The sequence below is a fragment of the Micromonospora sp. CNZ297 genome (assembly GCF_007827625.1).
This window is the reverse complement of sequence record NZ_VISU01000010.1, coordinates 112,865-169,305: the sequence shown is the minus strand read 5'-3', so window position 1 is coordinate 169,305 and position 56,441 is coordinate 112,865. Positions and strand designations below refer to the sequence as shown.

The following is a 56,441-nucleotide window of genomic DNA, read 5'->3' as shown; positions in this document are numbered from 1 at the left end:
TGCCTCTCTCCGAGCCTTTCGAGGCTCGTGAATGATCGTGCCGGCGGTTGCCAGGGCACGTGCTATCCGGCCTCGGTGAACAGTCCGGCGTAGCGGTCCAGGTACAGCGGCCAGCCCTCGTCGTGGCCGACGCCGTCACGAACCGACTCCCAACCCGGACCGTGCCGGTCCAGGTTGCGGTGCTCCAACTCGACCCGGGTGCGCTGCGGTGTCTCGGCGACGAACCGGACCTCGACCTCGCTGGCGTTGTCCAGATCCTGTTCGAGCTGCCATGCCGGGCTGATGTCCCAGCTGAAGACGAGCCGGTCCGGCGGCTCGAAGACGAGGATTCGCGCCCAGGCGCACTCACTGCCGTCCTCGGCGCGGTCGAAGATGTGCCCACCGACCTTCGGCTCGAACACCGTCTCCGCGATCGGCGACGACAGCAGGTTGTGCTCCTTCGGCTTGAAGTCGCCGAACCGCTCCGTGAATACCGCGAAGGCGCGCTCCACCGGCGCGTCGACCACGATCTGCCGCTGTACCACCGCATCCGTGCCACTCATGATTCCTCCTCGTCAGGGCGCTCGGCGACGTCCTTGAAGCCGTCCAACGCGCGGCTCCAGTAGGTGTCGAGCTGATCTCGTAAGGCGGCCACGCCGGCGGGATTGAGCCGGTAGACACGCTTTGTGCCCGCCGTGCGGTCCGTCACGAGGCCGGCGTCCTTCAGCACCCGCAGATGCTGCGACACCGCCGGCCGGCTGACCGGCAGCACCGCGGCCAGCTCGCCGACCGCCCGCGGCTGCTCCGCGAGACACGCGATGATCGCCCGCCGAGTCGGGTCGCCCAGGGCGTCCCACCCGTCCTCGGTTCGGTAAGTTCCCACGAACGGTAAGCTACGGCTTACCATTGGCGTTCGTCAAGCCTGAAAAGCAGGTCACTGTTGCCACAGGAACGCCGCCGTCGAGCATGGCCGGCAGCGGAATCCGTACCCGCAGCCACCGCCACCGAAGTTGAAGCCGGTGCGGTGATCGTGGCCTTCCTCGAGCTGGACGACGAACGACATGGGCAGGGCGCAGGCGGGACAGGTGGGCGTCTGGTCGAACTGGAGCCACGCCGGCAGTCCGCCGAGTTGCCCGAGGACGTCTCGCAGCGGTCGGCCGGACTCACCGCGCCAGCGTTCGCGCGCCTCGTCGTAGCCGTCGGAGTCGTGCATCGGCACGTACGTGACGGCGGACGTCTCGGCCGCCAGGACGGTGTCGCCCGAGGGCACGGCAGACGGAGCCAGCGCCCCGGAAGGGAAGACGAACGCGCGGTTGCCGCCGGCTGTCGCATCCCACTCGTCGCACAGGCCCGGATCGTTCTGGCACATGAAGATCGACAAGAGCGCGGCGTCGTCCGCGTCGACGTCGTCGAGCCGGACCTGGGCCAGGAACTGCATCGGTCCGTCGCACTCGTCGCACACCGGCCAGTCGAAGCCCGCAGGCACGAGCGGAACACCGCCGGTACGCGTGCCGGGCGCATCTGGTGCCGTGTCACCGTTGTAGATCATCAGAATCGTCACGCGGCGCAGCGTAGGGGAGTTGACGATCTCTCGCAGCGCTCAGATGTGCCCGGGTCCGTCCGGCACCCGGCCCGCAGCCGGGCGGCCGATCGGAGTCACGTCCGTTGGTAGCCTGACGCGTCCGTACGACAGATGGAGTCTGCCCGGTGCTCAGGACGGTGCTGCGGAGGCTGGGCGCGGCGGGCGCGGTCTGCGTGGTGGCCGCGTGCGGACCCTCGACTGCTGATCCAGCGGATCGTTCGGCGGGCGAAGCTGTCCCCTCCACGGCCCAGGCGACCGGCACGCCCACCACCCGGAAGCCGTCCGCGATTCCGGCGACCGGCGGCACCGGCTACTCCGCGGCACTGTCGGCGCGGCTGGTGACCACGGACGGGCTGCCACCAGGCTTCAGTGTGGATATCGCAACGGTCATGGCTCCGGATGCGGGCCGGCAGCGCCCCGGCCCCGAGGTGCCCTGTACGGACATGATTCCGCTGTTGTCGGCCAACCGGCTGACCGGTGCTCCGTCGGCGATGACCGCCGCGACCGTCAGCTCTGGCGAGGGCTCCGACTACCCGTGGGTGGCGAGCGAAGTGCTCAGGACGTACGCCGACGACGGCGCCCGAGGGGCGATGGCGGACCTGCGGACGTTCATCGGACGGTGCCCTGCCGTCGCGTCACCGGGCCAGGACGGAGGCAGCTACCGTTTCGCGGTGGTACCGGGGCCGCGACTGGGCGACGAGAGCATGCGCGTCGACTCCAGCACGACTTCCGGATCGATCACGCTGGAATGGGACAGCATCCTCGTCCGGATCGGCGCCACCCTGGTGGTCGTTCATGAGCAGGGCAACGAGCCCGGCGGCGACGATCACCTCCCCCGGCTCGCCGAAGCCGCGCTCCGCAGCTACCAGACGACCGGACCCTGAACGCCCTCGGGCGGTCGGCGGCGGCTCACCTCGTCGCGCCACCGAACCATCTGGTCAGCGCATCCTCCAGCGTCTGCTGATCGTCACCCACCCAGGCCACGTGCCCGTCCGGCCGCAACAACACCGCCGGCACGTCCAGCTCGTCGCCGGTGCCGGCGACATGCCCGACCCGGTCGGCCCAGGCGTCCACCGACAGCTTTCCGGTCCCGTCGAGCAACAACCCGCCGCCGGTACGCATCAGCTCGTACAGGCGTCCCTCCCGCAGCGGTACGTCGCGCAGCCGCCGCCCGAGCAGCGCATGCCCCTCGCCGACGTCGTACCGCACGCTGATCGCTGTGACCTTCTCGATCAGGAAGCGGTTGACCTCGTCGAAGTCCATGAGCTGCGCCAGCATCTGACGCACGGCCTGCGGCCCGGGCTCGTTGGTGGTCAGCAGCATCTGCGCGCGGGTGTTCGTCAGCACGTCGGCGGCGACCGGGCGCCGCTCGGTCTCGTAGGTGTCCAGCAGGTCGTCCGGCGCCCAGCCGTTCACCGTCGCCGCCAGCTTCCAGCCCAGGTTGAACGCGTCCTGGATGCCCAGGTTGAGTCCCTGCCCGCCGAGCGGCGGGTGGACGTGCGCGGCGTCGCCGGCCAGGAAGACCCGCCCGACCCGGTAGTGCTCGGCCAGGCGGGTCGCGTCGCCGAACCTCGACAGCCAGCGGGGGGAGTGCACGCCGAAGTCGGTGCCCGCGTACGCGTGAAGTTGCCGCTTGACGTCGTCGAGCGTCGGCGGCGCCGAGGCCACGTCGGCCGCCGGTACGACCACCCGGAACACGCCGGGCCTGCCGGACGGCCCGAGTCCGAACCGCTTCTCGGTGCGGCGTACCTCGGTCATGATCGCGGTGATCTCGTCCGCGGGCGCGGTCAACTCCATCTCGCCGAGCAGCGTGTCGATCGTCGACGGCTCGCCGGGAAAGCCGACGCCGAGCAGCTTGCGGACGGTGCTGCGCCCGCCGTCGCAGCCGACGGCGAACCGCGCCCGCAGCGGTGACGCGCTCTCGTCGTCGAGGTGGACTGTCACGCCGTCGTCGTCCTGCTCCAGCCCGGTCACCGCACTGCCGCGCCGGATCTCGGCGCCGACCTCGGCGGCGTGGTCGGCGAGCAGCCGGTCGGTGAGCGTCTGCGGGATGCCGAGGACGTACGGGTGTGCGGTGTCCAGGTCGGCGGGCGCGGGTTTGTCGATGCCGGCGAAGAACCCCCGGATCGGATGCGTGCCGCCGTGTTCGAGGAACCGGTCCAGCAGCCCGCGCTGGTCCATCACCTCGATGCTGCGGACGTGCAGGCCGAGCGAGCGCACGTACGGCGGCGGCTCGGCGTCGCGTTCCAGGACGAGCACGCCGACGCCCTGAAGGCGCAACTCGCTCGCCAGCATCATGCCGGTCGGCCCACCGCCGACCACGATCACGTCGAACACATCTTCCCCCGTGCCGAGTGTCAGGCGACCGTCCCCTTCGGCGGCACGAAGCCGCCGGAGAGGGCGCGGATGCGTGCCACGAGCGCAGCGACGATCGGCTGGTGGTCGAATCGACCATAGCCGCCGTGCCGGAACGCGCGGGCCTCGAAGAACTCGCTGCCGCCGGCGCCGTCGTCGGGCACCCGTACCTGCTCAGCCATGGTTTGCTCCCGGTGGTCGGGTGGCCGACGCTACAACCGCCGGGCAACCCGGTCAGCCGCGGCGGAACGTCCGGCGGTAGGTGTCCGGGGGTACGCCGACGGTGCGCTGGAAGTGGCGGCGCAGCGTCGTCGCCGTACCCATGCCGGATGCCTCGGCGACGGCGTCGATGCCGTCGTCGGTGTTCTCCAGCAGCTCCTGCGCCCGCCGGATGCGCTGCGTGGCCAGCCACTGCGACGGCGTGGCGCCGGTCGCGGCGGTGAAGTGCCGGACCAGGTTGCGGGTGCTCATGGTGGCCTGGCGGGCGAGGTCGGCGACCGTCAGCGGGCGGTCCAGCCGCGCCATCGCCCAGGGGAGCAGCGCGGCGAGCGGGTGGTCCTCGCGGGCCGGGACCGGTGTGGTGACGTACTGGGCCTGGCCGCCCGCGCGGTGCGGCGGCACCACCAGGCGGCGGGCGACGGCGTTGGCGACTGTGGAGCCGTGGTCGCGGCGGATCAGGTGCAGGCACAGGTCGATCGCGGCGGCCTTGCCGGCGGAGGCGAGCACGTCACCGTTGTCCACGTAGAGCACGTCCGGGTCGACCTGGACGCGCGGGTAGCGGGCGGCGAGCGCGTCGGTGTGCGCCCAGTGGGTGGTGGCGCGCAGCCCGTCGAGGATGCCGGCGGCGGCGAGGACGAACGCGCCGGTGCAGAACGAGACCATCCGGGCGCCCGCCTCGTGCGCGGCGCGGACCGCGTCGACCAGGTCGGACGGCGGCTCGGCGTCGGTGTCCTCGATCGCCGGGACGATCACCGTGTGGGCGCGGGCCAGGTGGTCCAGCCCGTGGTCGGGCGTGACCGCGAACCGGCCGACGCCGACCGGGCCGGGACCGCAGACCACCAGGTCGTACCAGGGGTCGGCCAGGCCGGTCGGGTCGCGCACGAAGATCTCGCAGGCCGCCGCCAGCTCGAAGTGCAGCATCCCGTCGGTGGCGGCGAGCGCTATCAGGGTCATGTCCGAAACTGTACGGGCATTGGCGTTTGCGCCACTGTCCCGGCTCTCGAATTCCGGCGAGGATCATTCCAGTCGATCTTCGAGGGGGAATGTCATGCAGGTAGCGGTGTTCGGGGCGTACGGGCACACCGGACGGTTCGTGGTGGCGGAGCTGCGGGAGCGGGGATACGAGCCGCTGCCGGTGGGACGCGACGGCGGGAGGCTGTCAGCCGCGTTCCCGGGGGTGGAGCAGCGGGTGGCGTCGGTCGACGACCCGGCCTCGCTGGACCGGGCGCTGGCCGGGGCGGCGGCGGTGGTCAACTGCGCCGGGCCGTTCGCCTCGACCGCCGGCCCGCTGATCGAGGCCGCGTTGCGGGCCGGGATCCCCTACGTCGACGTGGCGGCCGAGATCGAGGCGAACCGGGACACGTTCGCGCACTACGCCGAGCGTGCCGAGGCCGCCGGAGTCGCGGTGGTGCCCGCCATGGCGTTCTTCGGCGGGCTCGGCGACCTGCTGGTCACCACCGCGATGGGGGACTGGACGACGGCCGACGAGGCGCACGTCGCGTACGGGCTGAGCAGCTGGCACCCGACGGCCGGGACGGTCGCCTCCGGCGTCGTCTCGCGCGAGCGCCGCGACGGCCGGCGGGTCCGCTTCACCGACGGGCGCCTGGTGTACGCCGACGGCGACCTGCCCCGGCGGGACTGGGAGTTCCCGGCGCCGCTCGGTGTCCGGCCGGTGCTCGGCGAGTTCACCATGGCCGACGTGGTGACGGTGCCGAGCCACCTGGACATCCCGGAGGTGTGCACGTACATGACCGCGAACGCGGCAGGGGATCTGGCCGCCGGGGAGGCGCCGGCCGCTGTGGACGAGCGTGGCCGGTCCGCGCAGACGTTCACCGTCGACGTGGTGGTGCGTTCGGGCGACGTCCGCCGGCGGGTGGTGGCCCACGGGCAGGACATCTACGCGATCAGCGCGCCGCTGGCGGTCGAGGCGGTCCACCGGATCCTGACCGGGCGGACCCGGGCGACCGGTGTCGCGTCGGCCGGCCGGATCTTCGACGCGCCGGACTTCCTGGGCGCGCTGTCGGCGCATCTCACCGTCGAGACGCCGTCGGCCGCCTGATGCCCCGTCGGCCTCCCGCATCCACGGCTACCGATTGACAATGTTTGGAATCCAAACTTACTCTCGCGCTGGGCGGGTGCGCGCCCCGCCTTCCCCGTCCACGCGCCCCACCCCACCACGAAGGAACCACCATGTTCCGCTCTCCCCGTACCGCCCGATTGCGGGTCGGCCTGGTCGCCGCGACCGCCGCGGCACTCGTGACAGGCACCGCCGTGATGGCGACGAACGCCCAGGCGGCGGCCGGCTGCCGCGTCACCTACACGACCGCCAGCCAGTGGCCCGGCGGCTTCACCGCGAACGTCGACGTGACCAACCTCGGTGACCCGATCAACGGCTGGAACCTGCGCTGGACGTTCCCGTCCGGCCAGCGGGTCACCCAGGCCTGGAGCGCCACAGTCACCTCCTCCGGCGCCGACGTCACCGCCACGAACGTCGGCTACAACGGCTCCATCGCCACCAACGGCAGCGTCTCGTTCGGCTTCAACGGCTCCTGGTCCGGCGCGAACACCGCGCCCACCGCGTTCTCGCTCAACGGTGTGGCCTGCACGGGCGGCGTCGGCGGGACCACCCCGCCGCCGCCGACCACTCCGCCCCCGACCACCCCGCCGCCCACCACGCCACCGCCCACGACCCCGCCGCCCGCAGGCAACGCCATGGCCGCCGTCGCCGCCATGCAGCCCGGCTGGAACCTCGGCAACTCCTTCGACGCGGTCGGCGCGGACGAGACCGCGTGGGGCAACCCGCGGGTCACCGAGGCGCTGCTCGACAACGTCCGGGCGCAGGGCTTCAACAGCATCCGCATCCCTGTGACCTGGAGCAACCACCACGGCGCCGCGCCGAACTACACGATCGACGCGGCCTGGCTGAACCGGGTACGCGAGGTGGTCGGCTGGGCGCTCGCCGACGGCTTCTACGTGGTGCTCAACATCCACCACGACTCGTGGCAGTGGATCAACACGATGCCCACCGACCGCGCAGGCGTGCTGAACCGCTACAACGCGCTCTGGACCCAGATCGCCGCCGCGTTCAAGGACTCCTCGCCGAAGCTGACCTTCGAGAGCGTCAACGAGCCGCAGTTCACCGGAAGCTCCGGCGACGCGCAGAACGCCACGCTCCTCAACGAGCTGAACACCTCGTTCCACCGCATCGTCCGTCAGTCCGGCGGGGGCAACGCCACCCGGCTGCTGGTCCTGCCGACCCTGCACACCTCCGCCGAGCAGGCCCGGGTGAACGAGCTGGTCAGCACGTTCAACACGCTCAACGACCCGAACCTGATCGCCACCGTGCACTTCTACGGGTACTGGCCGTTCAGCGTGAACGTCGCCGGCGGCACCCGGTTCGACGCGACGGTCCAGCAGGACCTGACCGACCAGTTCGACCGGGTCTACAACGCCTTCGTCACCCGCAACATCCCGGTGATCATCGGCGAGTACGGGCTGCTCGGCTTCGACCGCCACACCGGCACCATCGAGCAGGGCGAGAAGCTCAAGTTCTTCGAGTTCCTCGGCCACTACGCGCGTAGCCGCAAGCTGACCACCCAGCTCTGGGACAACGGCCAGCACTTCGACCGCACGTCGTTCGTGTGGAAGGACCCCGAGCTGTTCGCGCAGATCAAGTCGAGCTGGACGACCCGCTCCGGCACCGCGTCCAGCGACCAGGTGTACGTGCCGCGTACCGGCACGATCACCGCCAAGAGCCTGACGCTCAACCTGAACGGCACCACGTTCCAGGGGCTGCGCCAGGGCACCACCGACCTGGTGAACGGCACCGACTACACGGTCTCCGGCAGCACCCTGACGCTCACCGCGTCGGCGCTGACCCGGCTGGTCGGCTCCCGCGCGTACGGGGTGAACGCCAACCTCCAGGCCCGCTTCTCCGCGGGCGTGCCGTGGCGGATCAGCATCATCACGTACGACCCGCCGGTGCTGTCGAACGCCACGGGCACCACGGCGGCGTTCACGCTCCCGGCGCAGTTCCGCGGTGACCAGCTGGCCACGATGGAGGCGAAGTACGCCGACGGCAGCAACGCCGGGCCGCACAACTGGACGTCGTACAAGGAGTTCGACGTCACGTTCGCGCCGAACTACACCGGCAACACGATCGCGTTGAAGCCGGAGTTCTTCGCCGAGGTCAACGACGGCCAGCGGGTCACGCTGACGTTCCACTTCTGGAGCGGCACGAAGCTGACCTACTACGTGACCAAGTCCGGCAGCACCGTCACCGGCACGGTGAGCTGACCGCGACGGCACGGCTCGCGGCGGTGGGCGTCGACACCGCCGCGAGCCGTGCCCGGCACGAGTTTCCGCCGGACCGATGATTTCCGAGGTCGGCGCCGGTCGACAGAGGCATGAAGACGCTCACTCTCCAGACGCCCGAGGTCGACCTGGTCTACGACGTCCACGCCCCCGAGGCGGCCGAGGCCGGGCACCGCCCCTTGTTCATGATCGGCCAGCCGATGTGCGCCGACGGCTTCACCACGCTCGCGTCGTACTTCCCGGACCGCACAGTCATCACGTACGACCCGCGCGGGCTCGGCCGGAGCTTCCGCAAGGACGGCCGGAACGACTCGCTGCCCGAGGTGCAGGCCCGGGACGTCCGCGACATCGTCGATGCCCTCGGCGTGGGCCCGGTCGACATGTTCGCCAGCAGCGGCGGCGCGGTGACCGCGCTCGCCCTGGTGGCCGCCTACCCGGACGTGGTGACCACGCTCGTGGCGCACGAGCCGCCGCTGGTCACGCTGCTCCCCGACGCCGAGGCGGCCGGACGGGCCATGGCCGCCTGCCAGGAGGCGTACCGGAAGAACGGCTGGGGTGCCGGCATGGCGGCGTTCATCGTCATGACGTCGTGGCGCGGCGAGTTCACAGCCGACTACTTCGCCCAGCCCGCACCCGATCCCGCCGCGTTCGGAATGCCGGCCGAGGACGACGGCAGCCGCGACGACCCGCTGCTCTCCGACCGGTCCGCGGCGGTCACCGTCTACCGGCCGGACGCCGACGCGCTGCGCGCCGCGCCCACCCGGGTCGTGGTGGCGGTGGGCGAGGAGTCGGCGGACACCCTCACCGCGCGGACGTCGGTGGCCACCGCCGAGCTGCTCGGCGGACAGGCCGCGGTCTTCCCGAGCCACCACGGCGGGTTCCTCGGCGAGGGGATGGGCCACGCCGGGCAGCCGGAGGCGTTCGCGCGCCGGCTGCGGGAGATCCTCGACGCCTGACCGCGGCGTCGCCGCGTCGCGGATGCCCGCGACGGTCAGGCCCGGCGCACGTCGGTGACCATCGCCGGGTAGGGCCCGGCCGGCGTGCCGGGCCCGGCCTGGTCCGAGGGGACGACGTTCTCCATCCGCAGCCGCAGCGTGACCGGGTCGGCGGTGTCGAGGACGATCCGCCACCCCCAGCCGCCGCCGTACTCGGCGGTCAGCTCGACCGCCGCCCCGCCCGCCGCGCCGGTGAGCGTCATCGGGGTCGGCTGCTGGTGCCACGAGTCGCCCCACCAGGCGACGAGCGAGCCCGGCCGGTCGCCGGCGCCGACCACCAGCAGGCCGTCCTGCGGGCCGTCGTCGGGATGTTCCCACGAGTACGACACGGTGGTCAGGTGCCCGCCGGCCGCGGTGGCGACTGTGAGCGCGGCCGGCGACTCGGCGAGCGGGTCGGCGGGCATCAGCCGGAAGCCGTTGGTGCCTGCCCAGGACCCGGTGACGTCGGTGAGAACCATCGTCCCAGGATAGGAGCCAACCCCGACAGCGCACGCCCGCCGCGCGTGCGGCGCGGCCCGACCTCGGATCTCCGGCAGGACGGGGTCAGGCGGAGAAGTCGTCGTCGGCGTCGCGGGCGTCCGCCTGGATGTGCTCGCCGGGGCGCTTGCCCCGGATCTCATCCCGTTCGCGTACCCGGTCCGCTTCGGCGTGTTCGTCCTGGTTCAGGTCACCGAGCCGCGCCCGGGCCGGACCGGCCAGGTCCTCCAGGTCGTTCTTCGCGCGCTCGACGCTCATTGCCGCCTCCCCGGATCGTCGCGTGGCGGCCCTCGCCGCCTGCCGAGGCGCGTCCCCGCTGACCCGGCCGGCAAACCGCCGCCACCGGCCGGGCGCCCGCCCGCCGTGCGGTCATGCGGGCGGCAGTGCGGTGATCAGGTCCTCGGCGTGCCGCAGCGTGTCGGTCAGCGCGTCGCGCGATCCGTCGTCCAGCGGGATCGAGCGGGCCTGCCGCACCAGCTCCCGCGCGGACTCCGGCTCGTCGAGTTGCAGCGCCAGCTCCGCCCGGTAGACCAGCGCCTCCACCTGGACGGCCGGGTCGTCGGCGGCATCCGGGCGGGCAAGCGCGCCGTCGAGGATCCGCGCGGCCTGCTGGGGATTGCCGCGAGAGTCCGCCTGCACCACCGCGTTCTGCAGCGTACGGGCCAGCCCGCCCCTGTTGTCGGTCTCCGCGGTATCGCTCCGGCCGACGAACCGGATCCAGTTGCCGCCGGGGTCGACGATGCTGAACCCGAAGTGGCCCTCCTGGTTGCGGCGGGGCCGGGGCCGGGTCATCCGGGGCACGCCGGAGACGAGCACCTTGCCGTACGTGGCACGCAGGCCGTCGGTGAAGGCCCGGTGGATGTCGACCAGGTCGTCCACCACCACCAGGCAGGAGCCGTACGAGTCGGCGGGATCGAACTGCGGCATCCCGAAGAAGTGCAGATGGAGATCCTCCCGCCGCAGCGTCAGGTACGGGTTCGGGCGCTCCTGCCGGTACGTGATCTCGAAGCCGAGGGCCCGGTAGAAGGGCGCCACATCGTCCAGGGAGCGGCACGGCAGCAGCGGGATCGTCGTCTCGTTAGCCATGCTCCGAGCCTGGCGACCGAGGGCCGGCTCGTGCACATGGAAATGTCCGTTCGGCTTCTGGCGCCGTCCGAACGGACACGGGGGCCGGTCCGTAGTGGACCGGCCCCCCGTGCGGGGTTTCGTTCGGGTCAGGGCTTCCAGGACCCGGCGGAACGGAAGCGGTGCTTGTATTCCACGACGCCGTTCTGGTCCTTCACGTCGAAGATGAGCTGGCCGCTGCGCTTGGAACCCTCTGGCAGGTTGTTGCCCGAGGTCATCAGCTTGCCGCAACCCGAGAAGGCGCCGCCGATGCCGCTCTCCTCGGTGCCGTCCGCAGCGACCCAGGTGAAGTAGAACGGGTTGATCGAGCCGGTGCCCTTGGTGATCTCGGCGGTCACGTCGGCGATCAGGAACATGCCGTTCTTCGGGCCGGGCATGACCTCGCTGCAGGCGGCGTTCCTGGTCCGGAAGTTGCCGACGGTGATCTCGATGGTGCCCCGGTCGTCGTTGACGACCAGCTTGTCGCCGGCCGGCATGTTGAACGTCTTGTCGTCGGTGTTGCCCGGCTGCGGCGTGCCGGTGGGAGCGCCCGTCGGGGTGTCACCTGTGGGCTGGCCGTAGGTGACGCCCGGGGTGGGCAGCGAGTCGATCGCCTCCTGGGTCTTCTTCGCGCCGCTGTAGATGGCGAAGATGCCGCCACCGCAGCACAGCAGCAGCAGGATCACCGCGATGATGCCGACAGTGATCCAGACGTTCTTGTTCGACTTCTTCGCCGGCGGTCCGAAGGGCGCTCCGGGCGGCGGCGGGTACGCGCCACCACCCGGCGGCGGGTAACCACCCGGGGGCGGGTAGCCACCCGGCTGCTGGTACTCGCCGCCCGGGGGCTGGTACGCCGCACCCGGCGGCTGGTACTCGGACCCCGGCGGCGGGTACGCACCGCCCGGCGGCTGGTACGCGGCACCCGGCGGCTGGTACTCGCTGCCCGGCGGCGGGTACGGCGCGCCCGAGACGGGCGGCTGCGGCGCGTCCGAGGGCGGCGGGTAGGGCGAGCCCGACGTCGGAGCGGGCGGTGGCGCGTACGGGTTGCCCGGCACCGGCGGCATCGGGGCGGTGGGGAACGCCTGCGTCGGCGGTTCCTGCGGCTGCTGGTTCGGGTCCGGTGACCCGGACGGAGGCTGAGGGTGGCTCACCGTACTCCTTGGGCGCCTTCGGGATTTTCAGTCGGAACGACGGTACAAGCCGGGCACAACCCGCCCGGCAGTGCCTCATCGACGAAGCAGGACGGCCGCGGTGCGGACCAGGTCGTCGTCCACGGCGAACCGTCCGGTCACCGCTGACGGTGGATCGGGCACCGGTGCGGCGGCGAGCCGGGCCGGGGCGATGGCGGCGTGGAAGGTGCCCGCCTCCGGGTCGAGCACGACGCGCGCGTCGGCGAAGCCCAGCCACGTGCCGACGAGCGGGTGCCAGACCTTGTAGACGGTCTCCTTCGCGCTGAACAACACGGTCGGCCAGGGCGTGCCGGGCGGCAGCCGGGCCAGGTCCGCCTCCTCGTCGGGGCGGCACACCTTCCGGCGTACCCCCGGGGAGAGCGGCCGGTAGCGCTCGGCGTCGATACCGACGGCGCGCACGTCGGCGGCGCGGGCGGCGGCCGCGGCGCAGTAGTCGCGGGTGTGGGTGATGGCGCCGACCACGCCGGGCGGCCAGATCGGGGCCCGGTCGGCGCCGGCCGGTACCGGCGTGGCGGGCAGGCCGAGCGCGCCGAGTGCCCGCCGGGCGCAGACCCGCCCGGCGGTGAAGTCTCGGCGCCGGCCGGGTACCGCGCGCTCACCCAGGGCGGCCAGCTCGGCCGGGAGCAGCTCACCGGCCCAGTCGGCCGCGTCGGCCACCGCCACGGCGACCTCGGCCGGGAGCAGATCACGCACGAGAGGTGGATGACGGGGACACGCGGTGAACGTACCGTAACGCTTGGGCGTGCCGCTGCGCTGAAGGAATGTTGCGGGGAGGCAACCGGTCCATCACCACCATTCCTGACTCGGAAGGAGCGGCCGATGACGCCTGGCGCGGAGGTTTCGGGAAGTACCGGCGGCGAGCACGTGCCGGTGACCCCCGACTGGACCTGCGGCTCGTGCGGTGACGACTGGCCCTGCGCCACGAAACGTCATCACCTGCTGCGCGAGTACCAGGTGGACCGGGCGTCGTTGAGCGTCTATCTCGGGTCCTGCCTCGCCGCGGCGACGCAGGATCTGCGCTCCGTGCCGGTCACCGCGCTCCAGGACCGGTTCATCGGCTGGGTGCCGCGCGGCCCGCGTATCGCCGAGGCGTGAGCGCGTCCGGTGGCCGCCGCGTCGGGTTCGCGGCGGCCACCGGCTGCGGTCCTCAGGGGCGGCGCGGCCGCCGGGTGAGCCCGAAGCCGACCACGCCGGCCACGGCGGCGAGCACGCCGCCCACAGTGGTCCACACCCAGCGCGATCCGGCCTCGGGGAGCCACCCGGTCAGGTCGGTCTCCTCGTCGGCCACCGGCTCGGGCGTCGGCTCGGCGCTGAGCACGGTGCCGGCCCTGGTGTTCGGCACCAGCGGCGCGGCCAGTTCGCCGTCGTCGCCGGACGCGCCGCCCTCGTCGGTCGCGCCGACGAGCATCTCCACGTCGATCGGCAGGCCGAGGTCGGGTTCCGGCAGATCGGTGACGGAGAGCCGGATGTAGTAGGTGCCGGGCAGCGGGTCGCCCGACCAGGGTTCGGCCCACGGCCGTACCCGGCGCAGCGTGCAGCCCAGCGCGACGCTCGTCGCCGACGCGCCGGCGGTCGGGGTCTGCGCGCCGGCGGTGCACGCCTGCCGGCGGCGCAGCCCGTCGAAGACGTCGACGGTCCAGGTGGACGCGCCGCTGCGTGGCTTCGGGAACGTGACGGTGGCGGTGACCTCGTGCACCTGCCCGGCGTCGGCGCGGAACGACCAGTACAGGTGGTCGCCGGTCGACGCGCCCACCTGCACCGGCTGGCCGGCGGTGACTGTGGTGGCGGTGAGGAACGAGGTGCCGGCCTTGGTCACCGTGGTCGCGCCCGGTGACGGGCTGGGCGCGGCCAGGGCCGCCGCCGGGGTGAGGGCGAGTCCGGCGGCGGTGATCGCCGCCGCGGAGCGGATCAGCGTACGCATGCTCAGTTCACCCTCCACGTGTGCACCCACCAGCGGGTGAGCAGTCCGGCGACCAGCCCGGTGAGCAGTCCGGCGAGCGCGAGCAGGAGCAGCAGCACCCAGCCGCGGCCCAGATCCGGCCCGTCCGGCGCGGGGGAGGCGGCCACCACGTCGACTGTCAGCTCCACCGGCATGCCGGGCCGGGCCTGGGTGCCGGGCTTGGCCGCGAACGAGTTGCTGACCACCAGGCAGACGGTCCGTACGGGCTGCTCCGCGCCGGCGCTCGGCTCCGGGCTCGGCCCGTCCTCCTCCTCCTCTTCGGCGGCCGACCAGCGCAGCCCGGCGGAGACCACGTCGGTGCGCCCGCTGCCGGCGTCGACGCCCCGGACCAGTTCCCGCCCGTCCGGCGCGGTGGCGCGCAGCAGCACGCCGTAGTCCGGGTTGACCGGCCGGTCCAGCGCGACGCTCACCGAGGCGCGCAGTTCCTGCCCGGGACGCACCGGCACCCGGTACCAGCGGTGCTCGGAGAACGCCTCCCGGTCGCTGTAGACGCCGGGGGCGAGCAGCGGCGCGCCCTCGCACGCCGTGCCGCCGCCGACCACAGCCGGAGCGGCGGTGTACGTGTCCCGGGCGCGGTCGACGAGCTGCTTGATCCGGCCGGTCAGCTCGTCGGCGCTCTGCGCGGCGGTGTAGGTGCCCCCGGTCGCGCCGGCGATGCAGAGCAGCTGCTTGCGTACCTTCTCGTCCGGCGCCAGGCCGAGCGTGTCGACCACCAGGCGGGTGCCCTGGGCGGCCAGCTCGCGGGCCACCTCGCACGGGTCGGGCGGCGCGCAGGTGTCCTCACCGTCGGTGATCAGCACGATCCGGCGGGCGGTGCTGCCGGTTCCCAGGTCCTGCGCGGCGGAGCGCAGGGCCAGCCCGACCGGTGTGAAACCGGTCGGCCGCAGCCCGGCCACGGCGGCCTTGGCCTGGGTACGGTCCACCGGGCCGACGGGCACGATCTGCTGGGTGTCCAGGCAGCCCTGCTTCTTGTCCTTGCCCCGGTAGGTGGCGCCGAGCACCCGGATGCCGAGCTGTGTCTCGTCCGGCAGGGCGTCGACCACCTCGTTGAACGCCTGCTGGGCGACGGAGATCCGGCTGCGGCCGTCGATGTCGCGGGCCCGCATCGATCCGCTGACGTCGAGGACCAGCTCGACCTTGGGTGGTTCGGCGACGGGCTCGGTGGTCTCGTCGTCGGCCCCGGCGGGGCTCGGCCCGATCAGCGCGGCCGCCGCCAGCAGTCCGATGAGGACGGCCGTCGATCGTCTCTTGTTGATCACCGGGCGAAGTGTAGTGAGATCCACATTGGAAGATCATCCGGGTCGGAGGTGCCCGCGGGAGGTCCGTCTCCGGCGTCCGCCGGGGCCGTCACGGTCGCGCTCGGCCACCCACCGTTAGCTGCACCATGTAAACCTTTCGGCCGGTGGTGCACTCGTCGGAAATCTGACCGGCCCGCACCCGTTGTGCCGTTGCCGGAGTGTGGTTAAGCTCTTTCTTGCGCGCCCCAATCGCCCGCTTCCCCCGTGGCAGGCGATCGGGGCGCGCTTTTTTGGCGCCCCGGCGCCGCGCAGTGCCCGGCGCCCCGCGTCAGATCCAGCGGCCGTCCAGCCACATCCGCGCCGACCAGTCCGCGTACGGCAGCACCCGGCCCACGAAGATCGGGTAGAAGTACGCGAAACAGAGCGCCACGAGCAACACGTACGCGCCCGCGATGATCCCGCCCACCAGCCGGCGGTCGTGGACCTGTTGCGGGTCCGGTGGCGCGGCCGTGTTCGTCACCGGCGCGGGGGTGGCGATCGCGCCGAGCACGTAGACCACCGCGAGCACCAGGAACGGCACCGCCGGCGCGGCGTAGAAGGAGAACATCGTCCGGCCGTCGAGGGCGAACCAGAACCAGGGCAGCAGGCCGGCGGCGGCGCTGAGCAGGATCGCGCCCGCCCGCCAGTCACGCCGGGCCAGCCCGAGCCAGGCGGTCGCGGCCAGCGCCGGCAGGAACGACCACCACAGCAGCGGCGTACCCAGCAGCAGCACCTCCGAGGCGCAGCTCGGTGCGCCGCAACTGCCGTCCCCGGACCAGTGGAACGCCACCGGGCGGCCGAGCAGCAGCCACTGCCAGGGCCAGGACTGGTACTTGTGCGGGTCGTCGAGCTGCGTGTGGAAGCCGTACGCCGCCTTGTGGTACTCCCACAGGTTGATCAGCGCGCCGATGATCGGGGTGTCGCTCAGCTCCGGGTTGTTCGGGTAGCGCTCCGCCAGGCGGTAGTAGCCGTCCTGGCCGAGCAGCCAGCCCGACCAGGTCGCCACGTAGGTCACGAGCATCAGCACACCCGCGGCGAGCAGCCACGGCAGTTCGTCGAGCACGGCGTCGCGCCACGGCCGGCGTACCCCGGACGAGCGGCGGACGCCCACCTCCCAGAGCAGCACCAGCAACGCGAACGCCGGTACGAAGTAGAGCGCGCTCCACTTCACCGAGCAGGCGCAGCCGAGCAGCACACCTGCTGCCAGCCGCCACCACGGCCAGTCCCGCCAGCCCGACGACGGACGGCCGGCCCGGCCCGGCTGTGTCGGGTCGAGCCCGCCCTCCAGCGCCCGCGCCCAGCGCCGCCGCCGGGCGTCCCGGTCGAGCACCAGCGCGCCGAACGCGGCGAGCACGAACAGCAGCAGGAAGATGTCGAGGATGGCCGTGCGGGACAGCACCAGGTGGTAGCCGTCGAGCGCGAGCAGCAGGCCGGCCGCGCAGCCGAGCACCGTGGAGCGGAACATCCGCCGCCCGATACGGACCAGCAGCAGCACCGACAGCGTGCCCGCCACCGCCGCTCCGAACCGCCAGCCGAACTCCGGCGAGGTGGTGATCAGGTGGCCCGGCACCGAGACGCCGCTGTCCGCGTCCTGGTAGCCGAAGGCCCACTCGCCGATGCCGATCATCCACTTGCCCAGCGGTGGATGCACCACGTACGAGGGGCCGTTGTCCTTGTAGTTCCACTCGAAGCCGCGGTCGATCAGCCCGTACGCGTCCTTGGCGTAGTAGGTCTCGTCGAAGATCTTCCCGGGCGGGAAGCTGAGCCCCACGAAGCGCAGGATCGCCGCGACGGCCACCACCACCGCTGTCGCCAGCCACGCCTGACCTCGACCGATGCGATCATCGACGGTGGCGAGCCGGCGCCGCACGGCGGCGGGAAGCCCGCGCCCGGCGCCGTCGCCCCGGTCGGTGGTGGAAGGGTCCGGGTTCGCGCTCTGTGCTGTCGACGCACTCGTCACCCGGCGATCGTAGGCTGCGAGGGTGCCCGGTGGCGTCTCTCGTCTCCGAAATTGGTACGACCGTCGATGAGGGAGCGCACGCCGTGGGGGAAATGTCCGAGGTAGGGCGGCTCGTGTTGCTCGGCGCGCCGCTCGGCAACCCGGCCGACGCGTCCGCCCGGTTCCGCGAGGTGCTGGCCGCCGCCGACGTGGTCGCCGCCGAGGACACCCGGCGGCTCACCCGGCTGGCCCGCGACCTGGACGTGACTGTGCCCGGCCGGATCGTCTCGTACTTCGAGGGCAACGAGGAGCGGCGTACCCCCGAGCTGGCCGAGGTGCTCACCGCCGGCTACACGGTCGCGCTGGTCACCGACGGCGGCATGCCGAGCGTCTCCGACCCCGGCTACCGGCTGGTCCGGGCCGCACTGGACGCCGGTGTGCCGGTCACCGCGGCGCCCGGGCCGAGCGCGGTCACCACCGCGCTGGCGCTGTCCGGGCTGCCCTGCGACAGGTTCTGCTTCGAGGGCTTCCTGCCGCGTACCCCCGGCGCCCGCCGCTCCCGGCTGCGCGCGCTCGCCGCCGAGGACCGCACGCTGGTGTTCTTCGAGGCGCCGCACCGCATCACCGGTGCGCTCGCCGACCTGGCCGAGGCGTTCGGCAGGGACCGGCCCGCCGCGCTCTGCCGCGAGTTGACCAAGACCTACGAGGAGGTCGTCCGCCGGCCGCTCGGCGAACTGGCCGAGTGGGCCGCCGAGGGCGATCCGCGGGGCGAGATCACGCTCGTCGTTGCGGGCGCACCGGCCACGCCCGCGGTCCGGCCGGACGACGAGACGCTGCGCGCGGCGGTGGCCGAACGCGAGGCGGCCGGGCTGTCCCGCCGGGACGCGATCACCGAGGTCGCCACCGCGTACGGGCTGCGGCGGCGCGAGGTGTACGCGGTAGTGCACAGCTGAAAGGAAGGGCCCCTTCTTAACGCCTGCGGTAGAGGAAGGGCCCCCTCTTAACGCCTCACCTCACCAGGCGGCGGCCAGGAAGCCGACGGTGATCAACGCCGGGCCGGCCAGCGCCAGGCCGACCGCCCAGCGCCGCTGCCGTTCGTCCGCGAGCCGGGTCGCCCCGGTCCACCTGGCGATCCCGGCGGCGCAGCCGGCCACCAGGGCCAGCCCCAGCAGCCAGCGCAGGTGCCGTCCCACCCCGGTGTCCGCGTAGGCGGTGGACCCGTCCGGCCCGGTCATCCGCGCCCGCAGCGAACTGCCGGTGTCGGTGCGCCCGGCCGGTACGCCGCTGACCCGTACCCCGTGGGCCTGGAACCGGTCGCCGTCGGCGGAGAAGATGCCCCGGCAGCGCTGGGTGAGCCCGCCGCCCGCGCACTGCGTGATCATCACGGTGCCGCCGGTCGAGTGCCCCACCGCCAGCCAGAACGGCCCGGCGCTCACCCAGGCGAAGAACGCGGCGAGCAGGCTCAGCGTCAGCAGCACGGCCAGCCCGGCGGGCGGGCTCGGCGGCGCGGCCGGGCGGGCGCGTTCCCGTCGCGCCGAGGGGCGGCCCGGACGTGGGCGCGGCTCGTCGCGCAGCGGCGTGCCGTCCCAGTGCACCTCCTCGATCGGTGCCCAGCCGCCGGACGGGGCGGCCTCGCGCTGCCAGCGCGGCTGGCGTACCGGCACCCGGCTCGGCACCGCGTCCACCGGCGCTCCGGTGGTCGGCTCCACCTCCACCGGCGGGTCCGCCGGGTCGAGCCGTGGCTGGGGAGCGACGGGCCCGCCGGGCGGCGTGGGCCGCGCCGCCCGCCGCGTGGCGGCCGCCGACGGCTCGGGCGCCGCTGGTCTGCTGGTCACGATGTTCATTTCACACCGGTACGTCTGGCTTGTCGGGCAGCTCACGCCGCGTGTCGGCGACAAATCGGACGTACGGTCGGAGCGCGCACCCCATTGGTTCGCGGCACGCCCACGGCAATCACTAGGCTTGCTGCTCATGAGTCACGTTCTCGCCGCGGTCGCCTGGCCCTACGCCAACGGCCCGCGCCACATCGGCCACGTATCCGGATTCGGCGTTCCCTCCGACGTCTTCTCCCGGTACATGCGGATGGCCGGTCACGACGTGCTCATGGTCTCCGGCACCGACGAACACGGCACCCCGATCCAGGTGCAGGCCGACGCCGAGGGGGTCACCCCGCGCGAGCTGGCCGACCGCTACAACCGGGTGATCGCCGAGGACCTGCGGGCGCTGGGCCTGTCGTACGACCTGTTCACCCGCACCACCACGCGCAACCACTACGCGGTGGTGCAGGAGCTGTTCACCGGGCTGCACCGCAACGGCTACATCGTCCCGAAGGTCACCACCGGGGCGATCTCCCCGTCCACCGGCCGGACGCTGCCCGACCGCTACATCGAGGGCACCTGCCCGATCTGCGGCTACGACAGCGCGCGCGGCGACCAGTGCGACAACTGCGGTAACCAGCTCGACCCGATCGACCTGATCGACCCCAAGTCGAAGATCAACGGGGAGACCCCGGAGTTCGTCGAGACCGAGCACTTCTTCCTCGACCTGCCCGCCCTGGCCGACGCGCTGCGGCAGTGGCTGGACACCCGCGACGGCTGGCGCCCGAACGTGCTGCGGTTCTCCCGCAACCTGCTCGACGACCTCCAGCCCCGGGCCATCACCCGCGACCTGGAGTGGGGCGTGCCGATCCCGCTCGACGACTGGCGCGACCGCCCGGACAAGCGGATCTACGTCTGGTTCGACGCGGTCATCGGCTACCTGTCCGCGTCCATCGAGTGGGCCCGGCGCACCGGCGACCCGGAGGCCTGGCGCAAGTGGTGGTCGGCGGACGGGGAGGGGAAGGACGCCCGCTCCTACTACTTCATGGGCAAGGACAACATCGTCTTCCACTCGGTGATCTGGCCGGCGCTGCTCGGCGGCTACTCCGGTGAGGGCGCCCGCGACGGCGAACCGGGCGAGCTGGGCCGGCTCAACCTGCCCACCGAGGTCGTCTCCAGCGAGTACCTGACCATGGAGGGACGGAAGTTCTCCTCCTCCCGCAAGGTGGTCATCTACGTCCGCGACTTCCTGGAGCGCTACGACGCCGACGCGCTGCGCTATTTCATCGCGGTGGCCGGCCCGGAGAGCAACGACACCGACTTCACCTGGGCCGAGTTCCTGCGCCGCAACAACGACGAGCTGGTCGCCGGCTGGGGCAACCTGGTCAACCGGTCCGTGTCCATGGCGGCGAAGAACTTCGGCGCGATCCCGCCGGTCGACCCGGCCGGGCTCACCGAGGCCGACCAGGCGCTGCTGGACATCGCGAAGGCCGGCTTCGCCACCGTCGGCGACCTGATCGCCCGGCACCGGCAGAAGCAGGCCATCGGCGAGGCCATGAAGGTCGTCGCCGAGGCCAACAAGTACCTCTCCGAGCAGGCGCCCTGGAAGCTCAAGGGCGAGGACGAGAAGCCCCGCATGGGCACCGTCCTGCACGTCGCGCTCCAGGTGGTCAGCGACGCCAACACGCTGCTCACCCCGTTCCTGCCGCACTCCGCCCAGAAGATCCACGAGCTGCTCGGCGGCACCGGCGTGCACGCGCCGATGCCCGTCATCGAGGAGGTCGACGACCTCGACGGCGGGCCGTCGTACCCGGTGCTGACCGGTGACTACACGGTCGGTGCGCGCTGGGAGTCCGTACCCCTGGAAGTGGGCCGGCCGCTCGCGGCGCCGAAGCCGGTGTTCCGCAAGCTCGACCCGTCCATCGTCGAGGAGGAGCTGGCCCGCCTGGCCGGCTGAGCACACGCGCGCACCGCGGCCCGGGGATCTCTCCCCGGGCCGCGGTCGTGCGCGCCGGTCAGGCGCGGGCCATGCTCGGCTTGCCGATGAACTCCATCACCGCCTTGTTGACCTCGCCCGCGTGGGTCCACGGGAGGCCGTGCGGTGCGTCCGGCAGCGTGACCAGCCGGGCGTCGGGCAGCATGCTCACCAGCCGCTGACCGGTGGCCGGGTACGGCAGCACCGCGTCCTTGTCGCCCTGGATGATCAGCACCGGCACGTCGATGTTCGGCAGGTCGGGCCGGAAGTCGCTCAGCCAGGCGTCCACCGAGTCGTGGGTGCCCTTCGCCGACGCCTGCGTGCCGATCTGCCAGTGGGCGTGGTACGCCTCGTTGCTGACCGCCCGGTCCCGCTTTCCGCCGGAGTCGAAGAACGCGTCGCAGAACGCGGTCAGGTAGGCGAACCGGTCCGCCAGGATGGCCTGCTGGAAGCCCTCGAACACGCTCTTCTCCACGCCCTGCGGGTCGTCGGCGGTCTTCAGCAGGTACGGCGCCAACGGCGAGATCAGCACCGCCCGGTCCACCCGGTCCGACCCGTACGCGCCCAGATAGCGGGTCACCTCACCGGTGCCCATGGAGTGCCCGACCAGGATCGCGTTCCGCAGGTCCAGTTCGGTCATCAGCACGTCGAGGTCGGCGGAGAACGTGTCGTAGTCGTAGCCCATGGCCGGCTGCGCGGAGTTGCCGAATCCACGCCTGTCGTACGTGATCACCCGGTATCCGGCGTCCAGCAGCGGACCGCTCACCTTCTCCCAGGTCGCCCCGTTGAACGGGAAACCGTGGATCAGCACGATCGGCTGACCGGAACCGTGATCCTCGTAGTACAGGTCGATGGGTGCGGAGTTCTCCGTACCGACGGTGACGAAAGGCATGTCGGGATTCCCCCTCGCGCGGGTTTCTCGGACACCCCACGCCTTCCCGACCTGCCCTCGTCTATTCGTGCCGGGCCGGATAGGGCAGGTCCACCACCCGGTCGTCGGCCAGCTCGGCGCCGGGCGCCCAGACCTCGTACACGCCGCGTTCCAGACACTGCGCGCCGGTCGCGGCCACCGCGTCCGGATCCGGGCGGCGCAGCCGCAACCGCAGCCAGCCGCCCTCCTCCCGCAGCACCAGGCAGGGCACCCCGCGCCAGGCCGCCGTGCGCACCCGCCGGGCCGCCGCGTCCACCGGGTACCGGGCCGCCCGGGTCATCGCCAGCACCCGGAACCCGCCCGGCTGGTCGGCCACCGCCTCGTACTCCGAACCGGCGTACGTGCCGACGAGCCGGGTGGAGCGGGGCGCCTCACCGGTCGGCACGTACTCCTGGTCGGCGGAGAGACCCGGCACCGCGGCGAGCAGGTGCCGCCACTGCGGGCCGGCCAGGCGCAGCCAGCCCCGCTGCTCCGCCTGGTAGGTGTAGAGGACCACCTCCACCCCGTCGGCCGGGTAGGCGAGCAGGGTGGCGTTCGCCGGCATCGGCAGGTCGGCGAACTCCCGGGTGACGAACTCCGGTACGAGCTGCGCGCTGCTCGGCACGAACCCGGTACCCAGCACCGGCGGCCCGAGCCGGTCCCGGGGCGGCAACGCCATGAGTCCCCGGTGCGCCGGGCCCACGGGCACGTCGTAGTCGGCCGGGTCGGCGGCCCGCCAGCGCACCGCGTACGCCACGTCGCCGCCCTCGGAGTCGCCCCGCAGCACCGCCATCCCGGCCGGTGTCCGCAGGTGCGCGACGTCGTGCTCCCGGTAGCAGAAGCCGTGCGGCAGCACGCCCCGCACGTACCCGGCGAGCTGCCGGGCGGAGAGCACCTTCACCATGCGGGTACCCGGCCGGATCACCGCCGACGCTCGCACGGCGGCGAGCGTCGGATCCGCCGCCGCGCCCGGCTGCTGGCTGAGCTGGTGTACGTACGCCCAGCCCCGGTCCCGGTGCACCGGCATCAGCAGCGGCGCGTCCGTGTCGTCGGCCGAACCGGCGCCCCCGTGCACCGCGTCGACCTCGGTCGCGTGCACGAACCGGCGCCACGGATAGCCGTTGCCGGGCCGGGGACACCACTCGAAACCGGGCGCCTCGTCGGCGCTGAACAACTCGTACGCCGCGCCCCGGGCGATCTCCTCCGCCGGATGCACCCGGCCGCCGTACGTCACGCGCAACCCGGCCCGGTCGGAGGCGGGCCCGCCGGCCTGGTCGGTGACTGTCACTCCAGGACGCTAAGCCCGCCAGATGTGAGGCATGTGAACAGCCGGTGGCGGTCCGGGAACGCAGCCCCGGGCGGGTGTGTGATGCTGGCCGCGATGACCGAGCAGACCGAGACCCGCAAGCAGCGCGCCGCCCGCCGGGCCGGGGAGTTCCCGCCCGCCCCCGAGCCGCTGCCCGTACCCGTGCCGGACAGCCACACCCACCTCGACATCACCGTCGGCGAGTTCGGCACGCCTCCCGGCGGCACCACCGGCGACGACCCGGTGGCCGCCGCGATCGACGTCGCCGCCCGGGCCGGCGTGGACCGGCTCGTCCAGGTCGGGGTGGACGTCGACTCGTCCCGGTGGAGCGCCGACGTCGCCGACCGGTACGCCCCGGTGCTCGCCACCGTCGCGCTGCACCCGAACGAGGCGCCCCGGCTGGCCGACCTGGACGAGGCGCTGCGCGAGATCGAGACCCTCGCCGGCCGGGACCGGGTCCGGGGCGTCGGCGAGACCGGGATGGACTTCTTCCGTACCGGCGACGACGGGCGGGCCGCGCAGGAGGAGAGCTTCCGGGCGCACATCGCCATCGCCAAGCGGCACGGCAAGGCGCTCGTCATCCACGACCGGGACGCGCACGCCGACGTGCTGCGCATCGTCGACGACGAGGGCGCCCCGGAAACCGTGGTCATGCACTGCTTCTCCGGCGACGCCGACTTCGCCCGCGAGTGCGTCCGGCGCGGCTTCCTGCTCAGCTTCGCCGGCACCGTCACGTTCGGCAGCGCCGCCGCGCTGCGCGAGGCCGCAGCCGTCACCCCGCCCGCGCAGATGCTCGTGGAGACCGACGCGCCCTACCTGACCCCGATGCCGTACCGGGGACGGCCCAACGCGTCGTACCTGATCCCGCTGACGGTCCGTTTCCTCGCCGAGACCACCGGCACCGACGTGGACGCCCTCTGCACCGCCCTCTCCACGAACGGTGAGCGAGCGTTCGGCCCGTGGCGTTGAGCGCGTTCGGTCCGTGGCGTTAAGAAGGGGCCCCTCCATATCGCGAGGCGTTAAGAAGGGGCCCTTCCTTCCCCGCGGGCGGGGGCGCTTACGCTACGGGGCGTGACCGGACTCCTCGGCCCGGCGGAGATCCGGGAACTCGCCGCGCGCCTCGGCGTCACGCCGACCAAGAAACTCGGCCAGAACTTCGTGCACGACCCCAACACCGTGCGCCGGATCGTCAGCACCGCCGGGCTGACCCCCGACGACGTGGCGCTGGAGGTCGGCCCCGGGCTCGGCTCGCTCACGCTCGCCCTGCTCCCGGTCGCCGCGCACGTGCACGCTGTGGAACTCGACCCGGCGCTCGCCGCCGCGCTGCCGGAGACCGCCGCCCGCTTCGCCGGGGCGGCCGCCGAACGGCTCACCGTCCACCCGGCCGACGCGCTGCGGGTCACCGCCGACGACCTGGCCGGCCCGGCGCCCACAGCGCTGGTGGCGAACCTGCCCTACAACGTCGCCGTGCCGGTCGTGCTGCACCTGCTCGCCGAGCTGCCCACACTGCGCCACGGCCTGGTGATGGTGCAGAAGGAGGTCGCCGACCGGCTCGTCGCCGGTCCCGGCTCCAAAGTGTACGGCATCCCGTCGGTCAAACTCGCCTGGTACGCCCGCTCCCGCGCCGCCGGCAAGGTCCCGCCGAACGTGTTCTGGCCGGTGCCGAACGTCGACTCCGGCCTGGTCGCGTTCACCCGGCGCGAGCCGCCCCGGCCGGACGTACCCCGGAAGGCCGTCTTCGCCGTCGTCGACGCCGCGTTCGCCCAGCGCCGCAAGACGCTGCGCGCCGCCCTGGCCGGCTGGGCCGGCGGCGCGGACCGGGCCGCCGCCGCGCTCACCGCCGCCGGCGTGGACCCGTCCGCGCGGGGCGAATCGCTCACCGTCGAGCAGTTCGCCGCCATCGCCGCGTCGGCCCCGGACGCCCCCGGCGGCGAGCAGTAGGCTGGCGCCGTTGCCCGACCCCTCGCCGAGGAGCTGACAGTGCCGAAGCCGTTCGACATCCGCCCACGTCCGGTGGAGTCCACCCGGTGACCGAGGCATGGCGACCGGGGGACGAGGACGGGCAGCGGCGCGGGGCCAGCGGCCCGGTCAAGGTGCGGGTGCCCGCCAAGGTCAACCTGCATCTCGGGGTCGGACCGCTGCGGCGTGACGGCTACCACGAGCTGAACACCGTCTACCACGCGATCTCGATCTACGACGAGCTGACCGCCCGTCGCGGCGACACGCTCACCCTCACCATGGAGGGCGAGGGCGCCGGCGAACTGGCGCTGGACGACACCAACCTGGCGCTGCGCGCCGCGCACGCGCTGGCCGGTTACGCGGGCGTCGCCCCGCACGCCCGGCTGCACCTGCGCAAGCAGATCCCGCTCGCCGGCGGGCTGGCCGGTGGCAGCGCCGACGCCGCCGCCGCGCTCGTCGCCTGCGACACGCTCTGGGGCACCGGGCTGTCCCGCGACGAGCTCGCCGGCATCGCCGCCGACCTCGGCTCGGACGTGCCGTTCCTCATCCACGGCGGCACCGCGCTCGGCACCGGCCGCGGCGAGGCGGTCAGCCCGGTGCTGGCCCGCCCCACCTCCTGGCACTGGGTGGTGGCGATCGCCGACGCCGGCCTGTCCACCCCGGCCGCGTACCGGGAACTGGACCGGCTGCGTGACGCCGGAGCCGCCGGCACGCCGCTGGGCAGCACCGACGCGCTGCTCGCCGCGCTGCGCCAGCGCGATCCGCGGGTGCTCGCCGCCACGCTCGGCAACGACCTCCAGGACGCCGCGCTGACCATGCGCCCCTCGCTGGCCGAGACGCTCAAGGCCGGCGAGGCCGCGGGGGCGCTCGCCGGCATCGTCTCCGGCTCCGGACCCACCTGCGTCTTCCTCGCCACCGGCGAGGCCGACGCCGTCCGGATCGCCGCCGAGATCACCGCCGCCGGGGTGTGCCGGGAGGCCCGCGTCGCGCACGGTCCGGTCGCCGGCGCCCGCGTGGTCTGACGACCCGTACCCTTGACTCAGGCGTCCCGGGCCCCCGGGACGCCTGAGTCGTGAAGGGTGGGTCAGTGGCCAACATCGTCAACCTGGACCGGGTGTCCAAGGGGTACGGCGCCGCGGGGCCGCTGCTCACCGACGTCTCGCTCGGCCTCGACGACGCCGACCGGGTCGGTGTGGTCGGCCTCAACGGCGCCGGCAAGTCGACGCTGCTGCGCCTGCTCACCCGCACCGAGGAACCCGACGACGGCCGCGTCACCCACCGCCGCGACCTGCGGGTGGCCTGGCTGCCGCAGCGCCTGGACCTCGCCCCCGAACTGACCGTGCGGGACGTGGTGCTCGGCACCGCCTGGCTCGGCGAGAGCATGGGCGCCGAGCACGAGTGGGCCGGCGACGCGGGTGTCCGCGCCATCCTCGACGGCCTCGGCATGCCCCACCTCGGCCTGGACACGCCGGTCGGCCCGATGTCCGGCGGGGAACGCCGCCGCGTCGCGCTCGCCGCGCTGCTGGTCCGCGACGCCGACCTGCTCGTCCTCGACGAGCCCACCAACCACCTCGACGTCGGCGGCGTCGACTGGCTGGCCCGGCACCTCGTCACCCGCAAGGGGGCGCTCGTCGTGGTCACCCACGACCGCTGGTTCCTCGACGCCGTCTGCACCACCACCTGGGAGGTCGCCGACCAGACCGTCCGGGCGTACGAGGGCGGCTTCGCCGCATGGACGCTGGCCCGCGTCGAGCGGCAACGCGTCGCCGCCGCCACCGAGGCCCGCCGCCAGAACCTGCTCCGCAAGGAGATCGCCTGGCTGCGCCGGGGCGCCCCCGCACGCACCTCGAAGCCCAAGTTCCGCATCGACGCGGCGAACGCACTCATCGCCGACGTGCCGGAACCCCGCGACACCATGTCGCTGCAACGGCTCGCCACCGCCCGGCTCGGCAAGCAGGTGTACGACCTCGAACACGTCCGGCTGCACGCCGGCCCGAAGGAGATCCTGCACGACACCACCTGGCAGGTCGGGCCCGGCGACCGGGTCGCGATCCTCGGCCGCAACGGCGCCGGCAAGACCACCCTGCTGCGGATGCTCGCCGGCGTGACCGGCCCCGACGGCGGGCGCTTCGCCGCCGGGCAGACCGTCCGGCCCGCGTTCCTGTCCCAGGAACTCGCCGAACTCCCCGGCCACCTGCGCGTGCTGGAAGCCGTCGAGGAGGTGGCCCGGCGTGTGCAGTTCGGCGACCGGGAGATCAGCGCCGCCCAGCTCGCCGAGATCTTCGGCTTCGACGACAAGCGGCTCTGGACCCCGGTGAGCGACCTGTCCGGCGGCGAGCGCCGCCGCCTCCAGATGCTGCGGCTGCTCGCCGGGGAGCCGAACGTGCTCCTGCTCGACGAGCCCACCAACGACCTGGACACCGACACGCTCGCCGCGCTGGAGGACCTGCTCGACTCGTGGCCCGGCACGATCGTGGTGGCCAGCCACGACCGCTACCTGATCGAGCGGGTCACCGACGTCGCGTACGGCATGTTCGGTGACGGCCGCCTGGTGCACCTGCCCGGCGGCGTCGACGAGTACCTCGCGCGCGCCGCCGCGGCCGGCGGCCCGGCACCCGCCGACCTCACCCCGGCCACGGCGGCGCCGGCCCGCGAGGGCATGTCAGCGGCCGAGGTACGCGTCGCGAAGAAGGAACTCAACCGGCTGGAACGGCAGATCGCCAAGCTCGAACAGAAGGAGGCGGGCCTGCACGAGCAGCTCGCCGCGAACGCCACCGACTATGCCCGGGTCGCCGAGCTGGACGCCCAGCTCAAGGAGGTACGGGCCGAGCGGGACCGCACCGAGGAGACCTGGCTGTCCCTCGCCGAGGAGCTCCCGGGCGGCTGACCTGCCGCCGGGGTGGGGGGTGTGCGGCGTCACTGACCGGCGTACGGGACAATCACCTGTGGAACCCTCGTCCGAACGGTCTTTTGGAGACGCAGAGATGGCCCACACCCCCGTCAACCACCCCGCGCGGCCGATCTACCGGGCGATCGGCGGGCTCGTTGGTCTGTACTTCGTCGTCTTCGGCGGCCTCGGCATCATCGCCAGCGCCGGCAACGACTTCCTCGCCCAGGACGACACCAAGGTCCTCGGCCAGGGCACCAACATGGCGTTCTCGCTGCTGTCGGTGCTGGTCGGCGTCGTGATCCTGGTCGGCACCGCGATCGGCCGCAACCTCGACGTGGCGATCAACCAGTGGCTGGCCTACACGCTGATGGTGATCGGCCTGGCCGCGCTGGCGTTCCTGCAGACCGACGCCAACATCTTCAACTTCTCGATCATGACCGACGTCGTGGTCCTGACCCTGGCGCTGGTGCTCCTGATGGTCGGCATGTACGGCAAGGTCGGCTCCGACGACGAGCACGAGGCCTGGCAGAAGGCCCGCCTGGTGCTCTGATCCCGTCTCGTACCCGAAGGCCCGGCGCGCTGCGCCGGGCCTTCGGTGTTTTCCGGACGCGACCGGACAACGCAGGTGACAATTGCCCCGAATCAGTCACACGGCTGGAGGGCATCATGGCGCACTTCCCGGTGAACCACCCCGCGCGGCCGCTCTACCGGGTGCTGTCCGGGCTCATCGGCCTCTACATCCTGGTCTTCGGCGTCTTCGGCGTCTTCCAGACCTGGGGCGAAGGACTGTTCGGCCGGGACAGCGACTGGGCGCTCGGCCTGCGTACCAACCTGGCCTTCTCGCTGGTCTCCGTGGTCTTCGGCGCGGTCCTGCTGATCGGGGCGTCCCGCCGCGACAACCTCGGCCACTACATGAACCTCACCGCCGGCGTGGTCTTCCTGGTCACCGGCATCCTGATGATGTCGGTGCTCCAGACCCCGGCGAACTTCCTGAACTTCTCGATGTCGACAGTCATCGTGTCGCTGCTGTTCGGGCTGGTCCTGCTCGCCACCGGCCTCTACGACAAGGTCGGCACCGCCGAGCACGCCGAGGAGGAGCGGCAGCGCCGCTACCACCCCATCGGTGAGCGCTGACGCGGCTGTTGCGCTGACGCGGCGTCAGCCCCGGGGGATCGGCCCGGGTTTCGACTCCAGGTGCGACAACCCGTTCCAGGCCAGGTTCACCAGGTGCGCCGCCACCGTCTCCTTGCGCGGCTTACGCACCTCCAACCACCAGCGGCCGGTCAGCGCCACCATGCCCACCAGCGCCTGGGAGTAGAGCTCCGCCAGCTTCGGGTCGTACCCCCGGATGGAGAACTCGCCCGCCAGGATGTGCTCCACCTGGTGCGCCACGTCGTTCATCACGCTGCTGAAGTTGCCCGTCGCCGACATCAGCGGCGACTCCCGGACCAGCACCCGGAACCCGCTGGTCTCCTCCTCGATGTAGGTCAGCAGCGTCAGCGCGGCCTGCTCCAGCAGCTCCCGCGGGTTGCCCGCGGTCAGCGCCGTGGTGATCCGGTCAAGCAGCGCGCGGACCTCCCGGTCCACCACCACCGCGTAGAGCCCCTCCTTGCCGCCGAAGTGCTCGTAGACCACCGGCTTGGAGACCTTGGCACGCGCCGCCACCTCCTCGATCGAGGTCGCGTCGAAGCCGCGCTCGGCGAAGATCTGCCGGGCGATCGAGATCAACTGCTCGCGCCGCTGCGTCGCGGACATCCGCACCCGGGAGGGCTTCGCCGCCGGCACGGGCCGCCGACGGGTGCGGTCGCTGCCGGATACGTCGGTCACCCGTCCATCCTGCCAGGCGCGAAGCTCGCGGTCAGACCGGCTGCTGTCGTACGGGTGTTCTAGTCTGCGCCGGTGACCGTCGATGATGAGTCCGGTAGTCGTCCGCCCTCTTACCGGGGGTGGAAGCCGGAGCTGCATGCGCGGGCGCTGGCTCTGCGGCGAGCCGGCTCACCGGTGGGGGAGATCGCGAACGCGCTCGGCGTCTCGAAGTCCACGGCATACCTGTGGACCCGGCATGTGCCGCTGGATCCGGAGCTGGTGCGCAGGCGCCGGCGAGTCGCTCAGCAGGCGCGTGCCGACGCGCAGTGGAGCGCGCACCGGGTGGCGCGGGACGCGGCCCGGGCCGAGGCGGTGGCCGCGTCGGCGGACTGGGTGCGGCGCCTCGACCGGCGCGAGTTGTTGCTGATCGGCGCGGCGATCTACTGGTGTGAGGGTGGTAAGGCGAAGCCCTGGCGTCCGAACGACTGCCGGATCAAATTCGTCAACAGCGATCCGTTGCTGGTGATGCTCTTCCTTCGCTTCCTGAACGCCGTCGAGGTGCCGGTCGAGGACCGGAGGTTCCGGGTGAGCATCCACGAGACGGCGGACGACGCGGCTGCGGTGCGGTGGTGGGCGGCTCGGGTAGGCGTGCCGGCGGAGAGCTTCCAGCCCACCACGATCAAGAGGCACCGGCCGCTGACCAGGCGCAAGAACGTCGGAGCCGACTACTACGGCTGCCTGACAGTGCACGTCGTGGGTGGAACCCGTCTCTATTGGAGGATCGAAGGGATCATGAAAGGAATGAGCAATGAAGATCCACCTCGTGACCGGTAAGGTGTAGGCAGCCGGCGGGCGTAATACTATTTGCCCGTTTTCGACCATCCCGGGTCGTCTAATGGCAGGACGTCAGGTTTTGGTCCTGATTATAGGGGTTCGAATCCTCTCCCGGGAGCTTCTGCTGTTTGCCCTCCGTCGCGTGGTTAGCATGACCGCGAGACTGTCGCCGTCCCGACGGGAGCCACGTCGTGTCCCAGCCCCACCTCCGCACCGTTGTCGTGCTCGCCGCCGGTGAGGGCAAGCGGATGAAGTCGTCCCTGCCCAAGGTGCTGCACCCGCTGCTCGGCCGTACCCTGCTCGGTCACGTCCTGGCCGCAGCCGGTCCGCTGGGCGCGGACCGCTCGGTGGTCGTGGTCGGCCACGGCGCCGACCAGGTCCGGGAGCACCTGACCGAGGTCGCCCCGGGTGCCACGCCGGTGCTCCAGGAGCGCCAGCTCGGCACCGGGCACGCGGTCCGCATCGCGCTGGACGCGGTGCCGGACGCGACCGGCACCGTCGTGGTGATCAACGGGGACGTGCCGCTGCTGCGGCCGGAGACGGTCCAGGCGCTCGTCGAGGCGCACGAGGAGGCCGCCGCGGCGGCGACAGTGCTGGCCGCCGAGGTGCCGGACCCGACCGGTCTGGGCCGGATCGTGCGGGACGCGCAGGGGCACCTGGAGCAGATCGTCGAGGAGCGCGACGCCACCCCCCAGCAGCGCGCGCTGCGGGAGATCAACGCGGGCATCTACGCGTTCGACGCGGCTCGCCTGCGGGAGGCGCTGGGCAAGCTCTCCACGGACAACGACCAGGGCGAGGAGTACCTGACCGACGTCTTCGCGCTGCTGCGCGACGCCGGTGAGCCGGTGGCCGTGCACTGCGCCGCCGACCACGTGGAGACGCTCGGCTGCAACGACCGGGTCGAACTGGCCGCGCTGCGCCGCCTGCTGCGCGACCGGATCAACGAGGGCTGGATGCGTACCGGGGTCAGCATCCTCGACCCGCACACCACCTGGATCGACGTGACCGTGACCGTCGAGCGGGACGCGGTGATCGACCAGAACACGCAGCTCCAGGGCGCGACAGTGGTCGGCGAGGGCGCGCTCGTCGGCCCGGACACCACGCTCGTGGACACGGTTGTGGGCGCGGGCGCGAGCATCGTGCGCAGCCACGCGCTCGGCGCCGAGGTGGGCCCGCAGGCGAGCGTCGGCCCGTACGCGTACCTGCGGCCGGAGTCGCGGCTGGGCCGCAAGGCGAAGGTCGGCACGTTCGTGGAGACCAAGAAGGCGTCGATCGGTGACGGGTCGAAGGTGCCGCACCTGTCGTACGTGGGCGACGCGACGATCGGCGACCACAGCAACATCGGCGCGGCCACCGTCTTCGTCAACTACGACGGGGTACGCAAGCACCACACCACCATCGGCAGTCACGCCCGTACCGGAGCGGACAACATGTTCGTGGCGCCGGTGCGGGTGGGCGACGGCGCGTACACCGCGGCGGGTTCGGTGATCACCGGAGACGTGCCGCCGGGCGCGATGGCGGTGGCGCGTGGTCAGCAGCGCAACGTGGAGGGCTGGGTGCTGCGCAAGCGGGCCGGTACGGACGCCGCGGAGGCGGCGCGGCGGGCCGGTGAGGGTGCGCCGGACACGGGTGGCGCCGCAAGCGAAGGTGACTGAATCCACGGGGATCGGCGGGCCGTGGGTGGATCGCTGAACCGGGGGCATACTGCAACCGAACAGTCCCCGGCCCCACCGCCGCCGGGCACCACCGACATACGGGAGCAGACGGGCCCATGGGCAGCATCGTCGCCGAAAACCGCAAGAGCCTGATGCTCTTCTCCGGGAGGGGTTTTCCGGAGCTGGCCAAGGAGATCGGTGAGGTGCTCGGCGTCGCGCCGACGCCGGCCGACGCGTACGACTTCGCCAACGGCGAGATCTTCGTACGGTACAAGGACTCGGTCCGTGGTTCGGACGCCTTCGTGGTGCAGTCCGTGACGCACGGCGTGAACACCTGGGTCATGGAGACCCTGATCATGGTCGACGCGCTGAAGCGCGGCTCGGCCAAGCGGATCACCGTGGTACTGCCGTTCTACCCGTACTCGCGGCAGGACAAGAAGCACCGCGGCCGGGAGCCGATCTCGGCGCGGCTGATCGCGGACCTGCTGAAGACGGCGGGCGCGAACCGGATCCTGACCGTGGACCTGCACACCGCGCAGATCCAGGGCTTCTTCGACGGCCCGGTGGACCACCTGTTCGCGATGGACGTGCTGGCCGAGTACGTGGAGCACAAGTACGCGGGCCGGCCGATGACCGTGGTCGCGCCGGACTCGGGCCGGGTACGCGTGGCCGAGCGCTGGACCGACCGGCTGGGCGGCTGCCCGCTGGCGTTCATCCACAAGACCCGCGATCCGCTCAAGCCGAACCAGGTGGTGGCGAACCGGGTGGTCGGTGAGGTCGAGGGCCGGGTGTGCCTGATCGTGGACGACATGATCGACACCGGTGGCACGATCACCAAGGCGGCGGACATCCTCAAGGAGCAGGGCGCGGCGGAGATCGTGGTCGCCTCGACCCACGCGCTGCTGTCCGACCCGGCGACGGAGCGGCTGAAGAACAGCCCGATCAGCGAGGTCGTGGTGACGAACACGCTGCCGCTGCCGTCGGAGAAGCAGCTGGACAAGCTGACCGTACTGTCGATCGCCCCGCTGCTGGCGCGGGCGATCCGGGAGGTCTTCGACGACGGCTCGGTGACCACCCTGTTCGGTGGCCTGAGCTGAGCGTGCGGTCCGGTCGCCGGGAGTTCCCGGCGGCCGGGCCGATGCCCTGCGGAACCGGGCGGGGCGGTGATATGGGGGACTGCCGGAGAGCCGGGAATTCCCTCGGGTAGACTGGTGCGGTTGCCACGGCGAGGGTGCCCGGCGGGCTGCTGACAAGCACCGCACGGAGGCGCCGTCATCGACGCGGTGCTCCGGGCGGTCGTTCATGACCCTAGCCCCAGCGAGCCCCTCGCCCCAGCACCGCCAGACGACAAGCCGCCGCAGCGAAGCATCAGGAGTTTCCCCGTGTCCGAGGTAAAGATCAGCGCCGAGCCCCGTACCGAGTTCGGCAAGGGTGGTGCCCGTCGTACCCGCCGGGCCGGCAAGGTGCCCGCCGTGCTGTACGGCCACGGCGAGAAGCCCAAGCACATCGCGCTTCCGGCGCGGGAGTTCGCCGCCGCGATCCGTAAGGGCGGCGCGAACCAGCTCTTCGCGATCGAGGTCAGCGACGGCACCCAGGTGCTGGCGCTGCCGAAGGCGATCCAGCGTGACCCGATCAAGGACACCTTCGAGCACGTGGACCTGCTGCTGGTCCGCCGTGGCGAGAAGGTCACCGTCGAGGTCCCGGTCCAGCTGACCGGTGAGGCCGCGAAGGACACCCTGATCGTGCACGACCACGACACGCTGTCGGTGACCGCCGACGCGACCAAGGTGCCGGACCACCTGGAGGCGTCGATCGAGGGCGCCGAGCCGGGCACCACGATCACCGCCGCCGACGTCGAGCTGCCGGCCGGCGTCGAGCTGGCCACCGACGAGGAGACCGCTGTCGCCTCGGTGACCGCCGCTCCGACCGCCGAGCAGCTCGAGGCCACCCTCCCCGAGGTCGAGGAGGCCACCGAGGAGGCCGAGGCCGAGGTCGGCGAGGAGACCGCCGAGGGTGCCGAGGGCGCTCCGGCCGCCGAGGGCGAGGAGGCCCCGGCCGAGGCGAAGACCGAGGCCTGACCGGTCCGCAAGGCTGTGCGACAGGCGTCCCCGGTTCCCGGGGGCGCCTGTCGGCGTATCGGGACGGCTGGTCGGGCGAGCGAGCGGGAAGGGGCGTCGGGTGACGGACGAGGCGGGACCGTGGCTGGTGGTCGGCCTGGGCAACCCCGGCCGGGAGTACGCGGGCAACCGGCACAACGTCGGGTTCATGGTGGCCGACCTGCTGGCGGCCCGGGTGGGCGCGAAGTTCGGGCGGCACAAGCGTGCGATGGCCGAGGCCGCGGAGGGGCGGCTGGGGTTCGGCGGTCCGAAGCTGGTGCTGCTGAAGCCGTTGACGTACATGAACCTCTCCGGCGGTCCGGTGGCCGGGCTGGCGCAGTTCCACAAGATCCCGCCGGCGCACGTGATCGCGGTGCACGACGAGCTGGACATCCCGTACGGGCAGGTGCGGGTGAAGTGCGGCGGCGGCGAGGGCGGGCACAACGGCCTGCGCTCGATGTCGAAGTCGCTCGGCACCAAGGACTACGTGCGGGTGCGGTTCGGCATCGGCCGGCCGCCGGGCCGGCAGGACCCGGCTGACTACGTACTCTCGGATTTCTCTTCGTCGGAGCGCAAGGAGCTGGAGTTCCTGGTGGACCGCGCGGCGGACGTGGTGGAGTCCGTGGTTCTGAAGGGCGTGGAGCCGACGCAGAACCTGTACCACGGGGGTTGAGCGGCGGGGCGGAGCCCGGCCGGTAGCCTCGGGCGACGGGAGCGAAGGCGGGTGACGGGAGCAGCATGGGCAGTCCTCCGATGATCGACGGCGGGTTCGCCCGGTGGCTGGCGTCCCGGGCCGGTCAGGCGCTGACGGCCCTGCGCGCGGAGATGGGCTTCGCCGACGCGGGCGCGCTCCGGTCGGCCGGCGACAAGGTCTCGCACGATCTGATCCGCACCGAGCTGGCGAAGTGGCGGCCGGCGGACGCGGTGCTGTCGGAGGAGGACGAGGGCTCGCGGCTGGCCTGGACGGCGGAGGTGACAGACGCGGCGCTGTCGCGCCTGACCGCGGACCGGGTCTGGATCATCGACCCGCTGGACGGCACCCGGGAGTACGCGGAGGAGGGGCGCGCGGACTGGGCGGTGCACGTGGCGCTCTGGTCGCGTAACGCGTCGCGGCCGCACGGTCTGGTGGCGGGCGCGGTGGCGCTGCCGGCCCAGCACCGGGTGCTCGGCACGGACCACCCGCCGGCGTACCCGCCGATGACAGTGGAGGCGGCCACCGGGGGCGGCGCGCGGGTCATCCGCTTGGCGGCCAGCCGTAGCCGTCCGCCGGTTTTCCTGACCGACCTGGCAGAGGACGTCGGCGCTCATCTGGTTCCGATGGGCTCGGCGGGCGCGAAGATCGCCGCCGTGGTCACGGGTGAGGTCGACGCGTACATCCACGCGGGCGGTCAGTACGAGTGGGATTCGGCCGCTCCGGTCGCTGTGGCGACGGCCACCGGTCTGCATGCTTCCCGGATCGACGGTTCTGCGCTGAAATACAACGGGGCCGACCCGCGCCTACCGGATCTGCTGGTCTGCCGCAAGGATCTCGCGAGTCGGTTGCTTGCAGCGTTGCAGCGGCATTCCGGGTAACCTGAGCGTTCTTCTTCACGAGTCCGACCTGAAAGGTCTGGAATCCGATGTACGGATCCGTGCGAATCGAGTTCGTGTCATGACGTCCCCCGCCGCGTACCAGGTGTCGCACCTCGACGCGCTCGAGGCGGAGAGCATCTTCGTGATGCGCGAGGTCGTCGCCGAGATGGAACGGCCGGTGCTGCTGTTCTCCGGCGGCAAGGACTCGATCGTGATGCTCCGGTTGGCCCAGAAGGCGTTCGCGCCGGCCAACATCCCCTTCCCGGTGATGCACGTGGACACCGGGCACAACTTCCCCGAGGTGCTCGACTACCGCGATCAGCGGGTGGCCGAGCTGGGCCTGCAGCTCATCGTGGCGAGCGTGCCGGAGGCGCTGAACAAGGGCCTGGTCCGCGAGTCGGCCGACGGCATGCGCAACCGGATCCAGACGCCGGTGCTGCTGGAGGCGGTGGAGAAGCACCGCTTCGACGCGCTGTTCGGCGGCGCCCGGCGCGACGAGGAGAAGGCGCGGGCCAAGGAGCGGGTGTTCAGCTTCCGCGACGAGTTCGGCCAGTGGGATCCGAAGAACCAGCGTCCGGAGCTGTGGGCGCTCTACAACGGCCGGCACCACCCGGGCGAGTCGATCCGGGTGTTCCCGCTGTCGAACTGGACCGAGCTGGACGTCTGGCACTACATCGAGCGGGAGCGGATCCCGCTGCCGTCGATCTACTACGCGCACGAGCGCGAGGTGATCGAGCGCGACGGCATGCTCTACGCGGTGAACGAGTTCTTCCGGGCGCGCGCCGGTGAGCAGCCGTTCAAGGCCCAGGTGCGGTACCGGACCGTGGGTGACGCCTCCTGCACCGCGGCGGTCCGCTCGGACGCCGACACGGTGGAGAAGGTGATCGAGGAGGTGGCCGCCACGCGGATCACCGAGCGCGGCGCGACCCGCGGCGACGACCGGGTCAGCGAGGCCGCCATGGAGGACCGCAAGCGAGAGGGCTACTTCTGATGAGCGTCGAGACCCTGGCCCCGGCCGAGAGCGAGACCGCGCGGCCGATGGACCTGCTGCGGTTCGCCACCGCGGGCAGCGTCGACGACGGCAAGTCGACGCTGATCGGCCGTCTGCTCTACGACACCAAGTCGCTGTTCAGTGACCAGCTCGCCGCCGTCGAGGCGGTCAGTGCGGCCCGGGGCGACGAGTACACGAACCTGGCGCTGCTCACCGACGGCCTGCGCGCCGAGCGGGAGCAGGGCATCACCATCGACGTGGCGTACCGCTACTTCGCCACGCCGCGGCGGAAGTTCATCATCGCCGACACCCCGGGGCACATCCAGTACACCCGGAACATGGTCACCGGTGCCTCCACGGCCGACCTGGCGCTGATCCTGGTGGACGCGCGTAAGGGCCTGGTGGAGCAGTCCCGCCGGCACGCGTTCCTCTGCTCGCTGCTGCGGGTGCCGCACCTGGTCCTGTGCGTGAACAAGATGGACCTGGTGGACTGGTCGCAGGAGGTCTACGAGCGGATCGCGGACGAGTTCACCGCGTTCGCCGCGAAGCTCGACGTGCCGGACCTGACTGTGGTGCCGGTGTCCGCGCTGCAGGGCGACAACATCGTCACCCGCTCGGAGAACATGCCCTGGTACGAGGGCCCGTCGCTGCTGCACCACCTGGAGCGGGTGCACATCGCGTCGGACCGCAACCTGGTCGACGTGCGGTTCCCGGTGCAGTACGTGATCCGGCCGCAGTCCACCACCGTCACCGACTACCGGGGTTACGCCGGTCAGGTGGCCTCCGGCGTGCTCAAGCCGGGCGACGAGGTCATGGTGCTGCCGTCGGGCTTCACCAGCCGGATCGCCGCGGTGGAGACCGCGGACGGCCCGGTGGACGAGGCGTTCCCGCCGATGTCGGTGACGGTCCGGCTGACCGACGAGCTGGACATCTCCCGCGGCGACATGATCTGCCGGCCGAACAACGCCCCGATGGCCGTGCAGGACATCGAGGCGATGATCTGCTGGATGGACGAGACGCGGCCGTTGCAGGTCGGCGGCAAGTACGCGATCAAGCACACGACCCGTTCGGCGCGGGCGATCGTGCGCGGGCTGCACTACCGGCTGGACATCAACTCGCTGCACCGCGACGAGACGGCCGGTGAGCTGAAGCTCAACGAGATCGGCCGGGTCCGGCTACGCACCACGGTTCCGCTGCTGGCCGACGAGTACCGCCGTAACCGCACCACCGGCGGCTTCGTGATCATCGACGAGTCGACGAACCGTACGGTCGGCGCCGGCATGATCGTCGAGGCCGGCTGACCCTGGTTTGTAAGGAAGGGCCCCTTGTTAACAGTGCGCTGTTAACAAGGGGCCCTTCCTCTACCGCAGGCGTTAATAAGGGGCCCTTCCTTACAGGCGGGTGACGCCACCGGCGGGCAGGACGGTGAGCGTGCCGGGGGCGGTGAAGCCGCGCTCGGCGTACGCCTCCGTGACGGCGGCCGCCACCGTGTCGGCGGCGCCGGCGTCGACCAGGGCGAGCACGCAGCCGCCGAAGCCACCGCCGGTCATCCGCGCGCCGTACGCCCCGGCGGCCAGCGCCGCCTCGACCGCGGTGTCGATCTCCGGCACGGTGATCTCGAAGTCGTCGCGCATGGAGGCGTGCGAGGCGGTCAGCAGCGGACCGGTGTCGCGGACCCGCCCGGCGCGCAGCAGCGCGACGGTGTCGAGCACCCGCTGGTTCTCGGTCACCACGTGCCGGACCCGGCGGCGGGTCTCGTCGTCGTCGAGGCGCGCCAGCGCGGCGTCGAGGCCGGCCACCTCGACGTCGCGCAGCGCTGTCACCCCGAGCGTCGCGGCGGCCTGCTCGCAGCTCTTGCGCCGAGCGGCGTACTCGCCGTCCGCGTGCCGGTGCGGCGCCCGGCTGTCGATCACCAGCACCGCCAGCCCGGCGCCGTCCAGGTCGAACGGGATCTGCTCGACCTCCTCGGTGCGGCAGTCGAGGAACAGCGCGTGCCCGGCCCGGCCGCGGATCACCGCGGACTGGTCCATGATCCCGGTGGGCGCGCCGACGTAGTCGTTCTCGGCCCGCTGGGCGAGCCGCGGCCACCGGCCGGCGGGCAGGTCGAGCCCGCCGAGGTCGACCAGCGCGGCCAGCACCGCCGACTCGATCGCCGCCGATGAGGAGAGCCCGGAGCCGACCGGCACGTCGGAGGCGACGGCGAGCCGCGCGCCCGGCACGTCGTGGCCGTCGGCGCGCAGCGCCCACACCACCCCGGCCACGTAGGCGGCCCACCCGCCGACCCGGCCGGGTTCGTCTGCCTCCGCCGCGCCGAACTCGACCGGTTCGTCGTCGAGCTCCGACCAGACGGTCCAGCGCCCGTCGGGGGCGGGCGCGGCGGCGACCACGGTACGCAGCGGCAGCGCGAAGGGCAGCACGAAGCCGTCGTTGTAGTCGGTGTGCTCGCCGATCAGGTTGACCCGGCCGGGAGCCGCCCAGCGGCCCGCCGGCTCGGTGCCGTACCGCTGCCGGAAGCCGGCGGTGGCGCGGTCGGCGACGGTCATGAGGGCTGTCCCGCGACGTGTGCCCGGTAGAACGCCCAGGCGTCGCCGACCATGTCGTGCAGGGTGGGCTTGGCGGGCGTCCAGCCCAGCTCGTCGCGGGCCAGCGCGGAGGACGCGACCAGCTCGGCCGGGTCGCCCTCGCGGCGGGGGGCCACCTCGACCGGCACCGGGTGCCCGGTGACCTCGCGGACCACGTCGACCACCTGCCGGTTGGTGAAGCCGTTGCCGTTGCCGAGGTTGTAGATGCGGTGCCGGCCCGGGGTGGCCGCGTCCAGCGCGAGCAGGTGGGCGCGGGCCAGGTCTTCGACGTGGATGTAGTCGCGGACGCAGGTGCCGTCGACTGTGGGGTAGTCGTCGCCGAAGAGCTGGAGCTTCTCCCGCCGTCCGGCGGCCACGTCGAGCGCGATCGGGATGAGGTGCGTCTCCGGGTCGTGCCGCTCGCCGATGGCCAGCCCGTCGCGCAGGTACGCCCCGGCGACGTTGAAGTAGCGCAGCGAGACGGCGGCCAGGTCGTGCGCGATCGCCTCGGAGGTGAGCGCCATGTCGACGGCCAGCTTGGTGGCGCCGTAGGTGCTGGTGGGCGCCTTGACGGCGGTCTCCGGGATGGGCAGCTCGGTGGGGTTGCCGTAGACGGCGGCGGTGGAGGAGAAGACCATCCGGGGCACCCGGGCGGCGCGGACCGCGTCGATGAGCGCGATCGAGCCGACCGTGTTGGTGTGCCAGTACAGCTCGGGGCGGATCATCGACTCGCCGGCGGCGATGAGGGCGGCGAAGTGCAGCACGCCGTCGAACCCGGCGTCGGGGGTGAGCACCCGGGCGGCCTCGTGCACCGGCAGCTCGACGTGGGTGGCGTCGGGGGCGAGGGCCTCCCGGTGACCGGTGCGCAGGTCGTCCAGCACGGTCACCTGGTGGCCGTGGTCGAGCAGCATCCGGGTCACCACGCTGCCGATGTAGCCGGCGCCGCCGGTGACGAGCAGTTTCACGTCGGTCCTCCTGCCTGGGCCGCGTCCCGCGGCGGCCGTCCCGCGATCACCCTACGGCCGAGGGCTGTGTCGCGGCTGTCGAGTTGAGTCCGCCTCCATTCCATCATAATCCTTCATGATTGAACAGATCCGCACATTGAGCCGAGCGTGGGGTGGCCGCTGTCTACCATCCTTCTCATGCGGGAGGGTGGTGGTCCCGGGCCCCGGCGGCGACCGTCGGGGCGGCCCCGACGCGAACCCGGCCCGCTGGCCCGCACCGTGGCCCGTCTCGTGGTGCGCGGCGCCGACGGCGCCACCCGCCTGGTCACCGCCCTGCTCGGGGCCAGCCCCACCGCCGGGCGGGAACGGATCAGCGAGGCCGAGCTGCGTGACCTGGTCGCGGCGAACACGCTGCTCGACCCGGACGAGCGGCGGATCATCGACGAGGTGCTGGTGGCCGGCGCCCGGCTCGTCCGCGAGGTGATGGTGCCCCGCACCGAGGTGGTCTTCCTCAGCGCGGCGCTCCCGCTGGCGCAGGCCCAGCGGCTGGTCCGGGCCGACCCGCACACCCGCTACCCGGTGGTCGACGGCACCCACGACGACGTGGTCGGCCTGGTGCACCTGCGGGACGTGCTGCTGCGCCCGGACGCGGACCGGCTGCTCCTGGTCGGCGACCTGATCCGGGAGGTCAAGCGCCTGCCGGACAGCAAGCGCGTGCTGGCGGCGCTCACCGAGATGCGCCGGGAGGGCCACCACCTGGCCGTCGTCGTCGACGAGTACGGCGGCACCGCCGGCATCGTCACCTGCGAGGACCTGGTCGAGGAACTGGTCGGGGAGATCCGCGACGACGAGCACGGCCCGCTCGAACCGGAACCCGCCGGTCTGCCCGCGGTCGTCGACGGCCGGCTCAACCTGACCGACTTCGCCGAGCGCACCGGGGTGCCGCTGCCCGCCGGGCCGTACGAGACGGTGGGCGGGTACGTGATGGCCGCCCTGGGCCGGCTGCCCGTGGCGGGCGACGAGGTGCCGGTGGCTGTCGACCCGGCCACCGGATCGGTCCCCGCCGATCCGGCGGGCTGGCTGCTGCGGGTGCTCACGCTCGACGGCCGGCGGGTGTCCCGCCTGGCGGTCTCCGCCGCGCGGCTGCCCGAGCCCCGGCGTGAGGTGAACGGTCCGCTTCCGCCCGTACCCGCCCGATCCACCGGCCCGTCATGACGGACGCCGGGGCTTGCTGACAGAATTGCCGCCATGTCCGACGTACCCGCCCGCCCGCGCGTCTTCTCCGGCATCCAGCCGACGGCCGACTCGTTCCACCTCGGCAACTACCTGGGCGCGCTGCGGCACTGGGTGGCGTTGCAGGACAGCCACGACGCCTACTACTGCGTCGTCGACCTGCACGCGATCACCGCGGGGCACGACCCGTTGGTGCTCAAGCGCCGCAGCCGGCTCGCCGCCGCGCAGCTGTTCGCGCTCGGCCTGGACCCGGAGCGCAGCACGCTGTTCGTGCAGTCGCAGGTGCCCGAGCACTCGCAGCTGGCCTGGGTGCTCGGCTGCATCACCGGCTTCGGCGAGGCCGGCCGGATGACCCAGTTCAAGGACAAGTCGCAGAAGCAGGGCAGCGAGCGGGCCAGCGTCGGCCTGTTCACGTACCCGATCCTCCAGGCCGCGGACATCCTGCTCTACCAGGCGAACGCGGTGCCGGTCGGCGAGGACCAGCGGCAGCACCTGGAGCTCTCCCGCGACCTGGCGCAGCGGTTCAACTCGCTGTTCGGCAGCACCTTCACAGTGCCCTCCCCGCACATCGTGAAGGACACCGCGAAGATCACCGACCTGCAGGATCCGACGGCCAAGATGTCGAAGTCGTCGTCCTCGCCGGCCGGCATCATCGACCTGCTGGAGGACCCGGCCCGGTCGGCCAAGAAGATCCGCTCGGCGGTCACCGACACCGGCCGCGAGATCGTCTTCGACGCCGAGGGCAAGCCGGGCATCACCAACCTGCTGACGATCTACTCCGCGCTGTCCGGCCGGTCCGTCGACGACCTGGTCGCCGCGTACGACGGCAAGGGCTACGGCGACCTGAAGAAGGACCTCGCCGAGGTGGTGCGGGAGTTCGTCACGCCGATCCAGGAACGCACGAACGCCTACCTGAACGACCCGGCCCAGCTCGACAAGCTGCTGGCGCGGGGCGCGGAGAAGGCCCGGTCGGTGGCCGCCGGGACGCTGCGGGACGCGTACGAGCGGGTCGGCTTCTTCCCGCCGGTGCGGTTCGAGTAACGGCCCGGACGGGCGGGAACGGGTGACGCAGCCGGTGGCCGGAGGGGTGGCGCGCGACGTGGCGGGCAGTGACACGGCGCCGGGCGGCGCGGACACGATCCAGATCGGGATCGCGGTCGACGTCCCCGAGCCCTGGGGCGGGCTGCTCACCCGCCGCCGGGTCGAGGCCGGCGACCCGCTCGCCGTCCCCGCGCACGTCACCCTCCTCGGGCCCACCGAGATCCCGGTACGCGCGCTGCCCGCCGTCGAGGAGCACCTGGACCGGGTCGCCGCCGCGCACCTGCCGTTCACGCTGCACCTGCGCGGCACCGGCACGTTCCGCCCGGTCACCCAGGTGGTGTTCGTGGCGGTGGCGGCCGGGATCAGCGAGTGCGAACTGCTGGCCGCCGCGATCAACTCGGCCCCCGAGCTGCGGCGCGAGCTGCGCTTCCCGTACCACCCGCACGTCACTGTGGCGCAGGACGTGCCGCCCGAGGTGCTCGACAGGGCGTACGAGGACCTGGCCGACTTCTCCGCGTTGTTCCAGGTGGACGCGTTCACGCTGTTCTCGCACAGCGGGGCGACCCGGTGGCAGCCCCGCCGCGACTTCCGGCTCGGCGGCCGGAGCTGAACATCCGACCGGCCGGGGCCCCTCCGCCACGGGCGGAGATCGGCGAGGATGACGGGGTGAACGTCTTCGGCCGGATCGAGGCGGCGGTGGGGCGCCGCATCGACGCGGCCCGGGGCCGCTCGTCGGTCTTCGACCACGTCTGGCGGGCCGGGACGCTCTACGCCGACCTGCTCGCCGGGCGGCTCGCCGCCGCCATCGCGTACTACGGCTTCTTCGCCGTGTTCGCGCTCGCGCTCGTCGCGTACTGGATCTTCGGCGCGGTGCTGCGCGACAACGAGGAGGTCAGCCGCGGCGCGGCCCACTTCCTGGAGGAGAACCTGCCCTTCCTCGACCCGGTGCAGATCGCCGAGAGCAGCAGCACCGTCGGCGTGGTCGGCCTGGTCATCCTGGTCTTCACCGGCATCGGCTGGGTGGAGGCGATCCGCTCCTCGCAGCGGCTGATGTACGGCTTCAACCAGCAGCCCGGCAACCTCGTGGTGCGGCGGCTTGTCGACCTGGGCGTGCTGGTCGCGGTCTTCGTGCTGCTGTTCGTCTCGGTCGCCGCCGTGGACGCGCTGGAGTCGCTGCTGCGCTTCCTGCTGCGCAGCACCGGCTCGGTGGGCCTGACCACGATCAGCGCGCTGCTGAGCGTGCTCGTCAACGCCGTGCTCGCCGCCGCGCTGCTGCTCGCAGTGCCGCGGCTGCGGATGAGCCGGCGCCGGCTGCGCCCGGCGATCCTGACCATCGCCGTCGGTATCACCCTGCTGAACACCGTGGGGCGTTACTACGTGGTACGCACCGAGCGGAACCCCGCGTACACAGTGGTCGCCACCGCCGTGGGCCTGCTGCTCTACCTCTACCTGCTCAACCAGCTGGTGCTCTTCGGCGCCGCGCTCGCCGCCACCAGCCGGTACGGCCGGGTGGTGGACCTGGCCGAGGGCGGTGCCCGGGAGGTGGACGTGGAGGCGGACGTGCTCGACGAGGAGACGGAACCGGGGACACCGGGGGGAGCGGGATGAGCGCGCGGATCCGGATCGACGCCGAGTCGGCGGTGCCGCCGTACGAGCAGGTGCGGGCGCAGTTCGCCGCGCGCATCGGCGACGGGCGGCTGCCGGTGGGCACCCGGCTCCCGGCCGTGCGGCAGCTCGCCGCCGACCTGGGGCTGGCCGTGAACACCGTGGCGCGGGCGTACCGGGAACTGGAGGGCGCCGGCCTGGTGGAGACGCGCGGCCGGCACGGCACGGTGGTGGCCCCCGGCCGGGACGACGCCACCGACCGGCTGCACCGGGCCGCCGCCGAGTACGCCGCCGAGGCGCGTCGCCTGGGTGTCGCGCCGGAGCGGGCTGTCGCGCTGGTCCGTGCGGCGCTGGACGCCGGTACGCGTGGCTGAGCGTGGTCCCCGAAGCGGGGAGAGTCCGATGAATGCGTTCCCCGGGCCGATGTGCGGCGACCATGATGGGCCGGTGGGCGCACTCGTGACACTGGACCTGCCGGACGACTCCCCGATCCGGGGTCTGCCGTGGATCATCACGTTCGGCCCGCTCGGTGCCGAGGACGACTGGGAGCCGGTGGTCTGCGGCCCGTACGAGCGACCGCACGCGCTGGCGCTGGCCGAGGCGGTGGTGGCCGACGAGCAGTTGATGGCGGTGGTGGAGCCGCTGCTGCCGGCGCTCACACCGGAGGAGATCCGCGGCGAGATCGCGGCCGCGCAGATCGCCGCCGAGGACGAGGCGGCCGAGATCGACCAGGCGGACCTCTACGGCGACTTCGAGGACGTCATCGACGAGGAACTGGAACGGGCCGCCGAACGCGAGCCGGAGCCCGAGCCGGTGGAGGCGCCCGACCGGGAGGAGATCCGGGCCGGGTTCGCCCGGATCGCCGCGCTGCTCACCGCCAAGGGCGGCTGAGGACGCGCGCGCTCCCCGATGGACGCCGGCCCCCCGGGAGCGGACTCCCGAGGGGCCGGGGCCACCTCACCCCCCACCACAAGGGGTCGGCAGCCCAGCCGCCCGTCGGCGCGGGGCACAACGGACGGCCAGGTCGTTGGCGGGTTACCCGGCTCAGCGCCGTTCGAACCACGCAGCCGCGTCCACCGGCAGGACGTGTCCGTCGCCCCGCTCGGTGAGTTCGGCGCTGGCGACGAGCGGGCGGCCGTAGCCGCTCACAGTCACCTCGGCGCCGCTGATGTTCACCACGCAGGTCACCTCGGCGTCCCCGGCGGTGCGGCGGAACGCCAGGACGCCGGGCTCGGTCTCCAGCCAGGTGATGGCGTCCAGGCCGGCCAGCGCCGGGTGCTCGTGCCGGGTGCGCAGCGCGGTCCGGTACAGCTCCAGCGTCGAGCCGGGCAACCCGGTCTGGGCGGTCACCGACAGCGACCGCCAGGTCGCCGGCGCCGGCAGCCAGCTCAGCTCGCTGCCGTCCGGCCCGAAGCCGTACGGGGGCAGCTCGCCGCCCCACGGGATCGGCACGCGGCAGCCGTCCCGGCTCTCCCCGGTGCGCCGGAACGCCGGGTCCTGACGCAGCTCGTCGGGAAGGTCCAGCACCTCCGGCAGGCCCAGTTCCTCGCCCTGGTAGACGTACGCGCAGCCGGGCAGCGCGAACATCAGCAGCGCGGCGGCACGGGCACGGCGCAGGCCGACCTCGCCGTCGCCGTACCGGGTGACGTGCCGCTGCCGGTCGTGGTTGGAGAGCACCCAGGTGGTCGGCGCGCCCACGATCGTGGACTCGGCCAGCGCCGTGTCGATCACCTTGCGGAACGAGTCGGCCGACCAGGTGGCGTCGAGGAAGTCGAAGCTGAACGCCTGGTGCAGCTCGTCCGGGCCGATGTAGCGGGCCAGCCGCTGCGGCGTCTCGGCCCACGCCTCGGCGACCGCCATCCGGCCGCCCGGGTAGCTGTCCAGGATCGGCCGCCAGGCGCGGTAGATGTCGTGCACCTCGTCCTGGTCGAAGTACGGCAGCCGGCCCTTGCCCAGCAGCTCGGACTGGCGCTGGCCGGTGGTCATCGAGTTGAAGCCCACGTCCGGCAGGCCCTCGGCCTTGATCATCCCGTGCGCCACGTCGATCCGGAAGCCGTCCACGCCACGGTCCAGCCAGAAGCGCAGCACGTCCTCGAACTCGGCCCGCACCTCCGGGTGGCGCCAGTTCAGGTCGGGCTGGGCCGGGTCGAACAGGTGCAGGTACCACTGGCCGTCGACCACGCGCGTCCACGCCGGACCGCCGAAGATGCTCTCCCAGTCGTTCGGCGGCAGCTCGCCCTGCTCGCCCTTGCCGTCGGCGAACAGGTAGCGCTCACGCTCCGGCGAACCCGGTCCGGCGGCCAGCGCGGCGGCGAACCACGGGTGCGCGCTGGAGGTGTGGTTCGGCACCATGTCCACGATGATCCGCAGGCCGAGCGCGTGCGCGTCGGTGATCATCTCGTCGAAGTCGGTCAGGTTGCCGAACAGCGGGTCGACGTCGCGGTAGTCGGCCACGTCGTAGCCGGCGTCGACCTGCGGCGAGGTGTAGAACGGCGTCAGCCAGAGCGCGTCCACGCCGAGGTCGCGCAGGTACGGCAGGCGCTGCCGGATGCCCTGGAGGTCACCCACACCGTCGGCGTTCGCATCAGCGAAGCTGCGGACGTACACCTGGTAGACGACCGCGGACCGCCACCAGTCGTCGTCGGCGGTGCGTGGGGTGGTGCTGGGGACGGAGGTCATCGGTGTCGATCCCGTTCTGTGGCGGCTTCTGGTGCGGCGCAGGGTGTCTGAGCAGAATGCCGCCATCGCACTGCAAGAGTCAAGCATTCCTTGCGCAAGAAATGACGGCCGTCACCCGCCGCTGCTCCGGCACCCTCTCCCGAATCCCGGGACACCGACCCACCCTCACCGCCCGCCGACTCCCGTCGATCATGAGGTTGGCGGCCTTCGTCGCCCGATTTGTCCCCGCCAACCTCATGATCGCCCACTCAAGGGCGGGTGGGGTCAGGCGGGGATGGGGAGGGACGGGGTGGGGGTGGCGGAGCGCTGGCGGTTCGGAGGGTCGACGGGGCGGGCCACCGCTGTGGAGCCGCGTACCACCAGCTCGGGCCGGAACAGGTACTCCGAGTTCGGGGAGGGGTGGCCGTTGATCTCGTCGACCAGGGCCCGCACCGCGGCCACGGCCATGGCGGCGACCGGCTGGCGCACGGTGGTCAGCGGCGGGTCGGTGAACGCCATCAGCGGGGAGTCGTCGTACCCGACCACGGAGATGTCGCCCGGCACCGACAGCCCGCGCTGGCGGGCGGCCCGGATCACGCCGAGCGCCATCAGGTCCGAGCCGCAGACCAGCCCGGTCGCGCCGCGCTCGATGAGCCGGCCCGCGGCCGCCTCGCCGCCCTCCACGCCGAACAGCGACAGCTCCGTCAGCTCGGCCAGCTCGTCCTCGCTGATGTCGGTCAGGCGCCCCATCGCGGCCTTGTAGCCGGCGACCTTGCGCTGCACCGGCACGAACCGGTCCGGGCCGGTGATCAGGCCGATCCGGCGGTGCCCGAGCGCGACCAGGTGGGCGACGGCGAGTTCCGCCGACTCGCGGTCGTCGCAGGAGACGAACGGCGCGGGGATGCCGGGGGCGTACCCGTTGATCATGACGATCGGCAGCGGCCGGGCCAGCAGCGTGCGGTAGCGGTCGTGGTCCGCGGCGGTGTCGGCGTGCAGGCCGGAGACGAAGACGATGCCGGAGACCTGCCGGTCGAGCAGCATCTCCACGTACTCGTCCTCGCGGACGCCGCCCGGGGTCTGGGTGCAGAGCACCGGCGTGTAGCCGGTGGGGGCGAGCGCGGACTCGATGATCTGGGCGAACGCCGGGAAGATCGGGTTGTCCAGCTCCGGCACGACCAGGCCGACCAGCCCGGCGCTGCGCTTGCGCAGCCGGGCCGGTCGTTCGTAGCCGAGCACATCGAGGGCGGTGAGGACGGCCTGCCGGGTCTCGGGGGCCACACCGGGGCGGTCGTTGAGCACCCGCGACACCGTGGCCTCGCTGACTTCAGCCTGTTGGGCGATGTCGGACAGTCGAGCGCGCATGTGCGGCACTTTAGCCCAACGGCAAAGTCTTGCGTACACTTCTGCAAGCCCTTCCATTCTCTGCAACCTCTTGCTAACGTCCCCGCAACATGCGAGAGCAGCGGCGCAGCATCTCGGCGCCGGTCAGCAAGAACTTTCAGAGGTTTCCACTGGCGGGCCGCCCTTCCCCCGGCGGGCCGCCATGACGACAGGAGTACCGATGCGCATCCGTACCGCGGGTGTGGTCGCCGTCCTCGGCCTGGCGCTCGCCGCCTCCGGCTGTGGTGACAGCGGCAGCGACGACAAGCCGGCCGCCGGCGAGTCCGCCAAGGCGACCGGCGGCAAGCTGGTCATCTGGGCCGACGACAAGCGCACGGCCGCCCTCAAGCCGTTCGCCGAGGAGTTCGGCAAGGAGAACGGCGTGACCGTCGAGGTCCAGGCCGTCTCCAAGGACCTGCAGACCAACTTCGTCACCGCCTCGCAGCAGGGCAGCGGCCCGGACGTCGTGGTCGGCGCGCACGACTGGATCGGCAACCTGGTCCAGAACGGCGCCATCGACCCGGTGCAGCTCCCGGCCGAGCAGAAGTCCGGCTTCAACGAGACCGCCATCAAGGCCGTCACGTTCAACGGCCAGCTCTACGGCGTGCCCTACGCCACCGAGAACGTCGCGCTGATCCGCAACACCGAGCTGGCCCCCGAGGCGCCGAAGACGATCGAGGACCTGGTCGCCGCCGGCAAGAAGCTCAAGGCGGAGAAGAAGGCCAGCGAGATCCTGTGCCTGCAGTCCGGCCAGAACGGCGACGCCTACCACATCTACCCGCTCTACACCTCGGGCGGCGGCTACCTGTTCGGCACCGCGGCGAACGGCGACTACGACCCGAAGGACCTGGGCGTGGGCAAGCCGGAGTCGATCGCTGCCTTCCAGAAGATCGCCAAGCTGGGTGAGAAGGGCGAGGGTGCGCTGAAGCGCTCCATCACCGGCGAGAACTCCATCGCCACCTTCACCGGCAAGAAGTGCGCGTTCCTGGTCTCCGGCCCGTGGGCCGTGGCCGACGCCAAGAAGGCCAACATCTCCTACGACATCTCCCCGGTCCCCGGCTTCGCCGGTGGCAAGGAGGCCCAGCCGTTCGTGGGTGTCCAGGCGTTCTACGTGGCCGCCAAGGGCAAGAACAAGGCCCTGGCCCAGGAGTTCGTCACCAACTACGTGACCAAGCCCGAGCTGGCCGTCGCGCTGTACAAGGCCGAGCCGCGCCCGCCGGCGCTGACCGCCGCCTTCGACCAGGTCAAGGGCGAGGACCCGGACCTGGCCAAGTTCTCCGAGGCCGGCAAGAACGGCCAGGTGCTCCCGGCGATCCCGGCCATGGCCGCGATCTGGGACCCGTTCGGCAAGGCGGAGGCCGCCATCATCGGTGGCGCCGACCCGGCCAAGACGATCACGGCCGCCGGCAAGACCATCCAGGGTCAGATCAAGTAATGAGCGCGCCGCTGTCCGGCCCGGGGTCTGCACCGCAGGCCCCGGGCCGGGAGCCCGTACGCCGTGGGCTCCCGCGCACGTCCCGTACCGCGCGGCAACACGCGCCGATCACCGCGACCGGCCTCGTCGTCAAGGTGGTCCTGCTCGGCCTGGTGGCCGGGATCGCGATCTGGGCGGCCTTCCCGCTCATCGAGGCCGAGCACTGGCTCGCGCTGGGCGTCCTGGCGGTCACCACCGCCGGCCTGTTCTACCTCTACCTGAGCCGCCGGCACATCCCGGCCAAGTACCTGGTCCCCGGCACGCTCTTCCTGATCGCGTTCCAGGTCTTCCCGGTGCTCTACACCGCGAGCACCGCGTTCACGAACTTCGGCGACGGCCACCGCGGCAGCAAGGACGACGCGATCGTCGCCGTGCAGACCGCCTCGGTGAAGCAGGTGCCCGGCTCGACCGAGTACAACCTCACCATCGCCACCAAGGGCGACCCGGCGACCGGCGCCCTGACCTTCCTGCTCAGCGACCCGAAGACCAAGGACGTCTTCGCCGGCGACGCGGACGGGCTGCGCAAGCTCGACGCCGCCGACGTCGAGGTGAGCAGCCTCAGCGGCAAGATCACCGCGGCGGACGGCTACACCCTGCTGAACATCGGGCAGGCCAGCAACCGCAGCGACGCCGTCACCGCGCTCATCGTGCCCACCGACGAGGGCGCCATCCGCTCCAACGGCCTGACCCGGGCGTACGAGGGCAAGGCCATCCGGGCGTACGACGCCGGATGCGACTGCGTCAAGGACAGCGAGACCGGCAGGACGTGGACCGCCGACGAGAAGTCCGGCTCCTTCGTCGCCGCCGACGGCGAGCGCCTCGCCCAGGGCTGGAAGGTCGACGTCGGGCTGAAGAACTTCAGCACCGTGCTCACCAACCCGAACATCTCCGGCCCGTTCTTCGGCACGCTCGCCTGGAACTTCGCGTTCGCGATCGGCTCCACCGGGCTGACGTTCCTGCTCGGCATGGCCATCGCGCTCGCGCTGCACTCACCCCGGATGCGCGGCACCAACCTGTACCGGATGGTGCTGATCCTGCCGTACGCCATGCCGTCGTTCGCCATGCTGCTGATCTGGCGGGACATGTTCAACACCGACTTCGGCCTGCTCAACAACCTGTTCGGGCTGGACGTCGACTGGTTCGGCGGCAACTGGTCGGCCCGGATCGCGGTGCTGCTGGTGCAGCTCTGGCTCGGCTACCCGTACATGTTCCTGGTCGCCACCGGCGCCTTGCAGGCCATTCCGCGGGAGCTGACCGAGGCGACCTCGGTCGACGGCGCGTCGCCCTGGCAGTCGTTCCGGGCGGTCACCCTGCCGCTGCTGCTGGTGGCGCTGTCGCCGCTGCTGATCGCGTCGTTCGCGTACAACTTCAACAACGTCAACGCGATCCTGTTCACCACCGAGGGCGGCCCGTTCGCGCCGGACAACCCGACCAACGGCGCCACCGACCTGCTGATCACCTACACGTACCGGCTCGCGTTCGGCGCACAGGGCGCCGAGTTCGGCCTGGCCGCCACCGTCTCGATCTTCATCTTCGCGATCGTGGCGACGGTGTCGGCGATCAGCTTCCGGCGGACCCGCAAGCAGGAGGAGGTGTACTCGTGACCACCATCGCGGAGACGCCCACGACCACCCGCCGGCCGGCCCGCCGCTCGCGCGGCCGCTGGTTCGCACAGGTGGGCTGGCGGCACCTGGTCGGAGTGCTGGCGGTGGCGTTCAGCCTCTTCCCGATCCTGTTCGTGATCTCGGCGGCGTTCAACCCGCTCGGCACGCTCTCCTCCACCGAGCTGCTGCCGACCGGGGCGTCGCTGGAGAACTTCACGAACCTGTTCGACAAGACCGCGTTCGGCCACTGGTTCCTCAACTCGCTGCTGCTCGCGGGCGTGGCCAGCTTCGCGTCGATCTTCCTGTCGTCGCTAGCGGCGTACGCGTTCTCCCGGATGCGTTTCGCCGGACGCCGGGTCGGCCTGCTCGCGCTGCTGCTGATCCAGATGTTCCCGCAGTTCCTGGCGATCGTGGCGATCTTCCTGATCTTCACCACGCTCACCGACCTCTACCCGGTGATCGGGTTCAACACCCCGTGGGGCCTGTTCCTGCTCTACATGGGTGGGGCGCTCGGCGCGAACACCTGGCTGATGAAGGGCTTCTTCGACACGCTGCCGAAGGAGCTGGACGAGTCGGCGACCATGGACGGCGCGTCGCACGTGCAGGTCTTCTTCCGGATCATGCTGCCGCTGGTGGCGCCGATCCTGGCGGTGACCGGCCTGCTCGCGTTCATCGGGTCGATCAACGAGTTCATCATCGCCAACGTGTTCCTCACCGAACCCGAGTCGAAGACCCTCGCGGTCGGCATGTTCGGCCTGGTCGCGGGCGAGCGCAACAACAACTTCGGGATGTTCGCGGCGGGCACGCTGCTCACCGCGATCCCGACGGTGCTGGTGTTCCAACTGCTCCAGCGCTACATCGTCTCCGGACTCACCTCCGGAGCGGTCAAGGGCTGAGCCTCCTCGGCTCACGCTGCGGCAAGGGCGTCGTGTCGGCGTACACCGGAGCGGTTCTCGGGCGGACCGCCGCGGTCGGGTGAACCGACCGCGGCGGGTGCCCGCCCCCTCTCCCTGTCGGTACGACGCGAAAGGCAGCACCATGTCCCTTCAGCCGCACCACGACGGCTCCGCAACATACGTCCCGGAGCAGGAGCCCGCGCTCGGGCAGACCGTGCCGGTCTTCGTCCGGGTACCGGCCGGAACCGGCGTCTCCCAGGTGCACGTGCGCACCACCGGCGACGGCGAGCCGCGCTTCGCCGAGGCGCGGATCGACCGCACCGAGAACGGCGACGTGTGGTGGCGGGCCGACGTCGAGGTCCGCAACCCGGTCAGCAACTACCGCTTCCTGCTCGACGGCGAACGCGGCACCCGCTGGCTCAACGCCGCCGGGCTGGCCGGCCACGACGTGCCGGACAACGGCGACTTCAAGCTGGTCAGCTACGCCCCGCCGCCGGCCTGGGCCCGCGACGCGGTGATCTACCAGATCTTCCCGGACCGGTTCGCCCGCTCGGCCGCCGCCGACGGCCGGACCACGCCGGACTGGGCGATTCGATGCGGCTGGGACACCCCGGTCGTCGGCCGCGGCCCGGAGACGCCCCGCCAGTTCTACGGCGGCGACCTCGACGGCGTCACCGAGCACCTGGACCACCTGGACCGGCTCGGCGTCAACACCGTCTACCTCACGCCGGTCTTCCCGGCGCGGTCCAACCACAGGTACGACGCGTCGAGCTTCGACACCGTCGACCCGCTGCTCGGCGGCGACGCGGCGCTGGCCCGGCTCGCCGACGCGGTGCACGCCCGGGGCTGGCGGCTGCTCGGCGACATCACCAGCAACCACACCGGCGACGCCCACCACTGGTTCACCGCCGCCGTCTCCGACGTCAACGCGCCCGAACGGGAGCTGTACTACTTCGACCTGCCCGGCTCGGACTACGAGTCGTGGAACGGGGTGAAGTCGCTGCCGAAGCTGAACTGGGGCAGCGCCGAACTGCGCCGCCGGTTCGCCACCGCCGAGGACTCGCTGCTGCGCCGCTGGCTGCGCCCGCCGTACGGGCTGGACGGCTGGCGGGTGGACGTGGCGAACATGACCGGGCGGCGCGGTGCGGACGCGTACACCCACGAGGTGGCGCGGCTGCTGCGCGAGGTGGTCGCCGACACCCGGCCGGACGGGCTGCTGCTCGCCGAGCACGGCCACGACCACACCGGTGACCTGGACCGCGACGGCTGGCACGGGACGATGAACTACGTCGGCTTCACCGACCCGGTCTGGTCCTGGCTGCGCCACGGCGACGAGCCGGTGCCGAACTTCCTCGGCACCCCGGGCGGGGTACGGCGGCGCGACGCGGACGCGGTGCTCGCCACCATGAACACCTACCGGTCGCTGGTGTCCTGGCGGTCTTACACGCACTCGTGGCAGCTGCTCGGCTCGCACGACTCGGCCCGGATCCGCACCGTGGTCGGCGACGCGGCCCGGCAGGAGGTGGCGGCCGGACTGCTCGCCACCATGCCCGGCACGCCTGTGGTCTTCGCCGGGGACGAGCTGGGCCTGACCGGCACGAACGGGGAGGGCTCGCGTACCCCGATGCCGTGGCACCGGCGCCAGAGCTGGGACCGGCGCACGTTCGACGCGTACCGGTCGTTGCTGACGCTGCGCCGCGACGAGCCGGCGCTGCGGCACGGCGGCCTGCGGTGGGTGCACGCGGACGCGGACACGCTGGTCTTCCTGCGCGAGGCGCCCTCGTCGACGGTGCTGGTGCTGGCCCGCCGCGCCCCCGGCACCCCGGTCCGCCTGACCGGCGTGGGAGCCGGAGACAACGTCTACGGCGACGCCCCCGCCCTCCACCCCGACGCCGACGGAACGGTGACCCTCCCCGCGGACGGCCCCACGTTCCAGGTCTGGCGCCTGCGCTAGCCCTCCCCCCACCCACCCACTCTCCCGCCCCCCGCGATCTTGCGGTTCCGGCCCGTGGCGCGCGGCATTCGTCCCGGATGCCGGGGCGGTAACTGCAAGATCGCGGGGGAAGGGGGGCGGGCGGGCGGCGGGAGGGCGGGTCACGGTATGACGGCAGGTCGGCGGGGTGACTACTACGAAGCGTCGTTGATGAGGGAGGATGGGCCGCGTGGAAGCTCTTCGACTGATTCTTCTCTACGTCCATCTGATCGGCTTCGCGCTGCTGCTCGGTGGCGCGATCGCCCAGTACGTCACCGGCCGGCTGCGGATCAACGCCGCCATGCTCTGGGGCGCGATCATCCAGATCCTCACCGGCATCGGGCTGTCCGCTCCGCTGCGGGACGGGGACGAGCCGGCCCCGGCGAAACTTGTTACCAAGTTGGTGCTCGCGCTGCTCATCTTCGTCATGGTCTTCTTCTCCCGTAAGCGGGAGACCGTCAACCGTGGCCACTTCCTCGCGATCGTCGGGTTGACGCTGGTCAACGCTGCCGTCGCGGTGTTCTGGCGTTAGTTCGCCAGGAGTCGGGGAAGCTCGGGAAAGCGGACGTTCGCGACACCACCGCGCGCGCCTACCGGCATGAGAAGTGACGTGCCCCACCCAAGGGTTACACCGGGGTAACAGACGCTCAACAGTCGTGCACGATTGTCGGCCGGTGGGTGGGCGCGGGCGTACGCTCCCGTCCGTAACGTGGGACGCCGGCGGCACACCGCAGGCCGGCGAAGGGCTGTGCACCGCGCACGACGCGGTGTGCAAGGGGAAGGAGACGTCTTGCGCTCTGTGCGTGGGATGCGGATCGCCTCCGCCATCGTGGCGGGTGGACTCGTGCTGGGCGCTGCCGCGTGTGGTGAGGCTCCGGACGACGACAAGAACGCCGGCGGCGACGGTGGCAAGAAGTTCAGCGCCTGCATGGTGACCGACGTCGGCGGCATCGACGACAAGTCCTTCAACGCCTCGGCCTGGAAGGGCCTCCAGGAGGCGCAGAAGGAGAACGACAAGATCGAGATCAAGAACGTCCAGTCGAAGGCCGAGGCGGACTACGAGGTCAACCTGACCGGGTTCGTCAACCAGAAGTGCGACTTCATCCTGGCCGTCGGTGGCCTGATGTCGGACGCCACCAAGGCGGCGGCTGAGAAGAACCCGAACCAGCAGTTCGGCATCGTCGACGCCAACCCGGGTGTGTCGAACGTCTACCCGATGCAGTTCGACACCGCGCAGGCCGCGTTCCAGGCCGGTTACCTGGCCGCCGGGATGAGCAAGTCCGGCAAGGTCGGCACCTACGGTGGCCTGCCGATCCCGCCGGTCACCATCTTCATGGACGGCTTCGCCGACGGCGTGGCGTACTACAACAAGGCCAAGAGCAAGAACGTCCAGGTTCTGGGCTGGGACAAGGCCGCCCAGAAGGGCTCCTTCGCGAACTCGTTCGAGAAGCAGGACGAGGGCAAGAAGGTCTCCGACGCGCTGGTCGCCCAGGGCGCCGACGTCGTGATGCCGGTCGCCGGTGGCGCCGGTCTCGGCACCACCTCCGCGGCCAAGGCCGCGGGCGGCAAGTACTCGGTCGTCTGGGTGGACATCGACGGCTGCGAGAGCACCCCGGACTGCGGGGTGATCCTGACCACCGTCGTCAAGAACATCCCCGAGGCCGTCAAGGAGGCCGTGGTGAAGGCCGCCGGTGGCGAGAAGCTCCAGTCCACCCCGGGCTTCGTCGGCACGCTGGCCAACACCGGCGTCTCGATCGCCCCGTACCACGACTTCGAGAGCAAGGTCCCCGCGGACCTGAAGGCCGAGGTCGACAAGATCAAGGCGGACATCGCCGCCGGCACCATCACCGTCACCTCGAAGGCCCAGCCGA

Annotated in this window: 54 protein-coding genes, 1 tRNA gene and 1 pseudogene (1 of these 56 cut by a window edge); 34 read left to right on the top strand and 22 right to left on the bottom strand. The window is 72.0% G+C overall.

Going from position 1 to position 56,441, the window contains the following annotated elements; genetic code table 11:
• Positions 1 to 62: 62 nt before the first annotated feature.
• The 3 genes from FB454_RS19355 to FB454_RS19345 are packed head-to-tail and all read right to left on the bottom strand — an operon-like array spanning position 63 to position 1,540.
• Positions 63 to 542 (bottom strand): SRPBCC family protein, encoded by a 480-nt coding sequence (locus FB454_RS19355; protein WP_030274045.1) that lies wholly within the window; start codon positions 540 to 542, stop codon positions 63 to 65.
• Positions 539 to 886, bottom strand: coding sequence for an ArsR/SmtB family transcription factor (locus FB454_RS19350; RefSeq protein WP_013473924.1), 348 nt, complete (start codon positions 884 to 886; stop codon positions 539 to 541). The genes FB454_RS19355 and FB454_RS19350 overlap by 4 nt, the downstream gene beginning before the upstream one ends.
• 27 nt (positions 887 to 913) lie before the next feature.
• Complete coding sequence (locus FB454_RS19345; protein ID WP_145754481.1) at positions 914 to 1,540, bottom strand: DUF1963 domain-containing protein; 627 nt, start codon at positions 1,538 to 1,540, stop codon at positions 914 to 916.
• 146 nt (positions 1,541 to 1,686) lie between these two features.
• Here FB454_RS19345 and FB454_RS19340 point away from each other — a divergent pair, with 146 nt between their 5' ends.
• The gene (locus tag FB454_RS19340) at positions 1,687 to 2,445 is read left to right on the top strand and encodes a hypothetical protein (RefSeq protein WP_145754479.1); all 759 of its coding nucleotides are present in this window, start codon (positions 1,687 to 1,689) and stop codon (positions 2,443 to 2,445) included.
• Positions 2,446 to 2,470: 25 nt separating this feature from the next.
• Here FB454_RS19340 and rox read toward each other — a convergent pair whose 3' ends face one another.
• The 3 genes from rox to FB454_RS19325 are packed head-to-tail and all read right to left on the bottom strand — an operon-like array spanning position 2,471 to position 5,089.
• A complete protein-coding gene (rox, locus tag FB454_RS19335; protein WP_145754476.1) occupies positions 2,471 to 3,898 on the bottom strand; it encodes a rifampin monooxygenase in 1,428 nt (475 codons plus the stop codon).
• A gap of 20 nt (positions 3,899 to 3,918) precedes the next feature.
• A complete protein-coding gene (locus FB454_RS19330) occupies positions 3,919 to 4,098 on the bottom strand; it encodes a hypothetical protein (RefSeq protein ID WP_114919417.1) in 180 nt (59 codons plus the stop codon).
• A 52-nt stretch (positions 4,099 to 4,150) separates the two neighbouring features.
• Positions 4,151 to 5,089, bottom strand: coding sequence for a helix-turn-helix domain-containing protein (locus tag FB454_RS19325; protein WP_030274057.1), 939 nt, complete (start codon positions 5,087 to 5,089; stop codon positions 4,151 to 4,153).
• A gap of 94 nt (positions 5,090 to 5,183) precedes the next feature.
• Between FB454_RS19325 and FB454_RS19320 the strand changes: the two genes are divergently transcribed.
• The 3 genes from FB454_RS19320 (at position 5,184) to FB454_RS19310 (ending at position 9,405) form a co-directional block, all read left to right on the top strand.
• Positions 5,184 to 6,194 carry a saccharopine dehydrogenase NADP-binding domain-containing protein gene (locus FB454_RS19320; RefSeq protein ID WP_145754474.1) on the top strand — a complete coding sequence of 337 codons (1,011 nt, stop codon included), beginning with the start codon at positions 5,184 to 5,186 and terminating at the stop codon, positions 6,192 to 6,194.
• 131 nt (positions 6,195 to 6,325) lie between these two features.
• A complete protein-coding gene (locus FB454_RS19315; protein WP_145754470.1) occupies positions 6,326 to 8,431 on the top strand; it encodes a cellulase family glycosylhydrolase in 2,106 nt (701 codons plus the stop codon).
• A gap of 110 nt (positions 8,432 to 8,541) precedes the next feature.
• Positions 8,542 to 9,405: an alpha/beta fold hydrolase gene (locus FB454_RS19310; RefSeq protein WP_145823266.1), complete on the top strand. Its 864-nt coding sequence runs from the start codon at positions 8,542 to 8,544 to the stop codon at positions 9,403 to 9,405.
• Between the two features lie 35 nt (positions 9,406 to 9,440).
• On the opposite strand, the gene FB454_RS19305 is transcribed toward FB454_RS19310, so the two are convergent.
• The 5 genes from FB454_RS19305 to FB454_RS19285 form a co-directional block, all read right to left on the bottom strand.
• Positions 9,441 to 9,902 carry a hypothetical protein gene (locus FB454_RS19305; protein ID WP_145823265.1) on the bottom strand — a complete coding sequence of 154 codons (462 nt, stop codon included), beginning with the start codon at positions 9,900 to 9,902 and terminating at the stop codon, positions 9,441 to 9,443.
• An 85-nt stretch (positions 9,903 to 9,987) separates the two neighbouring features.
• Positions 9,988 to 10,179 carry a hypothetical protein gene (locus tag FB454_RS19300; RefSeq protein WP_047890737.1) on the bottom strand — a complete coding sequence of 64 codons (192 nt, stop codon included), beginning with the start codon at positions 10,177 to 10,179 and terminating at the stop codon, positions 9,988 to 9,990.
• Positions 10,180 to 10,290: 111 nt separating this feature from the next.
• Positions 10,291 to 11,007, bottom strand: a complete 717-nt coding sequence (locus FB454_RS19295; RefSeq protein ID WP_145823264.1) for a VOC family protein — start codon at positions 11,005 to 11,007, stop codon at positions 10,291 to 10,293.
• 128 nt (positions 11,008 to 11,135) lie between these two features.
• Positions 11,136 to 12,176: a hypothetical protein gene (locus tag FB454_RS19290; protein WP_145754462.1), complete on the bottom strand. Its 1,041-nt coding sequence runs from the start codon at positions 12,174 to 12,176 to the stop codon at positions 11,136 to 11,138.
• A 75-nt stretch (positions 12,177 to 12,251) separates the two neighbouring features.
• Positions 12,252 to 12,908: a 4'-phosphopantetheinyl transferase family protein gene (locus FB454_RS19285; protein WP_041798787.1), complete on the bottom strand. Its 657-nt coding sequence runs from the start codon at positions 12,906 to 12,908 to the stop codon at positions 12,252 to 12,254.
• A 126-nt stretch (positions 12,909 to 13,034) separates the two neighbouring features.
• Here FB454_RS19285 and FB454_RS19280 point away from each other — a divergent pair, with 126 nt between their 5' ends.
• Positions 13,035 to 13,310: a hypothetical protein gene (locus FB454_RS19280; RefSeq protein ID WP_013283937.1), complete on the top strand. Its 276-nt coding sequence runs from the start codon at positions 13,035 to 13,037 to the stop codon at positions 13,308 to 13,310.
• A 52-nt stretch (positions 13,311 to 13,362) separates the two neighbouring features.
• On the opposite strand, the gene FB454_RS19275 is transcribed toward FB454_RS19280, so the two are convergent.
• From FB454_RS19275 to FB454_RS19265, 3 genes are all read right to left on the bottom strand, one after another.
• On the bottom strand, positions 13,363 to 14,136 hold the full coding sequence (locus FB454_RS19275) for a hypothetical protein (protein WP_013283938.1): 774 nt from the start codon (positions 14,134 to 14,136) through the stop codon (positions 13,363 to 13,365).
• Positions 14,137 to 14,138: 2 nt separating this feature from the next.
• Complete coding sequence (locus FB454_RS19270) at positions 14,139 to 15,434, bottom strand: VWA domain-containing protein (protein ID WP_145754459.1); 1,296 nt, start codon at positions 15,432 to 15,434, stop codon at positions 14,139 to 14,141.
• A gap of 307 nt (positions 15,435 to 15,741) precedes the next feature.
• A complete protein-coding gene (locus FB454_RS19265) occupies positions 15,742 to 17,412 on the bottom strand; it encodes a dolichyl-phosphate-mannose--protein mannosyltransferase (RefSeq protein WP_091330240.1) in 1,671 nt (556 codons plus the stop codon).
• 92 nt (positions 17,413 to 17,504) lie between these two features.
• Here FB454_RS19265 and rsmI point away from each other — a divergent pair, with 92 nt between their 5' ends.
• Positions 17,505 to 18,344, top strand: a complete 840-nt coding sequence (gene rsmI / locus FB454_RS19260) for a 16S rRNA (cytidine(1402)-2'-O)-methyltransferase (RefSeq protein ID WP_071096874.1) — start codon at positions 17,505 to 17,507, stop codon at positions 18,342 to 18,344.
• Positions 18,345 to 18,404: 60 nt separating this feature from the next.
• On the opposite strand, the gene FB454_RS19255 is transcribed toward rsmI, so the two are convergent.
• Positions 18,405 to 19,235 carry a hypothetical protein gene (locus FB454_RS19255; protein WP_356955324.1) on the bottom strand — a complete coding sequence of 277 codons (831 nt, stop codon included), beginning with the start codon at positions 19,233 to 19,235 and terminating at the stop codon, positions 18,405 to 18,407.
• A gap of 127 nt (positions 19,236 to 19,362) precedes the next feature.
• Between FB454_RS19255 and metG the strand changes: the two genes are divergently transcribed.
• Positions 19,363 to 21,165, top strand: coding sequence for a methionine--tRNA ligase (gene metG / locus FB454_RS19250; protein ID WP_071098894.1), 1,803 nt, complete (start codon positions 19,363 to 19,365; stop codon positions 21,163 to 21,165).
• Positions 21,166 to 21,223: 58 nt separating this feature from the next.
• Here the strand turns inward: metG and FB454_RS19245 are convergent, their stop codons facing one another.
• Complete coding sequence (locus FB454_RS19245; protein ID WP_145754453.1) at positions 21,224 to 22,075, bottom strand: alpha/beta fold hydrolase; 852 nt, start codon at positions 22,073 to 22,075, stop codon at positions 21,224 to 21,226.
• A 61-nt stretch (positions 22,076 to 22,136) separates the two neighbouring features.
• Positions 22,137 to 23,381 (bottom strand): hypothetical protein, encoded by a 1,245-nt coding sequence (locus tag FB454_RS19240; protein WP_013473945.1) that lies wholly within the window; start codon positions 23,379 to 23,381, stop codon positions 22,137 to 22,139.
• 81 nt (positions 23,382 to 23,462) lie between these two features.
• Here FB454_RS19240 and FB454_RS19235 point away from each other — a divergent pair, with 81 nt between their 5' ends.
• From FB454_RS19235 to FB454_RS19210, 6 genes are all read left to right on the top strand, one after another.
• Positions 23,463 to 24,368, top strand: a complete 906-nt coding sequence (locus tag FB454_RS19235; RefSeq protein WP_145823263.1) for a TatD family hydrolase — start codon at positions 23,463 to 23,465, stop codon at positions 24,366 to 24,368.
• A gap of 102 nt (positions 24,369 to 24,470) precedes the next feature.
• Entirely contained in the window at positions 24,471 to 25,340 is an 870-nt protein-coding gene (rsmA, locus tag FB454_RS19230; protein ID WP_145823262.1) for a 16S rRNA (adenine(1518)-N(6)/adenine(1519)-N(6))-dimethyltransferase RsmA, read from the top strand.
• An 86-nt stretch (positions 25,341 to 25,426) separates the two neighbouring features.
• Entirely contained in the window at positions 25,427 to 26,380 is a 954-nt protein-coding gene (locus FB454_RS19225; RefSeq protein WP_013283948.1) for a 4-(cytidine 5'-diphospho)-2-C-methyl-D-erythritol kinase, read from the top strand.
• Positions 26,381 to 26,445: 65 nt separating this feature from the next.
• Entirely contained in the window at positions 26,446 to 28,245 is a 1,800-nt protein-coding gene (locus FB454_RS19220; RefSeq protein ID WP_114919425.1) for an ABC-F family ATP-binding cassette domain-containing protein, read from the top strand.
• A gap of 97 nt (positions 28,246 to 28,342) precedes the next feature.
• The gene (locus FB454_RS19215) at positions 28,343 to 28,798 is read left to right on the top strand and encodes a DUF4383 domain-containing protein (RefSeq protein ID WP_013283950.1); all 456 of its coding nucleotides are present in this window, start codon (positions 28,343 to 28,345) and stop codon (positions 28,796 to 28,798) included.
• A 116-nt stretch (positions 28,799 to 28,914) separates the two neighbouring features.
• Entirely contained in the window at positions 28,915 to 29,382 is a 468-nt protein-coding gene (locus FB454_RS19210) for a DUF4383 domain-containing protein (protein ID WP_013283951.1), read from the top strand.
• A 24-nt stretch (positions 29,383 to 29,406) separates the two neighbouring features.
• On the opposite strand, the gene FB454_RS19205 is transcribed toward FB454_RS19210, so the two are convergent.
• A complete protein-coding gene (locus FB454_RS19205; RefSeq protein ID WP_013283952.1) occupies positions 29,407 to 30,075 on the bottom strand; it encodes a TetR family transcriptional regulator in 669 nt (222 codons plus the stop codon).
• Between the two features lie 72 nt (positions 30,076 to 30,147).
• Here FB454_RS19205 and FB454_RS19200 point away from each other — a divergent pair, with 72 nt between their 5' ends.
• The 9 genes and pseudogenes from FB454_RS19200 (at position 30,148) to FB454_RS19160 (ending at position 38,503) form a co-directional block, all read left to right on the top strand.
• The gene (locus FB454_RS19200) at positions 30,148 to 30,888 is read left to right on the top strand and encodes a helix-turn-helix domain-containing protein (protein ID WP_145823261.1); all 741 of its coding nucleotides are present in this window, start codon (positions 30,148 to 30,150) and stop codon (positions 30,886 to 30,888) included.
• 47 nt (positions 30,889 to 30,935) lie between these two features.
• Positions 30,936 to 31,006: transfer RNA gene (locus FB454_RS19195), tRNA-Gln, on the top strand.
• Between the two features lie 73 nt (positions 31,007 to 31,079).
• Positions 31,080 to 32,603 (top strand): annotated as a pseudogene (gene glmU, locus FB454_RS19190) (bifunctional UDP-N-acetylglucosamine diphosphorylase/glucosamine-1-phosphate N-acetyltransferase GlmU); the annotation flags it as partial.
• A gap of 56 nt (positions 32,604 to 32,659) precedes the next feature.
• Positions 32,660 to 33,640, top strand: coding sequence for a ribose-phosphate diphosphokinase (locus FB454_RS19185; protein WP_013283956.1), 981 nt, complete (start codon positions 32,660 to 32,662; stop codon positions 33,638 to 33,640).
• A gap of 285 nt (positions 33,641 to 33,925) precedes the next feature.
• Positions 33,926 to 34,621 (top strand): 50S ribosomal protein L25/general stress protein Ctc, encoded by a 696-nt coding sequence (locus tag FB454_RS19180; protein WP_013283957.1) that lies wholly within the window; start codon positions 33,926 to 33,928, stop codon positions 34,619 to 34,621.
• Between the two features lie 100 nt (positions 34,622 to 34,721).
• The gene (pth, locus tag FB454_RS19175; RefSeq protein ID WP_013473953.1) at positions 34,722 to 35,312 is read left to right on the top strand and encodes an aminoacyl-tRNA hydrolase; all 591 of its coding nucleotides are present in this window, start codon (positions 34,722 to 34,724) and stop codon (positions 35,310 to 35,312) included.
• Between the two features lie 65 nt (positions 35,313 to 35,377).
• The gene (locus tag FB454_RS19170; protein ID WP_030274093.1) at positions 35,378 to 36,211 is read left to right on the top strand and encodes an inositol monophosphatase family protein; all 834 of its coding nucleotides are present in this window, start codon (positions 35,378 to 35,380) and stop codon (positions 36,209 to 36,211) included.
• Positions 36,212 to 36,290: 79 nt separating this feature from the next.
• On the top strand, positions 36,291 to 37,202 hold the full coding sequence (gene cysD, locus FB454_RS19165) for a sulfate adenylyltransferase subunit CysD (RefSeq protein ID WP_013283960.1): 912 nt from the start codon (positions 36,291 to 36,293) through the stop codon (positions 37,200 to 37,202).
• Complete coding sequence (locus tag FB454_RS19160) at positions 37,202 to 38,503, top strand: sulfate adenylyltransferase subunit 1 (protein WP_013283961.1); 1,302 nt, start codon at positions 37,202 to 37,204, stop codon at positions 38,501 to 38,503. Before cysD ends, FB454_RS19160 begins: the two co-directional genes overlap by 1 nt.
• 90 nt (positions 38,504 to 38,593) lie before the next feature.
• On the opposite strand, the gene galK is transcribed toward FB454_RS19160, so the two are convergent.
• Both galK and galE read right to left on the bottom strand, forming a co-directional pair.
• The gene (gene galK, locus FB454_RS19155) at positions 38,594 to 39,745 is read right to left on the bottom strand and encodes a galactokinase (RefSeq protein ID WP_145823260.1); all 1,152 of its coding nucleotides are present in this window, start codon (positions 39,743 to 39,745) and stop codon (positions 38,594 to 38,596) included.
• The gene (gene galE, locus FB454_RS19150) at positions 39,742 to 40,728 is read right to left on the bottom strand and encodes a UDP-glucose 4-epimerase GalE (RefSeq protein WP_013283963.1); all 987 of its coding nucleotides are present in this window, start codon (positions 40,726 to 40,728) and stop codon (positions 39,742 to 39,744) included. The genes galK and galE overlap by 4 nt, the downstream gene beginning before the upstream one ends.
• A 177-nt stretch (positions 40,729 to 40,905) precedes the next feature.
• Between galE and FB454_RS19145 the strand changes: the two genes are divergently transcribed.
• The 6 genes from FB454_RS19145 (at position 40,906) to FB454_RS19120 (ending at position 45,477) form a co-directional block, all read left to right on the top strand.
• Positions 40,906 to 41,922 (top strand): hemolysin family protein, encoded by a 1,017-nt coding sequence (locus FB454_RS19145; RefSeq protein ID WP_176921702.1) that lies wholly within the window; start codon positions 40,906 to 40,908, stop codon positions 41,920 to 41,922.
• A gap of 33 nt (positions 41,923 to 41,955) precedes the next feature.
• On the top strand, positions 41,956 to 42,981 hold the full coding sequence (gene trpS, locus FB454_RS19140) for a tryptophan--tRNA ligase (protein ID WP_030274098.1): 1,026 nt from the start codon (positions 41,956 to 41,958) through the stop codon (positions 42,979 to 42,981).
• Positions 42,982 to 43,003: 22 nt separating this feature from the next.
• On the top strand, positions 43,004 to 43,591 hold the full coding sequence (locus tag FB454_RS19135) for a 2'-5' RNA ligase family protein (protein WP_013283966.1): 588 nt from the start codon (positions 43,004 to 43,006) through the stop codon (positions 43,589 to 43,591).
• A 56-nt stretch (positions 43,592 to 43,647) separates the two neighbouring features.
• Entirely contained in the window at positions 43,648 to 44,589 is a 942-nt protein-coding gene (locus FB454_RS19130) for a YhjD/YihY/BrkB family envelope integrity protein (RefSeq protein ID WP_013283967.1), read from the top strand.
• Entirely contained in the window at positions 44,586 to 44,960 is a 375-nt protein-coding gene (locus tag FB454_RS19125; RefSeq protein WP_013283968.1) for a GntR family transcriptional regulator, read from the top strand. The genes FB454_RS19130 and FB454_RS19125 overlap by 4 nt, the downstream gene beginning before the upstream one ends.
• 73 nt (positions 44,961 to 45,033) lie before the next feature.
• Entirely contained in the window at positions 45,034 to 45,477 is a 444-nt protein-coding gene (locus tag FB454_RS19120) for a hypothetical protein (RefSeq protein WP_186461619.1), read from the top strand.
• 153 nt (positions 45,478 to 45,630) lie between these two features.
• Here the strand turns inward: FB454_RS19120 and FB454_RS19115 are convergent, their stop codons facing one another.
• Together FB454_RS19115 and FB454_RS19110 are read right to left on the bottom strand one after the other, a co-directional pair.
• Entirely contained in the window at positions 45,631 to 47,265 is a 1,635-nt protein-coding gene (locus tag FB454_RS19115) for a glycoside hydrolase family 13 protein (RefSeq protein WP_145823258.1), read from the bottom strand.
• Between the two features lie 264 nt (positions 47,266 to 47,529).
• Positions 47,530 to 48,606, bottom strand: coding sequence for a LacI family DNA-binding transcriptional regulator (locus FB454_RS19110; protein WP_145823257.1), 1,077 nt, complete (start codon positions 48,604 to 48,606; stop codon positions 47,530 to 47,532).
• 199 nt (positions 48,607 to 48,805) lie between these two features.
• On the opposite strand from FB454_RS19110, the gene FB454_RS19105 reads away from it, so the two are divergent.
• From FB454_RS19105 to FB454_RS19080, 6 genes are all read left to right on the top strand, one after another.
• Positions 48,806 to 50,059, top strand: coding sequence for a sugar ABC transporter substrate-binding protein (locus tag FB454_RS19105; RefSeq protein ID WP_013283972.1), 1,254 nt, complete (start codon positions 48,806 to 48,808; stop codon positions 50,057 to 50,059).
• Positions 50,059 to 51,702 carry an ABC transporter permease subunit gene (locus FB454_RS19100; protein WP_013283973.1) on the top strand — a complete coding sequence of 548 codons (1,644 nt, stop codon included), beginning with the start codon at positions 50,059 to 50,061 and terminating at the stop codon, positions 51,700 to 51,702. Before FB454_RS19105 ends, FB454_RS19100 begins: the two co-directional genes overlap by 1 nt.
• Positions 51,699 to 52,598 carry a sugar ABC transporter permease gene (locus FB454_RS19095; RefSeq protein ID WP_013283974.1) on the top strand — a complete coding sequence of 300 codons (900 nt, stop codon included), beginning with the start codon at positions 51,699 to 51,701 and terminating at the stop codon, positions 52,596 to 52,598. The genes FB454_RS19100 and FB454_RS19095 overlap by 4 nt, the downstream gene beginning before the upstream one ends.
• Before the next feature lie 142 nt (positions 52,599 to 52,740).
• The gene (locus tag FB454_RS19090) at positions 52,741 to 54,552 is read left to right on the top strand and encodes a glycoside hydrolase family 13 protein (RefSeq protein WP_145823256.1); all 1,812 of its coding nucleotides are present in this window, start codon (positions 52,741 to 52,743) and stop codon (positions 54,550 to 54,552) included.
• A gap of 208 nt (positions 54,553 to 54,760) precedes the next feature.
• On the top strand, positions 54,761 to 55,102 hold the full coding sequence (locus FB454_RS19085; protein ID WP_013283976.1) for a hypothetical protein: 342 nt from the start codon (positions 54,761 to 54,763) through the stop codon (positions 55,100 to 55,102).
• A 276-nt stretch (positions 55,103 to 55,378) separates the two neighbouring features.
• Positions 55,379 to 56,441: the 5' portion of a BMP family lipoprotein gene (locus FB454_RS19080; protein ID WP_030270517.1), read on the top strand. Its footprint extends 8 nt past the window's final position; only the first 1,063 of its 1,071 coding nucleotides appear in the window; the start codon lies at positions 55,379 to 55,381; its stop codon lies beyond the right edge, outside the window.

Excerpts from the sequence above, each read along its gene's own strand:
- FB454_RS19355 (WP_030274045.1), bottom strand. The coding sequence starts at position 542 with ATGAGTGGCACGGATGCGGTGGTACAGCGGCAGATCGTGGTCGACGCG.
- FB454_RS19350 (WP_013473924.1), bottom strand. The coding sequence starts at position 886 with ATGGTAAGCCGTAGCTTACCGTTCGTGGGAACTTACCGAACCGAGGAC.
- FB454_RS19330 (WP_114919417.1), bottom strand. The coding sequence starts at position 4,098 with ATGGCTGAGCAGGTACGGGTGCCCGACGACGGCGCCGGCGGCAGCGAG.
- FB454_RS19325 (WP_030274057.1), bottom strand. The coding sequence starts at position 5,089 with ATGACCCTGATAGCGCTCGCCGCCACCGACGGGATGCTGCACTTCGAG.
- FB454_RS19320 (WP_145754474.1), top strand. The coding sequence starts at position 5,184 with ATGCAGGTAGCGGTGTTCGGGGCGTACGGGCACACCGGACGGTTCGTG.
- FB454_RS19315 (WP_145754470.1), top strand. The coding sequence starts at position 6,326 with ATGTTCCGCTCTCCCCGTACCGCCCGATTGCGGGTCGGCCTGGTCGCC.
- FB454_RS19310 (WP_145823266.1), top strand. The coding sequence starts at position 8,542 with ATGAAGACGCTCACTCTCCAGACGCCCGAGGTCGACCTGGTCTACGAC.
- FB454_RS19305 (WP_145823265.1), bottom strand. The coding sequence starts at position 9,902 with ATGGTTCTCACCGACGTCACCGGGTCCTGGGCAGGCACCAACGGCTTC.
- FB454_RS19300 (WP_047890737.1), bottom strand. The coding sequence starts at position 10,179 with ATGAGCGTCGAGCGCGCGAAGAACGACCTGGAGGACCTGGCCGGTCCG.
- FB454_RS19295 (WP_145823264.1), bottom strand. The coding sequence starts at position 11,007 with ATGGCTAACGAGACGACGATCCCGCTGCTGCCGTGCCGCTCCCTGGAC.
- FB454_RS19280 (WP_013283937.1), top strand. The coding sequence starts at position 13,035 with ATGACGCCTGGCGCGGAGGTTTCGGGAAGTACCGGCGGCGAGCACGTG.
- FB454_RS19275 (WP_013283938.1), bottom strand. The coding sequence starts at position 14,136 with ATGCGTACGCTGATCCGCTCCGCGGCGGCGATCACCGCCGCCGGACTC.
- rsmI (WP_071096874.1), top strand. The coding sequence starts at position 17,505 with ATGTCCGAGGTAGGGCGGCTCGTGTTGCTCGGCGCGCCGCTCGGCAAC.
- FB454_RS19255 (WP_356955324.1), bottom strand. The coding sequence starts at position 19,235 with ATGAACATCGTGACCAGCAGACCAGCGGCGCCCGAGCCGTCGGCGGCC.
- metG (WP_071098894.1), top strand. The coding sequence starts at position 19,363 with ATGAGTCACGTTCTCGCCGCGGTCGCCTGGCCCTACGCCAACGGCCCG.
- FB454_RS19245 (WP_145754453.1), bottom strand. The coding sequence starts at position 22,075 with ATGCCTTTCGTCACCGTCGGTACGGAGAACTCCGCACCCATCGACCTG.
- FB454_RS19235 (WP_145823263.1), top strand. The coding sequence starts at position 23,463 with ATGCTGGCCGCGATGACCGAGCAGACCGAGACCCGCAAGCAGCGCGCC.
- FB454_RS19215 (WP_013283950.1), top strand. The coding sequence starts at position 28,343 with ATGGCCCACACCCCCGTCAACCACCCCGCGCGGCCGATCTACCGGGCG.
- FB454_RS19210 (WP_013283951.1), top strand. The coding sequence starts at position 28,915 with ATGGCGCACTTCCCGGTGAACCACCCCGCGCGGCCGCTCTACCGGGTG.
- FB454_RS19185 (WP_013283956.1), top strand. The coding sequence starts at position 32,660 with ATGGGCAGCATCGTCGCCGAAAACCGCAAGAGCCTGATGCTCTTCTCC.
- FB454_RS19170 (WP_030274093.1), top strand. The coding sequence starts at position 35,378 with ATGGGCAGTCCTCCGATGATCGACGGCGGGTTCGCCCGGTGGCTGGCG.
- cysD (WP_013283960.1), top strand. The coding sequence starts at position 36,291 with ATGACGTCCCCCGCCGCGTACCAGGTGTCGCACCTCGACGCGCTCGAG.
- FB454_RS19160 (WP_013283961.1), top strand. The coding sequence starts at position 37,202 with ATGAGCGTCGAGACCCTGGCCCCGGCCGAGAGCGAGACCGCGCGGCCG.
- galK (WP_145823260.1), bottom strand. The coding sequence starts at position 39,745 with ATGACCGTCGCCGACCGCGCCACCGCCGGCTTCCGGCAGCGGTACGGC.
- FB454_RS19145 (WP_176921702.1), top strand. The coding sequence starts at position 40,906 with ATGCGGGAGGGTGGTGGTCCCGGGCCCCGGCGGCGACCGTCGGGGCGG.
- trpS (WP_030274098.1), top strand. The coding sequence starts at position 41,956 with ATGTCCGACGTACCCGCCCGCCCGCGCGTCTTCTCCGGCATCCAGCCG.
- FB454_RS19125 (WP_013283968.1), top strand. The coding sequence starts at position 44,586 with ATGAGCGCGCGGATCCGGATCGACGCCGAGTCGGCGGTGCCGCCGTAC.
- FB454_RS19115 (WP_145823258.1), bottom strand. The coding sequence starts at position 47,265 with ATGACCTCCGTCCCCAGCACCACCCCACGCACCGCCGACGACGACTGG.
- FB454_RS19110 (WP_145823257.1), bottom strand. The coding sequence starts at position 48,606 with ATGCGCGCTCGACTGTCCGACATCGCCCAACAGGCTGAAGTCAGCGAG.
- FB454_RS19105 (WP_013283972.1), top strand. The coding sequence starts at position 48,806 with ATGCGCATCCGTACCGCGGGTGTGGTCGCCGTCCTCGGCCTGGCGCTC.
- FB454_RS19100 (WP_013283973.1), top strand. The coding sequence starts at position 50,059 with ATGAGCGCGCCGCTGTCCGGCCCGGGGTCTGCACCGCAGGCCCCGGGC.
- FB454_RS19090 (WP_145823256.1), top strand. The coding sequence starts at position 52,741 with ATGTCCCTTCAGCCGCACCACGACGGCTCCGCAACATACGTCCCGGAG.